A 57140-nucleotide genomic window follows, 5' to 3' on the forward strand; every position below is an offset into this window, starting at 1 on the left:
ACCAGGCGGGTTCCGGCGTCAGCTTCACCGCGATGGTCGTCGTCGCGGTGCTGCTCGCCCTCCTGATGTGGCGGCGTCGCCGCTACCCCGCCTCCGTCATCGTCCTGGGCCTGTTCTGCGCGGCGGCGGGACTCCTGCTCCTCACCTCGCTGCGCGGCTGGTACATCACCGGTCACGACATCCGGCACGAGTACGAGATCTTCCAGCTGACGGCCGCCGGCAACCACTGGAACATCGCCGACTACCGCGACCCGTACAACGCCTGCATGAGCATCACCCTGCTGCCGACCTCGCTGGTACGGCTGACGGGGATCTCCGGCACCTACGTCTTCAAGGTCGTACTGCCGCTGCTGTTCGCCTTCACCCCGGCGCTGGTCTACCGCTCGGTGCGCAACGTCGCGCCGCAGGCCGTCGCGCTGCTGTCGGCGGTCTTCTTCATCATGTTCCCGACGTTCTTCACGGACATGGTGTTCCTCGGCCGCCAGGAGATCGCCTTCCTCCTGCTCGGGTGCGCCATGGTGGTGCTGACCGACACCGGCCGCCCCCTGGCCGCCCGGCGGATCGCGTTCACGGTGCTGGCCCTCGGCATCGTCCTCTCCCACTACTCCACCACCTACATCATCGTGGTGACCCTGGTGATCGCGCTCGCCACCGACCTGCTGTGGCGGCTGGGCTCGCGGCTGAGGAAACGGACACCGCGGGAGGCCCAGCGCTCCTTCGTCACCTGGTGGATCGTCGTCGCGACAGCGGCCGCAGCGGCCATCTGGGCCGGCCCCGTCTCGCACACGGGCGGCCAGCTGGAGACGACGGTCAGCACCACCGTGCAGGACCTGCGGAGCGGACAGCTGGGCAACCGGTCCTCGGACGTGTCGTACAGCCTGATCGGCGGGACCCGGGTGAGCCCCGCCCAGCGGCTGGACGAGTACCGCGCCTACGCCGTGCAACTGCGGCAACAGGCCGGGCCGGGCGGTGACTTCGTGCCGCTGAGCGTGGTCGACACCTACCCCGTCGCCCTCGCGCCGCAGCACCTGCAGCCGCTCACCCCGGTCGGCCACGCCCTCAAGGACACCGGTGTCGACGTGGCGGCGGCCAACAGCGGCTTCCGCGCGTTCATCGCGGGGTTCCTGCAACTGCTGCTGCTCCTCGGGTTCGTGACGACCGTGTGGGGGCGGCGCAAGGCGTTCCGCCCGGCACGCGACCAGGTCACGCTGACCGTCGGGGCGGGCGTCGTCATCGCCGCGCTCACCGTCCTGCCGCAGGTCTCCGTCGACTACGGCGTGCTGCGCGCCTTCCAGCAGGGTCTGATCGTCTTCGCCCCGTTCCTGGCGGCCGGACTGGTGTGGCTCTGCCGGTGGGCCGGGCGGCGGCGGGCCGCCCCCCTGGCGTGCGCGGTGACGCTGGTGCTCTTCCTCGACCTCGTCGGCGCCCTGCCGAAGGTGTTCGGCGGCTATCCGCCCGTACTGAACCTCGACAACGCCGGCCAGTACTACAACAGCTACTACACCCACGCCGAAGAGCGCACCGCGCTCCAATGGCTGCTGCCCCGCGCCCAGGGACAGCCCGTGGACATCCAGTCGAAGATCCAGGCGGACCACGCCCCCTACACCCAGCTGCAACTGCGGATGCGCAAGCACGCGGGGGACAGCATCTACCCGGCACTCGTCCAGAAGGACGCCTATGTGTTCCTCGGCTACACGACGGTCCGCACCGGCGAGGAATCCCTCTTCTACCGCGGCGACACGATCACCTACCGCTATCCGACCGGTTTCCTGGACGCCACCAAGAACAAGGTCTACAGCAGCGGCGGGGCGGCCATCTTCCGCTGACCCGCGACCCGTCCGAAGTCCCGTCCGAAGTCACATCCGAAGTCCCGTCCGAGGCCCCGGCGCACGGCACCCGAGGAGGTCCCCATGACAGCGCGCACCGTCCTGCTCGCGGCGCCGCACACCGGGCCGGACTCCGGCGACGCGGCGCACTACGCGGGGCAGCTCGCGCGCTTGCTGCGGACCCGGCACGGCTGCCGGGTGGTGATCGCGACGACCGCGCCCGAAGGGTGCGCGCCCGGGCGGTACGACAGAGCGGACGGTGTCCCGGTGTACTGCCTCGCGGCCACCGGGACGATGGCGCCGGGACACCACTGGCGGCGCGCCCTGCGCCGTGTCGTCGAGGCCGAGCGGGTCGATCTGGTCAACGCGCACACGTCCCCCTCCGCTCCCCTCTTCGCCGACGCCGCCGCGCGCGCCTCGGGCGACCTGCCGTTCGTGCTGACATGCCACCCGGGGGCCGCGCGCGAGGGCCTCGCCCTGTCCCGGCGGTGGCGCGCGAGGCACGCACGCACCGTGCTGGCCCGCACCGTACGCCGGGCGCGCGAGGTGGTGTGCTCGTCGGCCCTCACCGCCGTGGACCTGCCCGAGCTGCTCCTGGGCCGCTCGACCACGATCCGCCCCGGCGCCGGTCCGGAGCGGCTCACCGCGAGCCCGGTGCCGGGAGCGCCGTACGGGCGCCCGGACGTCATCAGGTCACCCGGCGGCGCCGCGTCACCGCGGACGGTCCCCGAGCCGTCGTGGGAGTGTCAGTCGGACCGGACCGTCGAGGTGTTCGACCGGGCCGCGGACGGCGGCCGCCGCGTCCACACCGTCGCCGTCGTGGCGCCCAACTACCTGCCGAAGATCGGCGGCGTCGAGAACTACGCCCGGCGCGTCGCCCAGGCGGTCGCCGACGACCCCGCGATGCGGGCCGTCGTCATCACCGCGAGCCCCACCCGGTGGCGTACGTCCGTCGGGGCCGACCTCCAGGTGCCGGTCGTCCGCCTCGGGACGTGGCTGCGCCACCTCAACACCCCGGTCAACCCGCTGTGGTTGTGGCAGGTGCCGCGCTGGCTGCGCCGTCTCGACGTCGACCTCGTCAACGCCCATGCGCCCGTCCCCGGGCTGGGGGACTGGGCGGTCGCCGTGTCCGGGCGCCGCCCGTCCGTGCTGACGTACCACGCCGGCACCATGGTCCAGGGGCACAAGGACGTCGATGTGCTGGTCAACGCGTACGAACGGCATGTGCTGCCGCGGGTGTTCGCGCGGGCCGGTGTGCTCGTCGCCAGTTCACCGGTCTCGCTGGCCGCCGGACGCCCGGGGACGGTCGAGATCACGCCGGGTGTCGACGTGGACCGGTTCACGCCGGGCCCGCCGGCCTCCACACGGCCCCGCACCGTCCTCTACGTCGGGCGGCTGGACCGGGCGTCGCCGTGGAAGGGCGTCGATGTCCTGCTGCGGGCGTTCGCCGCCCTTGCCGACCTGCCCGACGCACGGCTGCGCCTGGTGGGCGGCGGGGACGCCGTCCCCGACCACATCGCCCACGCGCGGCGGCTCGGGATCGCCGACCGCGTCGAGTTCACCGGCGGACTCGTCGCGGACGCACTCGTCGCCGCGATGCAGAGCGCGGCGGTGCTCGTGCTGCCCTCGCAGACCGAGCACGAGTCCTTCGGCATGGTGCTGGTCGAGGCGATGGCCTGCGAGACACCCGTCGTGGGCTCCGACACCGGCGGCCCCCGGTATGTGATCACGCCGGGCGTGACCGGGCTGCTGTTCCCGCACGCCGACGCGGACGCGCTGGCCGCGGCCTGCCGGCGGCTGCTGCGGGACGGGCCGCTCGCCGACCGCATGGGCGCCGCCGGCCGCAGCCGCGTCGTCGAACGCTATGCCTGGCCGACGCTCACCGACCGCTACCTCCGGCTCTTCCGATCACTGCTCCCGACGGCGCCGGCACCGGCGCCCGGAGCGGCGCCGAGGAGCGCCTCGACACCGGCCCCGACGGGAAAGGCGATGCTGCGATGAACGACGCCCAGGAGCATCGGCCCGATCGAGATGCCGAGGCCGCCGGCCGCACCCGCGGCGGCAAGCGCGGCCCGCTGCACACGGTCGCGGTGGTCGCCCCGTACTACCCGCCGCACATCGGTGGCTGCGAGAACTACGCCGCCCACGTCGCCCGCGCCGTCGCCGACGACCCGTCGATGCGGGCCATCGTGATCACCTCGAACACCACCGGGTGGCGCACGACGTACGGCGTCGACGAACGCGGCGTGCCGGTCATCCGGCTGGGAACGTGGGCACGCGTGTCCAACACGCCGGTGAATCCGCTGTGGCCGCTGCAACTGCGCCGCTGGCTGAGCCTTCTCAAGGTCGACCTCGTGCACGCGCACGCCCCGGTCCCGGGCCTGGCGGACCTGGCGGTCGCCCTGTCCGGGCGGCGCCCGGCCGTGCTGACGTACCACGCGGGATCGATGAGCAAGGGCCGCAGGAACGTCGACCGGCTGATCCGCTGGTACGAACGGCACGTCCTGCCCCGGGTGTTCGCGCGCGCCCGGGCCCTCGTCGCCGTGTCACCGGTCTCGCTGGCCGCCGGCCGTCCGGGCGCCGTCGAGATCACGCCGGGTGTCGATGTGGACCGGTTCACGCCGGGCCCGCCGGCCTCCACGCGGCCGCGCACCGTCGTCTATGTGGGCAGGATGCTGCGCGCCTCCTCGGACAAGGGGATCGACGTCCTGCTGCGGGCGTTCGTGTCCCTGGCCGACCTGCCCGGCGCACGGCTGAGGCTCGTGGGCGGCGGCAACGCCCTGCCCGATCACGTCGCGCTCGCCGAGCGGCTCGGCATCGCCGGCCGGGTCGAGTTCACCGGCGAGATCCCCGACGACGATCTCGTCGCGGCGCTGCGGGAGGCCGCCGTGCTCGTCCTGCCCTCACGCTCGGAGGTGGAGGGCTTCGGCATGGTGCTGGCCGAGGCGATGGCCTGCGGCACGCCCGTGGTGGGCTCCGACGTGGGCGGCATCCCCCATGTCATCGATCCGGGTGTCACCGGGCTGCTCGTTCCGCCGGGGGACACGCAGGCGCTGGCCGCGGCCTGCCGGCGGCTGCTGCGGGACGGCGACCTCGCCGACCGCATGGGCGCGGCCGGGCGACGGCGCGCGGTGGAACACTTCGCCTGGCCGAAACTGACCGACCGCTACCTCCAGCTCTTCCGGTCGCTGCTGGCCGAGGCACCCGCCTGCGGCGGGAAGGCCGGGGCGGCATGAGCACCGCCCGGGCGACCGAGGGCGACCGCGCGCCCCGGGCGGCGGGTGCCCGTCCGGGCCGCAGCCGCGGCCCGGTGCGGACGGTCGCCGTCGTCGCGCCCAACTACTGGCCGAAGATCGGTGGCGCGGAGAACTACGCGCGGCGCGTCGCCCACGCGGTCGCCGACGACCCGGCCATGCGAGCCGTGGTCATCACCGCGAGCCCGGCCGGCTGGCGCACCTCGGTCGGACACGACGGCGACGTACCGGTCGTCCGGCTGGGGACGTGGTCGCGCCGGCTGGTCAACGCGCCGGTGAGTCCGCTGTGGCCGCTGCAGTTGCGCCGCTGGCTGCGCCGGCTCGGCGTCGACGTCGTGAACGCGCACGCCCCGGTGCCCGGTCTGGGGGATCTGGCGGTGCTGCTGTCCGGCCGCCCGGCCGTCATGACCTATCACGCCGGCTCGATGATCAAGGGTCACCGGTTCCGCGACCGTCTCCTCGGCCTGTACGAGAGGCGGGTGCTGCCGCGCGTGTTCGCCCGGGCCCGTGCGCTCGTCGCCGTCTCGCCCACCTCGCTGGCCTCCGGCCGCCCGGGCGCCGTCGAGATCACGCCGGGTGTCGACGTGGACCGGTTCACGCCGGGCCCGCCGCCGTCGGCGCGGCCCCGCACACTCGTCTACGTCGGCCGGATGGACCGCGCGTCGTCGTGGAAGGGCATCGAGGTCCTGCTCCGGGGCTTCGCGGCGCTGGCCGACCTGCCCGGCGTACGGCTCAGACTCGTCGGCGACGGGGACGCCCTGCCCGCTCATGTGGCGCTGGCCGGGGAGCTCGGCATCGCCGAGCGGGTGGAGTTCACCGGAGCGCTCACGGGGGACGCGCTGGTCGCGGCGATGCAGGGCGCCGCCGTGCTCGTCCTGCCGTCGCTGACGGAGGCCGAGTGCCATCCGATGGTGCTGATCGAGGCGATGGCCTGCGGCACGCCCGTGGCCGGCTCCGACGTCGGCGGCATCCCTCATGTCCTCACCCCGGGTGTCACCGGGCTGCTGTTCCCGCCGGGGGACGCGCGGGCGCTGGCCGCGACCTGCCGGCGGCTGCTGGGGGACGGCGATCTGGCCGACCGCATGGGCGCGGCGGGCCGGCGGCGCGCCGTCGAACGCTATGCCTGGCCGCCCCTGACCGACCGCTATCTCGCGCTCTTCCGGTCGCTCTGAGGCTCGCCGCCACCCGCGTGGGGACGCCGGGCGGCGGCCGCGGAAGCCGGAGGGCACCCCCTTGACCCTGCGACAAAACGTCATCAATATGGACATATACAGCGTAAACATACATGGTCCACGTCGTTTCACAGGCATGGGGGCCCAGCATGCGTATACGACCCGGTCCGCGGCCGGAACCGCGGCGTGCGGACGCTCCCGGTGACGCCACCACGCCGGCCCCGCCACCGTCACCGAGCGCCGGACCGGCCGCGCCGCGAACCGTCAGAGCGACCCACATGACGCGCCGGGCCCTGCGCGCGGCCCGCTCCGTCGGACGGGCCGTCGACCGTTCCCCCTTCGGCTTCCTCGTGGCGTTGCCGATGCTCCAGCGGGAAGTGATGCGCACGGCACCGGCGCAGGACGTCCTCGCCGTCCTCGACGCGCTGCACCGGGCCGGGGTGCGGGGGTGGCTGGCCGGCGGCTGGGGCGTGGACGCCCTGCTGGGCCTGCAGACCCGGCGCCACCTCGACATCGACGTCGTGCTCGACTGGGAGGACGGCGTCGAGGAGCGGGCCAAGCGTGCCATGGCCGGCCTCGGCTTCCGTCCGCTGAGCGACGAGGTCCACCCCGACGGCCGTCCCATGCCGGTGCGCTGGGTGATGGACGACGGGCTGGTCGTCGTCGACCTGCTGCCCGTCGACCTCGCCCGCTGGCCGTTCCGGGAGCTGCCCCGCGGGCGCCCGAACGGCCGGCCCGCCACCACGACGTCCGCCGCCCCGGCCGGCCCCGTGCCCGACGACCCCGTACCCGAAGACCGCGGAACGATCGCCGGACACACGGTGCCGTGTCTGCCGCTGCGCCTCCAGCTGGCGATCCACCAGGGCTACCCGGTGCGCCCGTCGGACCGGCACGACGTCGCCCTGCTCGAAGAACTGCTCGTGCGGCGAAGGAGAACACCATGAGGCGCGGTGTCCGCTCACTGACCCGGAGCCTGACGGGTGCCGCGATACGCGTCGTCCGGCCCGCCAGCATCCTGCTCGTCCCCGTCCCCGAGGCGGTGACCGCGCTGTGCACCTGGCGGGGAGAGGACGCGCTGCCCGGCGGCGTACCGGCCCACGTCACGGTGATGTACCCCTTCCTGCCCGGGCGCGCCATCGACGACCGGACGGAAGCCCAGCTGGCCCGGATCGCCGCCTGCGTCCCGCCGTTCGAGTTCCGGCTCACCGAGGTGGGCCGGTTCCCGGGCGTGCTGTACCTGCGGCCGGTGCCCGGGGAGCCGTTCGCGCACCTCGTCGACCTCGTGATGCAGCACTGGCCCGGCTACCAGCCGTACGAGGGCCGGTTCCCCGAGTTCGTCCCGCACGTGACGATGGCCGAGGACGAGAGCGTCCACGAGGACACCGAGCGGCTGCGGCCGCTCCTGCCGATCGCCTGTCAGGCCAGGGAAGTGACCCTGATGACGGAGAGCGCACGAGGATGGCACACCAGAAGCCGTTTCCCGCTGTGCGGAACGGCGTAGCGACGATGCTGCACAAGGTCCCCACCGCGCGGGCCCTGTCCGGCGGCACCACGACGGCGCACCCGTCGGGGAGGCCGACGGGCATGTTCGCCAACGTGGGGACCATGGCCACGGGCAGGATCGTGGCGTCGTCGCTCATCTGGATCGCGTCACTGATCATCGTGCGTTCCCTGTCACCCGTCGACTTCGGCAAGTTCACCTTCATCTTCAGCATCCTCGGGATGCTGAGCATCATCACGGACCTGCAGATCGGGCGGATAGCGGTGGTCCGCCTGTCCAGTGGGATGAACGACCCCGGCCGGTTCGGCGGCACCTACGTCCTGCTGCGGCTGGCCCTCGGCGTGGTCGGCTACGCGCTGGCCGTGGGCTTCGTCGCCGCCGCCGGCTACCCGTCCGACGTCGTCACCGCGACCGCCGTCGCCGGAGTCGTCGTCGTGGTGGCGACACCCGCGAACGCCTACAACGCGGTCTTCGAGGCGCGGATGCGGCTGCGCCCCATCGCCTTCGCCACCGCGTTCGGCGCGTTCGGCCAGCTCGCGCTGACCGCGGCGATCGCGGCGGCCGGCGGAACCGTCCTGCTCTTCGCCATTCCCGTGGTGCTGTGCGAACTGCTGGAGATCACCTCGAAGGCGACGGCCGCACACCGCGTCCTGCCGCTGCGGTACCGGATCGACCTGCCCGAGTGGTGGTCGCTGATCCGGGAAGCCGTGCCGCTGTCGATCGGAGCCGGCCTGATGCTGGTCTACTACCGCGTCGACGCGGTGATGCTGACCAAGCTGGACTCCTTCACGGCCGTGGGCGCCTACGGCGTCGCCTACAAGTTCGTCGACCTGGCGCACTCCGCGTCCCTGTACGTCGGCATGGCCGTCCTGCCGCTGCTGGCGCGGACCTGGCCGCACCAGCCCGCGGCGTTCCGGGCGGCCACCGGACGTGCCGCGTTCCTGCTGTCGGTGCTCGGCGGGCTGCTGGTGTGCGAGTTCACGGTGTTCGCCGAGTCGGTGATCCGCACGCTGTACGGCGCCCGGTACGCCCCGGCGGCCGACGCCGCGCGCCTCGTCGTGGCGTCCGAGTGCGTCGCCTTCTTCACCTTCCTGGCCTTCAACTGCCTGGTGGCGGCCGGACGCAACCGCCGCTACCCCCTGGTCACCCTGCTCGGCCTGCTCGTCAACGTCGCGCTGAACCTCGTGGCCATACCCCGCTGGTCGTATCTCGGCGCGGCCGTCAGCACGCTGGTGACCGACGCCCTGGTCTGCGTCCTGATGACGCTGCTGCTGCGCCGGATCCCCGGGATGCGTCCCCTGCCGATGCCGCCGTGGCCGAGCGTGCTGTGCGCCGCCGTGTGCGGGGCGGCCGTCGGCTGGACCCTCGCCCGGTTCACGTTCTGGCCCCTGGCAGCCCTGGTCACCGCCGTCGTCTACGCGGCGGTCCTGCGGATGCTGCCGGCCGTGCGGCACCGGGACGGTGATCCCGGCGGACCCGGCGGACCCGGCGGCACACCCGCGCACGCGTCAGGAACGGAGGACGAGTGATGAGAGTGCTCTTCATCAACGAGAACCTCGGCGGACACACGACGATGCACCTGCATCTGCGGCAGGTGCTCCGCGAGGAACACCCGGAGATCGAGGCGCAGTTCCTCGATGTGCCGCCGCCCTCACTGCTCCGCCTGGCGGTCGGCTCCGGACTGCCCCTCCTGGGCCGCTGGGACCTGGATCTGCAGCCGCTGCGGCTGCAACTCGCGACGAGCGCCTGGGTCCGCAGCCGGCTGCGGGGGATTTTGTCACGGTTCGACGTGATCCACGCCTACACGCAGAACACCATGCTGCTCAGCACCGGGACACTGCGCCGCATGCCGTCGGTGGTCGGGCTGGACACGACCAACGCCCGCAACGCGTACATGCTGCCCTATCGGGAGCCCACCCGGTGGACCGCGCCCATGCTGCGCCCCACCCTGCGCCTGGAGACGGCGGTCTTCCGGTCGGCGGGCGCGATCGTCGCCAAGACCGACGCGGCGGCGGCGTCGGTCCGCGACCAGTACGGCGTCAGGGACAGCCGGCTGCGGGTCGTCAGGCCCGGCATCATCCCGCACCCGGCCGACCCGCCCGCAGCTCCCGGGACACTGCGCGAAGACCTCCCGCGGATCGTCTTCGTCGGGGCGCAGATGGAACGCAAGGGGGGCAGCCGGCTCGTCGCACTGCACCAGCGTCATCTCGCCGACCGCTGCGAACTGGTCGTGATCACCAGGGAACGCGTTCCGCGAGGCCGCAACCTCACGGTCGTCAACGACATCCGTCCCGGCGACCCCCGGCTCTGGCGGATCCTGCGCTCGTCCGCCGTCTTCGCCTTCCCCAGCCGCATCGACGCGTTCTCGATCGCCGTCCTCGAAGCCATGGAAGCCGGACTGCCCGTCGTCGCCTGCAAGGTGAACGGGGTCCCGGAACTGGTGGCGGACGGGCAGACCGGCCTGCTGGTCGAACCCGGTGACGACAATGGCCTGCTCGCGGCCCTCGGCGCACTGCTCGACGCCCCGGCCCGGCGGGCGGCCATGGGAGCAGCCGGCCGGGCCCGTCTCCTGCGGGAGTTCGACGCCCGCCGCGAGGCGGCCGAGGAAGTGGCCGTTCTGCACGAGGTGGTGGCCCGCCACCGCGCCGAGAGGGCGGCGGCCGGCCCCGCACACCGCTTCGCGGGCGGAGCGCTGCGGCCGCCACCCCCTCGCCGGGTGAGGACCTGACGAGACGCCCGGCCCGGAAGGAACACCGGCATGATCCGCATCCCCATCCTCAACTACCACTGCGTCGCGGACTACCCGGCGCCGTGGATCGCCGAGTACACGGTCACTCCCGCCGACTTCGAGAGGCATCTCGACGTGATCGCCGACGGCGGCCGGACCGTGGTGCCCGTCTCCCGCCTCGCCGACGCCTGCCGCGGTCGCCGTGCCCTGCCGCGCAACCCCGTCGTCCTCACGTTCGACGACGGCTTCGCCGACTTCGCGGACGTCGCCGTCCCCGCCCTCGCCGCGCGCGGCCTGCCGTGCACGTTCTTCGCGGCCACCGGCTCCCTGGAGGGCGGACGCCGCCGCGAGACCGTGTTCCCGCCGCACCCGATGGTCAGCTGGAGCAGACTGCCCGAGCTGGAGGAACAAGGGGTGGAGATCGGATCGCACTCCCACACCCACCGGGACCTCGACCTGGCCGACCCCCGGGTCGCGGCGCAGGAGGTGGTCCGCAGCAAGGAACTCCTCGAGGACGCCCTCGGACACGAGATCCGCTCCTTCGCCTACCCCTACGGCCACTTCACCCCACGTCTTCGCCGGGAGGTCGCCGCCTGCGGATACGACTCGGCGTGCGCGGTCCGCGGCAGGCTGAGCCGGACCGGGGACGACGTCTACGCCCTCGCCCGGCTGCCGCTGCTCGCTGCGACCACCGTCGAGGAGGTGAGCGCCTGGGTATCCGGTCGCGGTGCACGGGTCGCCTCGGCACGGCCGGACACCCTCGGCATCCGCACCGACCGGCTCTACCGGCGCGTGCTGCGGATGCCGGTACTGCCGGAGGACGCCCTCGCCGACCTGCCGGAGGACGCCCTCGCCGGCCTGCCGGACGGCGCCCTCGCCGGCCTGCCCGGGGACGCCCTCGCCCACCCGCACCAGCGCCGTCCCGGCGTTCGCCCGCCCGAGCGCGGGCCGGCCCCGCCGGGGACAGCACCGAGAAGGACGTGAATCATGGACGTCAGCGTGTACCGCCCCGACGAACTGACCGTCGCGGACCGCAGGGCCTGGACGGCGCTGCAGTCGGCGGCGCAGCCCGGTGGCAGGCCCCAGATGGCGAACCCCTTCCTCTCACCCGAGTTCACCCTGGCGGTCGGCCGCTGCAAGCGCGGGGTGCGCGTCGCCGTGATCCGGGAGAACGGGCCGTCCAGTGAACCGGTGGCGTTCTTCCCCTACCAGCGCTATCCCGCCGGGGTGGGCCGCGCGGTCGCCCTCGGCATGTCCGACTGCCAAGGGCTCGTCCACCGGCCCGGCTTCCAGTGGGACGCGGACGAACTGCTGGGCGCCTGCGGCCTCACCCTGTGGGAATTCGACCATCTCACCGGCGGGCAGCATCCGTTCGAGCGGTCGGCCACGGGCCGCTTCGCCTCGCCCGTGATCGACGTGGCGCAGGGCTGGGACGCCTACCTGGCCCAGTTGCGCGCGAAGTCACCGAGCTTCACCGGGACCACTCTCGCCAAGGAGCGCAGGCTCGGGCGGCACTGCGCCGACGTGCGCTACGTCCACGACGAGCGCGACCCGGCCGTCCTGCGTACGCTGATGGAGTGGAAGTCGGCGCAGTACCACCGCACCGGTCTCGCCGACCGCTTCGCGCGGCCCTGGATCACCCAGCTCGTGCAGCAGTTGTTCCACACCCGCTCCGAGCCGTTCGCGGGCATCCTGTCGGTGCTCTACGCGGACGGCAGGCCGGTCTCCGCGCACTTCGGGATGCGCACCGACCGGGTACTGGTCCTGTGGTTCCCGGCGTACGACACGGCGTTCGCGAAGTTCTCCCCGGGCCTGATCCTCATGATGCACATGGCGCGGGCCGCGGCGCGCGACGGCATCGCGTACGTGGATCTGGGACGGGGCGACAGCCGGTACAAGGACTCCTTCAAGACGGGTGAACTCAGTGTCTCGGAAGGACTGGTGAGCCGCCGGAACCCGGTCGCCCTCGCCCTCGGCAAGAGCCACGCCCCGGTGCGGGCGCTGGCGGACGCCGTCCTGTCGCACGCGGAGCTGCTCGGGCGGGCCGACCGGCTGCTGAAGAGCGTGGGCACGTCCCGCGGGCGGGGAAAAGCACCGTAATGCCGACGGCCCGGGCGTACCGGCACGGCCTCGCGGCCCTCGTGATGGCGCTCATCACCTGCGCGGTCACGGCGCTGCTGCCCACGGCCTGCACGAGAGACGACCCGCGGCCCCTGCGGCTCGGCATCGCGTACGGGCACCGCCTCATCGGGCTGTCCGGCAAAGACCTCGGCGCCGCCCTCGACGAGGCCGTCGACGTGGGGGCCCGGTGGGTCCGGGCCGACCTGCCGTGGGGGGACGTACAGCCCAGCTCACCCGATGACTACCGATGGAGCCGGTTCGACCGGGTCGTCGCCGCGGCGCACCAGCGCGGCCTCACCCTGCTGCCGATCCTCGCCTACACGCCGCCCTGGGCGCGGCAGCCGGGGTGCACCAGCGACAAGTGCCGGCCCGCCGACCCCGCCGCCTTCGCCGCCTTCGCCGCGGCCGCTGCGGCACGCTACGCGCCCTCCGGCGTCCACACGTGGGAGATCTGGAACGAGCCGAACACCCGCGATTTCTGGAAGCCCCAGCCCGCCCCGGCCGCCTACACGGAGCTGCTGGGGGCGACGAGCCGCGCGCTGCGGCACGAGGACCCCTCGGCGCAGGTGATCCTCGGCGGCCTCGCCGCGGCGCACACGCAGGACGGGAACCTCTCACCGGTCGACTTCCTCACGGCCGTGTCGGCACGCGGCGGCAACCGGCTCGTCGACGCCGTCGGCTACCACCCGTACACCTACCCCTACCTGGCGAGTGACAGGACGCCGTGGCGAACGCCGTGGCAGCGCATCGGCGACCTGGAGAGCGTGCTGTCCGCGCACGGCACGCCCGGCATGCCCGTCTGGATCACCGAGTACGGGGCGCCCACCGGCGGTCCCGGCCCCGCGGCGGACGGGCGGCCCGTGCGGACCGACGCGACGACGACACATGTGACCGAGGAGCGGCAGGCCGCGATCGCGGCGGACGCGGTGCGCACCGCGGCGATCACCCCCCAGGTGAAGGCACTGTTCTGGTACTCCGATCGCGACCTCGGCGCCGACCCCTCCACGAGGGAGGACTTCTTCGGACTGCGCCGCGCCGACGGCAGCGCCAAGCCCGCCCTCGCCGCCCTGCGCCACGCCATCACCACCCTCGACGCCCACTGACCGCCGTCCCCGCGCGGTCGGGTCGCGGGGTCGCCGCCCCCACGCCGCTTCCGCGCGGTCGGGTCGCGGGGTCGCCGCCCCCCACGCCGCTTCCGCGCGGTCGGGTCGCGGGGTCGCCGCCCCCCACGCCGCTTCCGCGCGTCGGGTCGCGGGGTCGCCGCCGCCGGGTCGCCGGGTCGTCGCTTCCGCGCGGTCGGGTCGCCGGGTCGCCGCTTCCGCGCCGCCGCTTCCGCGCGGCCGGCTTGCCGCCCCGCGCCGCCGACTCGCCGTCCCCCCGCCGCTTCCGCGCGGTCGGATCGCAGCCCCCCGCGCCGCCGGCTTGCCGCTCCCGCGCCGCCGGGTCGCCGCCGCCGGGTCGCCGGGTCGTCGCTTTCGCGCGGTCGGGTCGCCGCATCCGCGGCCGGGTCACCGGGTCGCAGCCTCCGGCTTGCCGCCCCGCGCCGCCGACTCGCCGCCTCCATGTCGCTTCCGCGCGGTCGGGTCGCCGGTCCCGCGCGGTCGGGTCGCCGGTCCCGCGCGGTCGCGTCGCCGGACCCGCGCCGCCGACTTGCCGCCCCGCGCGGCCAGGGGCAGCCCCCGCGCGGTTGCGTCGGCCTCGCGCGGCCAGGGGCAGCCCCCCGCGCGGTCGCGTCGCCGCCCCCGCGCCCCCGGCTCGCCGCCCCGCGCCGCCGCGGGCAGACCCTGCGTCGTCAGGGCCCTGACCTGCGGCGCTCCGGTGAGCGACCGGTGCGCATTACGCTGGGAGACTGATCGATCCCCCGGGCAGGAGTGAGATGGCCGTCAACCTGGTCAATGTCGAGAACGTGAGCAAGGTGTACGGGACCCGTGCCCTGCTGGACGGTGTGTCGCTCGGCGTGTCCGAAGGGGACCGGATCGGGGTCGTGGGCCGCAACGGCGACGGCAAGACCACCCTGATCCGGATGCTCGCCAAACTGGAGGAGGCCGACACCGGCCGCGTCACCCACTCCGGCGGGCTGCGCATCGGCGTCCTCACCCAGCACGACTCCCTCGACCCGGAGGCGACCGTCCGGCACGAGGTCATCGGCGACATGGCCGACCACGAATGGGCGGGCAACGCCAAGGTCAGGGACGTCCTGTCCGGGCTGTTCGGCGGGCTGGACCTGCCGGGCTTCCCCAAGGGGCTGGACACCGTCATCGGGCCGCTCTCCGGCGGCGAGCGGCGCCGTATCGCGCTGGCCAAGCTGCTCATCGAGGAGCAGGACCTGCTCGTCCTGGACGAGCCCACCAACCACCTCGACGTCGAGGGCATCGCCTGGCTCGCCAGGCACCTGAGCGCCCGGCGCTCGGCGCTGGTGTGCGTCACCCACGACCGCTGGTTCCTCGACCAGGTCTGCACCCGCATGTGGGACGTGCAGCGCGGCGCCGTCTACGAGTACGAGGGCGGTTACTCCGACTACGTCTTCGCGCGCGCCGAGCGTGAGCGCATCGCCGCGACCGAGGAGGTCAAGCGGCAGAACCTGGTCCGCAAGGAGCTGGCGTGGCTGCGGCGCGGCGCACCCGCCCGCACGTCCAAGCCGCGCTTCCGCGTCGAGGCCGCCAACGAACTGATCAAGGACGTGCCGCCGCCCCGGGACCGCAGCGAGCTGATGAAGTTCGCCTCCTCCCGGCTCGGCAAGACCGTCTTCGAACTGGAGGACGTGACCGTCCAGGCCGGGCCGAAGGTGCTGCTCAAGCACATCACCTGGCAGCTCGGCCCCGGCGACCGCATCGGTCTCGTCGGCGTCAACGGCGCCGGGAAGACCTCCCTGCTGCGTGCCATGGAGGCGGCGGCCCGCACCGGGGGCGAGGAGCAGCCGGCCGGTGGCCGCGTCGCCGTCGGCAGGACCGTCAAGCTCGCCTACCTCTCCCAGGAGGTCGCCGAGCTGAACCCGGCCACACGGGTCCTGGAAGCGGTCCAGCAGGTCCGCGAGCGCGTCGACCTCGGCAAGGGCCGCGAGATGACCGCCGGTCAGCTGTGCGAGACGTTCGGCTTCAGCAAGGAGAAGCAGTGGACGCCCGTCGGCGACCTCTCCGGCGGTGAGCGCCGCCGCCTGCAGCTCCTGCGGCTCCTCATGGACGAGCCCAACGTCCTCTTCCTCGACGAGCCCACCAACGACCTCGACATCGAGACCCTCACCCAGCTGGAGGACCTCCTCGACGGCTGGCCCGGCTCGATGATCGTCATCTCCCACGACCGGTTCTTCGTCGAGCGCACCACCGACCGCGTCTTCGCCCTGCTCGGCGACGGCGCCCTGCGGATGCTGCCGCGCGGCATCGACGAGTACCTGGAGCGGCGGCAGCGGATGGAGGAGGCGGTCGCCGCGCAGAGCGCCGCCGCCGCGCCGAGGCCTGCGGCCGGGACGGACAGGAGCGCCGCCGACCAGCGCGCCGCGAAGAAGGAGCTGCAGAAGATCGAGCGGCAGCTGGACAAGGTCTCCGAGCGGGAGACCAAGCTGCACGCGCAGATCGCCGAGAACGCCACGGACTTCGCGAAGGTGGCCGAACTCGACGCCGAACTGCGGGAGCTGGCCGGCCAGCGCGACGAGCTGGAGCTGCGCTGGCTGGAACTGGCCGAGGACGCCTGACCGTTCGGGCGCGCACGCGCCCCGCGCGCCCGTCACGTGAAGGGGGCGTGAAGGCGCGTAACAAGGGCATCACGGGCCGGTCCTCCGTTGGGTACAGGCCCGGTCGCACGTCGGTGGACTGTCGGCGGCGGGTGATAGAAAGGGCCGTCTGAGAACTGTCTGTCGAACGACTCTGGGTCCATCGCGTACCTCAGGGCGTGGGTGAAAATCAGTGAGGTAGGGGGAGACGCTGATGACTCAGCCGCCCAATCAGCCGCCGCCGGGCGGGTTCGGACCGCCGCAGGACCAGCCGCCGCAGCCCGGTGGCGGGTTCGGCGCTCCGCACGACCCGCCGCCACCGCAGGGGCCACCGCCCGCGCCGCCCGGCGCACCGCAGACGCCGCCGCCTCCGCAGACCCCGCCCGCCGGCGCCCCGCAGCCGGGGTACGGCTACCCGCAGCAGCCCGGGCCCTACGGCCGGCCGAGCGGCCCCTACGCGGCCCCCAGCACGCCGCCCGCGCCCGGCCCCTACGGCCAGCAGCCGGGACCGTACGGCCAGCCGCAGCAGCCGGGCCCGTACGGCCAGCCGCAGCCCGGTTACGGCTACCCGCAGCAGCCGCAGTACCCCGGCGCGCCCGGCACCCCGCCGCCCGGCGGCTCCGGCGGCCGGGGGCCCTTCAAGGGCAGGCCGCTCGCCGTCATCGGCGCCGCGGTCGCCGCGCTGCTCGTCATCGGCGTCACGGTGTGGGCGGTCAGCGGCGGCGACGACGACCCGGCGAAGAAGCCGGTCGCCCAGCAGAGCGACGACCCCAAGCCGTCCGGTTCGCAGAGCAGCGGCACCCCCGGTGGCCGCGGCGGCGACGACCCCGAGGACCTCAACGCCGGCCGCCAGCCCGGCGAGGCGCAGGTGCTGTGGTACCAGTCGGCGCCCGACGCGCCCAAGGGCGGCGCGGACGCCCCCGGCCTGTGGATCACCGACAAGGTCGCCGTCAAGGCCGCGTACAAGCAGGTCTTCGGCTACAACATCAGCGACGGCAAGCCCGCCTGGACGCCCATCACCTTCGCGTCGAAGATCTGCGCGGCCACCCGTGAGAAGACCGCCGACAACAAGATCGTCGTCGCGTACATGGACGGCGTCAGCGAGCGCGCCAAGTGCAACCAGCTCCAGGAGATCGACCTCGCCACCGGCCAGAAGGGCTGGACCGGCGCGGTCGACGACGGCGCCCTGTTCGACAGCGCCCTCAACGTCGAGCTGACGCTCGCCGGTGACACGCTGATGATCGGCCGCTCCCAGTCCGGCGTGGCCCTCGACGTGCACAACGGCCACAAGCTGTACGACAAGAAGCGCTACGGCTCCGCCTGCTTCCCCTCCGCCTTCGCCGGCAGCGCGACCAAGCTGATCCAGGTCGCCAGCTGCGGCGCCATGACCTCCAACGAGCACGAGGAGCTCCAGGGCCTCAACCCCAAGACGGGGGCGGTGCTGTGGACCCAGCCGCTGGAGAAGGGCTGGGAGGCCAAGAAGGTCTTCTCGATGGACCCGCTGGTCGTGTACCTCACCAACGAGGACAAGAAGGTCTGGGACATGGTCGTCCTGCAGGCCGACGGCAAGCTGCGCACCCACGTCAACGTGGACGAGAAGTTCGACTTCCAGTGCGGCTGGAGCATCTTCCAGCGCGATCTGCAGGGCTGCCTCGGCACCGCCGCCGGCGGCGACACGCTGTACCTGCCCACCGACGCCACCACCGGGGCCAACGAGGTCGTCGCCGTCAACCTCGCCGACGGCAAGGAGAAGTGGCGCGTGAAGTCCCCGGCCGACGAGTCGATGCTGCCGATGCGTGTCGACGGCAACCAGCTCGTCGCCTACGTCCAGCCGTCCTACGACGCGGGCGGCCAGGTGGTGTCCGTGCCGACGGCGGGCACCGCGCACCAGCCGGCCAAGCTGCTGCAGTTGCCCGCGGCCACCGCGGAGATCGAGAACGGCTTCTTCTCCAAGACCTACGACTGGGTCGACGGACGCTTCTACATCGCGACCACCCGGCTGGACGGCGGCGATGAGGCGAAGGAGAAGCTGATGCTCGCCTTCGGCAAGTGAGAGCGCAGCGGGGCCCGTCGCCGGGCCCCGCTCCCGCGTGCGCCTCTCCTCAAACCCGCCCCGCCGACGACACGGTCGTCCGACCCGAGGTACCCACGTCATGACCCAGCCGCCCCCGCCCCCGAACCAGCCCCCGCAGCAGGGGGGTGGCTTCGGCCCGCCGCAGGACCAGCAGCCCGCGCAGCCCCCGCAGCCCCCGCAGCAGGGCGGCTACGGCACGCCGCAGCCCGCCCAGCCGCCCGCCGCCCCGCCTGCCGCCCCGCAGACTCCGCCGGGTCCGGCGGCGCCGAGCCTCAACAAGCCCCCGCAGCCGGCGCCCGGTTACGGCTACCCGCAGCAGCCGCAGGGCGCCCCGCAGACGCCCCCGGCTCCGCAGACGCCCCCGCCGCCGATGCCGGGGCAGCAGCCGCAGCCCGGTTACGGCTACCCGCAGGCCCCGCAGACTCCTCCGGCGCCGCCCCAGCCGCAGCCCGGTTACGGCTACCCGGGCCAGCCGCAGGCGCCGTACGGGCAGCAGCCCGGGTACGGCTTCCCGCAGCAGACGGCGCCGCAGCCGCAGGCCGCCCCGCCGGCCGGCGGCGGGCGCAAGGTCAACCCGCAGGTGGCGATCATCGTCGCCGCCGCCGTCGCCTGCGCGCTGATCATCGGCAGCGGTGTCTGGTACTCCCACTCCAAGGGCGGCAAGGACGAGACCGCCAGCTCCGCCGGACCCACTGGCGGCGGCAAGGGCGGCGACTCGCCCGCCGGCGGTGGCGGCAGCGAGAAGGTGCCGGACAACACCGCCTCGAAGGTGCTGTTCCAGGTGCCCATGCCGCCGGTCACCGACGACAGCAGCGTCAGCGTCAACGGTTCGTGGCTCACCGACAAGGTGTACGCCAAGACCGGCGTCGCCGAGATCGTCGGCTACGACCCGGCCGGGGGCAGCAAGCAGTGGTCGATCCCGCTGCCCGGCCCGGTGTGCACGGCCAGCAAGTACGCCTCCGCCGACGGCAAGGCGGCCGTCGTGTTCGAGCCCGCGATGCCGACCAAGGACAAGCCGTCCCACGGCTGCAGCCAGGTCGCCGCGATCGACCTGAACAGCGGCAAGAAGCTGTGGACGAAGACCGCCAAGAACAGCGACGAACTGGCCACGTTCGACAACGTCACCCTCAGCGGCGGCACCGTCGCCGCGGGCGGCCTGGACGGCGGCGCCGCCTGGGACGCCGTCTCCGGCACGTCCCTGTGGGCTCCGAAGGCGGCCGACACCTGCGAGGACGCCGGGTACGGCGGCGGGGAGAAGCTCGTCGCGGTGCGCAAGTGCGGGTCGTACGACAACCCGGTGGTGCACATCCAGACCATCGACCCGAAGTCCGGGAAGGTGTTCTCCGACTACAAGATGTCCGCGGGCATCGACGACGCGGCCATCGTCTCCACCAACCCGCTCGTCGTCGGCGCCGACGTCGGTGACACCGGCAACGGCAGCGGGGTGTCCGACATCTTCGCCATCGACAACGCCAACGGGCAGCTGAAGTCTCACATCTCCCTGTCCGGCGACGGATACACGGAGACCTGCGACACCCTCGACGAGGTCGAGAACTGCCACGGCCTGGTGGTCGGCAACGGCAAGCTGTACGTCTCCACCGCGGAGCACGACAGCACCGGCGACCACGGCCGGACCAACGAGATCGTCGCCTTCGACCTGGCCACCGGCAAGCAGACCGGCCAGCGCGCCGACGCCGGCGACGGCTACACCTACACCCCGCTGCGCATGGACGGCTCCAACGTCATCGCGTACAAGCGGCCGCCGTACGACAAGGGCGGGCAGATCGTCAGCATCGACGGCGGCAGCTTCAAGGCGACGACGCTGCTGGAGAACCCGGCGACGCGGTCGGTGCGGGACGTGGAGACCAGCATGCTCCCGGACCACGCGGAGATCATCTTCTCCGGCGGTCGGCTGTACATGGCGGACACCTTCGCCCGTAAGCCGATGGCGGGCGAGAGGAACTACCTGGCGATCGCGTTCGGCACGCGATGACGCCCGGCTGATCCCGCGCTGCGGCCCCGTCCCCGTTCGGGGGGCGGGGCCGCTTTCTTCGCATAGGGGGCGCGCGACGTCGTACAAGCGTGTAGCTTCCGGGGGCAATGGATCCGGGGGACTGGGGGGTTCTCTTGGGAGTGCGGCTGATGGTGGTCGACGACCACCGACTGCACGCCGAGGCGCTGGCCTCGGCGTTGAAGCTGCGCGGGCACCGGGTGCTCGCCGCGACCGCGCCCGTCGCGGGGGCGGCGGAACTGGTGATCTCGCGGGCGCCGGAGGTGTGCCTGCTGGGGACGGCGGCCCCGGCGCAGCCCGGGGTGTTCGACCCGGTGGCGCGCATCCGGCGGGAGCGGCCGCAGGTTGCGGTGGTGGTGCTGGGCCCGGTGCCGAGCCCGCGCGGCATCGCGGCCGCGTTCGCGGCGGGGGCGTGCGGCTATGTACGGCACGACGAGCGGATCGAGGGCGTCGAGCGGGCGATCGCGAAGGCGCGGGCGGGGGAGGCGGCGGTGGCGCCGGCCCTGCTCCAGCAGGCGTTCGGGGAACTGCTCAACCCCGCGGCCCAGCCGGACGACGAGGGCCGGCGCCTGCTGTCGATCCTCACGCCGCGGGAGGTGGAGGTCTTGATGAGGGTGGCGGACGGCGAGGACACGAGGCGGATCGCGGCAGGCATGGGCATCGCACCGTCGACAGCCCGGACGCATGTCCAACGAGTACTGATGAAGCTGGGCGTGGGCTCCCGCCTGGAGGCGGCCGCGCTGGCCGCGCGGACGGGCCTGCTGGACGGGGCGGAGCACCCCGACACCGCCGACTGACCGCCGCGGCGGAGGGGTTGCGCGCCCGGCGTTTCATGGTGCCCTGTGCTGGGGCTGACCAGGGGTCGGGAGGCTCGCCGGCGCCGGCCGGGCGCCGCCCGCGCCCACCCGTGCCGCCCCAGGCGGCACGCATGCCCGCGGCTTGAGCGGACGAACTGACGGCGCTGCAGCCAACCAAGGGGCGCGGGGAACTGCGCGACCGGCCACGACGAACCCGCACCCGGCAGCCGGCCGCAGGCCCCCGCCCCCGCGCCCCCATCGAGCTACTCCGCAGACTCGCCCGGCGTTGGAGGCGCCGCAGGCCTGAGCTTCAGCCAGACCAGGAAGAACACCCCCAGCACCAGCATCCCCAGCCCGGTCCAGAGGTTGATGTTCACGCCCTGCGCCTTGTCGATCGTCGCGTCGGAGTCCGTCAGCCCCGTGATCGTGACGATGACGCCGTACAGCACGAACAGCCCGCCGATGATCCGCCGGATGTCGAACAGCCGCGCCGCGGTCGCCGACTTCCCTTCCAGCTCGGTGACTTCACGCTGCACGTCCCGCTCGGAGTACTCGCGGTGCTCGCGGTGCCCGGAATTGTCGGTCATGGTCCTTCACACTCCTCTCGAACAGGCCCTCAGAACGAGAACGGGATGTAGCAGACGGCGGCCAGCACGACGGCCCCCCAGCCCAGCAGCGCCGGCCGGCGGTACCACGCGTCGTCCCCGGCGGCGGGCGGTTCGGACATCCCGGGGGAGCGGGTGCCGTACACCAGCCCCTGGAGTTCCTCGGCCGGCTTGGGCCGGGTGAACAGGGACACCGCCACCATCACCACCGCCCCCGCCAGGAAGCCCGCGATCGCGGAGACGAAGTTGGCGCCCTGGTCGGAGGGGATGTCGATGACGCCCTGCTTGTAGATCCAGAAGTAGTTCAGCATCGCGACGGTCGTGCCCGCGATCAGGCCCCAGAAGCCGGACTTGACCGACGCCCGCTTCCAGAACATGCCGATGACGAAGACGACGAACATGGGCACGTTGAAGAAGGAGAACAGCGTCTGCAGGTACGCCATGATGTTCGAGAACGACGAGGCCAGGAACGCCGTGCCGACCGAGGCGAGCACGCCGATCGCGGTGATGAGCCGGCCGAAGCGCACGTAGTAGGAGTCCTCGCGGTCCGTCACCACGTACTTGGCCCAGATGTCGGTCGTGAACACGGTGTTGAAGGACGACACGTTGGCCGCCATGCCGGCCATGAACGCGGCCAGCAGACCGGTCACGGCGATGCCGAGGACGCCGTTGGGCAGCAGCTGCTCCATCAGGTACGGGATGGCGTCGTTGTACTGCAGGTCCGAGCCGGACGTGCCGATCTTCGGCACGAGGACGGCGGCGACCAGGCCCGGGATCATCACCAGGAAGACGATGAAGATCTTCGGGAACGCGGCGATCAGCGGCGTGCGCTGGGCCGCCGAGAGGTTCTTCGCGGACAGGGCGCGCTGCACCTCGGCGAAGTTCGTCGTCCAGTAGCCGAAGGAGAGCACGAAGCCGAGGCCGAGCACGATCGTCAGCCAGTTCGCGCCGAGCGGGTTGGCGTGGCCGATGCCGGTGCCGCCCCAGGAGGTGAGGAAGTCGGCGCCGTGGCTCTTGGTCAGGGAGTCGGACAGGCCGTCCCAGCCGCCGACCTTCCTCAGGCCGAGCACGGTGAGCGGGATGAGGGCCGCGAGGATCACGAAGAACTGCAGCACCTCGTTGTAGATCGCCGAGGACAGGCCGCCGAGGGTGATGTAGGCGAGCACGAAGAAGCCGGCGACCACGATCGCCACCCACTGCGGCCAGCCGAGCAGCGCCTCGACGACGATCGCGAGGGCGTACAGGTTGACGCCGGCGATCAGGATGGCCGCGAGGGCGAACAGGACCGAACTGAGCAGATGCGCCCACTTGTCGAACCGCAGCAGCAGGAACTCGGGGACCGAGCGGACCTTGCTGCCGTAGTAGAACGGCATCATCACCAGGCCGAGGAAGACCATGGCCGGGATGGCGCCGATCCAGTACCAGTGGGTGGTGTAGACGCCGTACTGCGCGCTGTTGGCGGCCATGCCGAGGATCTCGGTGGCGCCGAGGTTGGCCGCGATGAACGCCAGTCCCGTCACCCACGCGGGCAGGGAGCGCCCGGACAGGAAGAAGTCGAGGCTCGTCTTCACCGACCGGCGGGCGGCGAAGCCGATGCCCAGCACGACCACGAAGTAGATCGCGAGGATCGTGTAGTCGAGCCAGTTCGTGGGGAGCCGTAGTCCGGCGGCCAGATAGGTGGCGGTTGTGGGGGTCTGCATAAGCACTCGCTTCGTACTCGCTTCGTTGCGCGAACTGATCCTCAGCGGAACCTACGCGTCCGCGTTTAGAAAATGAACACTTCTGGTGATGGTCTTTGTTGGATTGTGATGTGCAGAGGGCTGGTGAGTTGTGGCGTGTTATGTTTGATTGTGTTGAGTCATAGCAGTGCTTCGGTCCCCCAGCAGGCGCTCGGGTGAGGACAGAGGGAGTCCGGCGTGAAGAAGACCTCGACCCGGCTGGCCGACGGTCGTGAGCTGATCTACTACGACCTGCGCGACGACACGGTGCGGGGCGCGGTCGACCGGCGCCCGCTGGAGCGCACCCTGACCACCTCCGAGATCCGCCACGACGCGCTGCTCGGGGACGCCGTCGCGATCGCCTCGCACCGCCAGGGCCGCACCTACCACCCCCCGGCCGACGAGTGCCCGCTGTGCCCGTCGGAGGGCGAGCGCCTCAGCGAGATCCCGGACTCCTCCTACGACGTCGTCGTCTTCGAGAACCGCTTCCCCTCCCTGGCCGGCGACTCCGGCCGCTGCGAGGTGGTCTGCTTCACCTCCGACCACCACTCCTCCTTCGCCGATCTGACCGAGGAACAGGCGCGGCTGGTCCTGGACGCCTGGACCGACCGCACGTCGGAGCTGTCGCATCTGCCCTCCGTCGAGCAGGTGTTCTGTTTCGAGAACCGCGGCGCGGAGATCGGCGTGACCCTCGGCCACCCCCACGGGCAGATCTACGCCTACCCGTTCACCACCCCGCGCACGTCGCTGATGCTGCGCCAGGTGGCGGCGTACAAGGAGGCGAGCGGCGGCGAGAACCTCTTCGACGCCGTCGTGGAGCGCGAGCTGGCCGGCGAGCGGGTCGTCCTGGAGGGGGAGCACTGGGTGGCCTTCGTGCCCTACGCCGCGCACTGGCCGTACGAGGTGCACCTGTATCCCAAGCGGCGGGTGCCGGACCTGCTGGCGCTGGAGGAGGGGGCCCGCACGGAGTTCCCCCAGCTCTATCTGGAACTCTTGAGGCGCTTCGACCGGATCTTCGGACGGGGTGAACCGCCCACGCCGTACATCGCCGCCTGGCACCAGGCGCCGTTCGGCCCGCTGGTGGAGCCCGACGGCGTCACCCGTGACGACTACGCGCTCCACCTGGAGCTTTTCACCATTCGCCGGACGTCGGGCAAGCTGAAGTACCTCGCGGGCTCCGAGTCCGGCATGAGCGTGTTCATCAACGACGTGCCTCCGGAGCGCGCGGCCGAGCGACTGCGAGAGGTAGCGAGTTCATGAGCGGTAAGTACCTGGTGACGGGCGGTGCGGGGTACGTCGGCGGGGTGGTGGCCCAGCATCTGCTGGAGGCCGGCCACGAGGTCGTCGTCCTCGACAACCTCTCCACGGGATTCCGGGAGGGCGTCCCGGCGGGCGCCGCCTTCATCGAGGGCGACATCCGCGACGCCGCCAAGTGGCTGGACTCCTCCTTCGACGGCGTCCTGCACTTCGCCGCGTTCTCGCAGGTCGGCGAGTCGGTGGTGAAGCCGGAGAAGTACTGGGACAACAACGTCGGCGGCACCATGGCCCTGCTGGGCGCCATGCGCGAGGCGGGCGTGAAGAAGCTGGTCTTCTCCTCCACGGCCGCGACCTACGGCGAGCCGGAGGAGGTCCCGATCGTGGAGAGCGCCCCGACGAAGCCCACCAACCCCTACGGCGCCTCCAAGCTCGCCGTCGACTTCATGATCACCAGTGAGGCGAACGCGCACGGCCTGGGCGCGGTCTCGCTGCGCTACTTCAACGTCGCCGGCGCCTACGGCGCGCAGGGCGAGCGCCACGACCCCGAGTCGCACCTCATCCCGCTGGTGCTCCAGGTCGCCCAGGGCCGCCGCGACGCGATCTCGGTCTACGGCGAGGACTACCCGACGCCGGACGGCACCTGTGTGCGCGACTACATCCACGTCGCGGACCTGGCCGACGCCCACCTGCTGGCCCTGACGGCCGCCCGGCCGGGCGAGCACCTGATCTGCAACCTCGGCAACGGCAACGGCTTCTCCGTCCGCGAGGTCATCGAGACCGTCCGCCAGGTGACCGGCCACCCGATCCCCGAGGTGGTCGCCCCGCGCCGGGGCGGCGACCCGGCGGTCCTGGTCGCCTCCGCGGACACCGCGCGCGAGCGCCTCGGCTGGCAGCCGCGCCGCGCGGACCTCGCCGGGATCGTCGCCGACGCATGGGAGTTCGCGCAGAACCGCGCGAAGTAACGCACTTTCGAGCAGAAGGTACGAAAGGTCAGGGTCAGGGATGAGCGAGGCCGTCGCCGAACGGTTCGTGGAGCTGTACGGAGCCGAGCCCGAGGGGGTGTGGGCGGCGCCCGGCCGCGTCAACCTCATCGGTGAGCACACCGACTACAACGACGGCTTCGTCATGCCGTTCGCACTGCCGCACACCGCCGTCGCCGCCGTGCGCCGGCGCGAGGACGGCCGGCTGCGGCTGCACTCGGCGGACATCGAGGGCGGCGTCGCCGACCTGTACGTCGACGATCTCGCCCCCGAGTCGGACAAGGGCTGGACGGCCTACCCGGCGGGCGTGGTGTGGGCGCTGCGCCAGGCCGGGCACCCGGTGACCGGCGCGGACATCCACCTCGCCTCCACCGTCCCGGCGGGTGCGGGCCTGTCGTCCTCGGCGGCGCTGGAGGTCGTCGTCGCCCTGGCCCTGAACGACCTGTTCGGCCTCGGCCTGCGCGGCTGGCAGCTGGCCCGCCTGTGCCAGCGCGCCGAGAACGTCTACGTCGGCGCCCCGGTCGGCATCATGGACCAGACCGCGTCGGCGTGCTGCGAGGCCGGCCACGCCCTGTTCCTCGACACCCGTGACCTGTCCCAGCGGCAGATCCCCTTCGACCTCGCGGCCGAGGGCCTGCGCCTGCTGGTCGTCGACACCCGGGTCAAGCACGCGCACAGCGAGGGCGAGTACGGCAAGCGCCGCGCCGGCTGCGAGAAGGGCGCCGCGCTGCTCGGCGTCGACGCCCTGCGGGACGTGCCGTTCGACGGCCTGGACGCGGCGCTGGCGCGGCTGGGCGACGAGGAGGAGGTCCGCCGCCTGGTCCGGCACATCGTCACGGAGAACCACCGGGTTCAGCGGGTGGTGGCGCTGCTGGAGTCTGGCGACACCCGCGCCATCGGCCCGGTCCTCGTCGAGGGCCACGCCTCCCTGCGCGACGACTTCCGCATCTCCTGCCGCGAACTGGACCTGGTCGTCGAGGCGGCGCTGGCCTCCGGCGCCCTCGGCGCCCGCATGACCGGCGGTGGCTTCGGCGGCTCGGCGATCGTCCTGGCCGAGACGTCCGACGTGGAGACGATCACCAAGGCCGTCGAGGAGGCCTTCAGCGCGGCGGGCCTGACCGCCCCGCGCGTCTTCGAGGCGGTCCCCTCGGCGGGCGCGCGCCGGCTCAGCCGATCCGCTTCACCAGCGTGTACTCCGTGATCCCCGGCGGATAGTCGGGGATCACGCACACCACCTCGTACCCCTGCTTGAGATAGAAACCGGGCGCCTGGAAGTCCCACGTCTCCAGGCGTACGGCGGTGCAGGCGCGGCCGGTGCGGGCGAGGTGCTCGGCGCGCGCCAGCAGGCGGGAGCCTAGGCCGGCGCTGCGGTGCCGTTCGTCCACCCACAGCTGGTCGACGTGCAGCCAGCCGGCCCAGGTGCGCCCGACCAGGCCGCCCGCGAGATCACCGGCGCCGTCCAGCGCCCACAGGTGCAGGGGGACGTCCCGTTCGTCGGGGGTGCCGCGCAGGGCGCGCAGCACGGGCGAGGCCGCGGTGTTCGCCGCACGGAGGCGCGAGCGCAGCAGCTGACGTCGCTCTTTGTCCACTCGTGCCTCAATTCGGAACATGCGGCTCACCCTAAGCGCCGGGATACCGCCAGTTCTGCAATTCTCCTTGCCCTGCCCGGCCGCGGCCCTACGCTGTGAACAACACCGGTGGGGGCCCGTGCCGTTCAGGGGGCGAGTGACGTCGGGTGCGGCGCTCGCGACGGGGGAAGCGAAGGGTGCGGCGGCGGCCGTCACGGTGCGGCGACCCCCGGGCGCCGTGCCCGCGCCGGTCGTCGTGGCGAGGCCAGTGGGGGTCATCCGTGGTGCGCATCCGAGTCCTGGTCGTCGACGACCACCGCATCTTCGCCGAGTCGCTCGCCGCGGCGCTGGCCGCCGAGCCGGACGTCGAGGTGGCCGCGGCCGGCAGCGGCCCGGCCGCGCTGCGCTCGCTGGAGCGGGCGGCCGCCGAGGGCCGCCGCTTCGACGTGGCGCTCGTCGACGCCGACCTGGGCGCGATGCCGCCCGCAGTGCGGCCCGCGCCGCCCGTGCCGCAGGGCGAAGACGGCGTCGTCGACGGGATCTCCCTGGTCGCGGGGGTGCGCGCGGCGCAGCCGCAGCTGCGGACCGTGGTGCTCGCCGAGCGGGACGATCCGCGCCGCGCGGCGCTCGCCCTGCAGGCCGGGGCGTGCGGCTGGGTCGCCAAGGACTGCTCGCTGTCGCGGCTGCTGGCCGTGATCCGCGGGGTGCTGCGCGACGAGACGCATCTGCCGCCGGCCCTGCTGACCGGTGTGCTGCGCGAGATGACGGCCGCGCGCAAGCACCGCACCGAGAGCGAGCGGCTGGTGGAGGCCCTCACCCCGCGCGAGCGGGAAGTGCTGCGCTGCATGGTCGCCGGGCTCGGCCGCAAGGCGGTCGCCGAGCGGCTGTTCCTCTCCCCGCACACCGTGCGCACCCATATGCAGAACGTGCTGGGCAAGCTCGGCGTGCACTCCACCCTCGCGGCCGTGGCGCTGGCCCGCCGCGCCGGGGTGGGGCCGGCCGAGCTGGGCGGCCCCTCAGCCGGGGATGTTGTCGAACGGGGCGGTCAGCTGGCGTAGCAGCCCGGCCAGTTCACCGCGCTGGGCCCGGGACAGCTCGGCGAGGATCGCCCGCTCCTGGTCCAGCAGCCCGGCCAGCGCCTGGTCGGCGCGGTCGCGGCCCTCGTCGGTCAGGCGGACCAGCACACCGCGGCGGTCGCTGGGGTCGGGCAGCCGCTCCACCAGGCCCTTCTTGGCCAGGCGGTCGATCCGGTTGGTCATGGTCCCGGACGTCACCAGCGTCTGGGTCAGCAACTGCCCGGGGGAGAGCTGATACGGGGCGCCCGCGCGCCGCAGGGCCGTCAGCACGTCGAACTCCCACGGCTCCAGACTGTGCTCGGCGAAGGCAATACGGCGCGCCCGGTCCAGGTGCCGGGCCAGTCTGCTCACCCGGCTGAGCACCTCGAGCGGTTCCACGTCGAGGTCCGGACGCTCCCGGCGCCACGCTGCGACCAGCCGATCGACCTCGTCCTCCATGGCGATCAGTGTAGTGGTTGTGTCGACATTAAGTCTCTTGATGTCGTGTCTCTTGACATCAAGATAAATGCGCGGCGACAGTAGCACCATGACCAAGCCGACCTGGGACCCGGACCAGTACCTCCGACACGCCGGGCACCGCGCCCGCCCCTTCACCGACCTCCTGGCCCGCATCCCCGACCCGCCCGTCGACCGGCCCCGCATCGCCGACCTCGGCTGCGGGCCCGGCAACGTCACCGCCCTGCTCGCCGAGCGCTGGCCCACCGCCCACATCACCGGCTACGACAACGCACCCGAGATGCTGGACGCCGCCCACACCGGCCACGAGGGCCCCACGGCCCAGGGCGGCCGCCTCGACTTCGCCCACGCCGACGTACGCCACTGGACGCCCGCCGAGCCGTACGACGTGATCGTCTCCAACGCCACCCTCCAGTGGGTGCCCGGCCACGCCGACCGGTTCGCCGACTGGGTCGCCGCCCTGCGCCCCGGCGGCACCTTCGCCTTCCAGGTCCCCGACAACATCGACGCCCCGCTGCACGCCCTGATGCGTGACCTCGCCGCCACCCCCCGCTGGCACTCCCGCCTCGGCGGTGTCCTGCGCCGCACCGACTCCGTCCACACCCCCGGCGCCTACCTCGACCGGCTCGCCCGCCTCGGCTGCGCCACGGACGTGTGGCAGACGACGTACCTCCACGTCCTGCCGGGCGAGGACCCGGTGCTGGACTGGGTCAAGGGCACCGGCCTGCGCCCCGCGCTCACCGCCCTCGCCGACGACCCCGGCGCCCGCGACGCCTTCCTCGCCGAATACCGGGACCTGCTGCGCCGCACCTACCCGAGCGAGCCCTACGGCACCGTCCTGCCCTTCCGCCGCCTGTTCGCCGTGGCCGTGAAGGAGGTCCGGGGATGATCGCCGCCATCGACCACGTCCAGCTCGCCGCCCCGCCCGGCAGCGAGGACGCCCTGCGCGCCTTCTACTCCGGCGTCCTCGGCATGACCGAGATCCCCAAGCCGCCGGTGCTCGCGGCCCGCGGCGGCTGCTGGTTCCAGACGGGCGCCGTCCAGCTCCACCTCGGCATCGAGGACGACTTCCGGCCCGCCCGCAAGGCCCACCCCGGGCTGCGCGTCACCGGTATCGAGGCGTACGCCGCCCGTCTCACCGCCCGCGGCGCCGAGGTCAGCTGGGACGACAACCTCCCAGGTCACCTGCGCTTCTACGCCGAGGACCCGGTCGGCAACCGCCTGGAGTTCCTCGAACCCCAGGTTTGAGCGGCGCCGCCGCGGTCACCCGGTGCCATGAGACGTCCCGCAGAGCTGACTGGGAGTGATCAACCGTGGCAGGCGAGCAGAAGGCCAAGGGCAAGAAGGAAGAGCTCAAGGGCAAGGCCAAGGAAGCGGCCGGCCGCACCGTCGGCAACGAGAGCGCGACCGCCGAAGGCAAGGGCGAGCAGATGAAGGGCGACGCCCGCCAGGCCAAGGAGAAGGCGAAGGACGTCTTCAAGCACTGAGCCCACATGGGTGAGGGCCCCCGCGTCCGCGGGGGCCCTCACCCATGTCGTTCGTCGGCCCGCTGCCGCTGCCGTTCGTCGGCCGCTGCCGTCAGTCTCGGCGTCGGCGCCGTCAGCTCTTGCGGTGACCGATCAGCCGGGGCTTCGGCTCGAGCCCGTCCAGCCCGTGCCAGGCCAGGTTCACCAGGTGGGCCGCGACCTCCGCCTTCTTCGGCCGGCGCACGTCCAGCCACCACTGGCCGGTCAGCGCCACCATCCCCACCAGCGCCTGCGCGTACAGCGGGGCCAGCTTCGCGTCGAAGCCGCGCGACTTGAACTCGCGGCCCAGGATGTCCTCCACCTGGGTGGCGATGTCCGAGATCAGCGAGGCGAACGAGCCGGTCGACTGGGGGATGGGCGAGTCACGGACCAGGATGCGGAACCCGTCCGTGTACTCCTCGATGTAGTCCAGCAGCGCGAACGCCGCCTGCTCGCACAGCTCACGCGGATGGCCGGCCGTCAGCGAGCTGGTCACCATATCCAGCAGCCGCCGCATCTCACGGTCCACGACGACCGCGTACAGGCCCTCCTTGCCGCCGAAGTGCTCGTACACCACCGGCTTGGAGACCCCGGCCTTCGCCGCGATCTCCTCCACCGACGTGCCCTCGAAGCCCTTCGCCGCGAACAGGGTCCGACCGATCTCCAGCAGCTGCTGGCGGCGCTCGGCACCGGTCATCCGGGTGCGACGCGCACGCCGCGGCTTGTCATTGCTGGGGGTGCTGGAGTCGGTCGCCACGGCGTCCATCATGCCGCGTCGGCGCTCACCTTCCGCCGCCGGGAGCGGTCGTCCTCGGTGCTGCGACGCGAATCGATACGCGAGCGTGACGGCCAGCGCACGTCGTACGCCCAGCCCAGCATCTCGAACCAGCGGATGATCCGCGCCGAGGAGTCGATCTGGCCGCGCATCACGCCGTGCCGCGCGGAGGTCGGGTCGGCGTGGTGCAGGTTGTGCCAGGACTCGCCGCACGACAGGATCGCCAGCCACCACACGTTGCCCGAACGGTCCCGCGACTTGAACGGCCGCTTGCCCACCGCGTGACAGATGGAGTTGATCGACCAGGTGACGTGGTGCAGCAGCGCCACCCGGACGAGTGACCCCCAGAAGAACGCGGTGAACGCGCCCCACCAGGACATCGTGACCAGCCCGCCGATCACCGCGGGCAGCGCCAGCGACAGCGCCGTCCACAGCACGAACTGCCGCGAGATCGCCCGCAGCGCCGGGTCCTTGACCAGGTCCGGGGCGTACTTCTCCTGCGGGGTCTGCTCCTCGTCGAACATCCAGGCGATATGCGCCCACCACAGGCCCTTCATCAGCGCCGGCACGGTCTCGCCGTACCGCCACGGGGAGTGCGGGTCGCCCTCGGCGTCGGAGAACTTGTGGTGCCTGCGGTGATCCGCCACCCAGCGCACCAGCGGCCCCTCCACGGCCATCGACCCGGCGATCGCCAGCGCGATCTTCAGCGGGCGCTTGGCCTTGAAGGAACCGTGGGTGAAGTGCCGGTGGAAGCCGATCGTGATCCCGTGGCAGCCCAGGTAGTAGAAGAAGACCAGCAGGCCGAGATCCAGCCAGCTCACGCCCCAGCCCCAGGCCAGTGGCACCGCCGCCAGCAGAGCGAGGAACGGGACAGTGATGAACAGCAGCAGCGCGATCTGCTCGATCGAGCGCTTCTGCTCGCCGCCGAGTGTGGCGGCCGGTACGGGCGTGTCGTCGGGCGCCTTACGAGCGTCTGCGATCACATCGGAGGAGCTAGTGGTCATACGCGTCCCCTGTGGGGTCGAGGGTCTGGGCGATGCCGGACCACGGAAACCGATTCTCTTCCCTACGGTTCCGTAACCTACGGCATCGTAAGTATGGCAGCGTGTTGCCCGGCGGCAAGAGCCCATGGGCCTGCGCGTTCCGACGCCACCTATCCTGGAGTCGGTCGGACAGCGCGGTCCGCTCTGAAGTTTTTTCCCGGACGTCCGGCACGTAAGCGGTGCCTCCGCTCGAGACGCACGTCCGGGTTCCCCTCCCAGACGAGCTTCAACACTGCAAGGAGCCGCACCTGTGAGCAGTGCCGACGACCAGACCACCACCACCAGCACCGAGCTGCGCGCCGACATCCGCCGGCTGGGCGATCTCCTCGGCGAGACCCTCGTCCGCCAGGAGGGCCCCGAGCTCCTGGACCTGGTGGAGAAGGTCCGCCGTCTCACCCGCGAGGACGGTGACGCCGCCGCCGAACTGCTGCGCGGCACCGAACTGGAGACCGCGGCCAAGCTGGTCCGCGCCTTCTCCACCTACTTCCACCTCGCCAACGTCACCGAACAGGTCCACCGCGGCCGCGAACTGCGCGCCAGGCGCGCCGCCGAGGGCGGCCTGCTCTCCCGCACGGCCGACCGGCTCAAGGACGCCGACCCCGACCACCTGCGCGAGACGGTTCAGCACCTCAACGTCCGCCCCGTGTTCACCGCGCACCCCACCGAGGCCGCGCGCCGGTCCGTCCTCAACAAGCTGAGGCGCATCGCCGCACTCCTGGACGAGCCCGTCCTCGACTCCGACCGGCGCCGCCACGACACCCGCCTGGCCGAGAACATCGACCTCGTCTGGCAGACCGACGAACTGCGCGTCGTACGCCCCGAGCCCGCCGACGAGGCCCGCAACGCCATCTACTACCTCGACGAACTGCACGCCGGCGCCGTCGGCGACGTCCTGGAGGACCTCACCGCCGAACTCGAGCGGGTCGGCGTCAAGCTCCCCGACGACACCCGCCCCGTCACCTTCGGCACCTGGATCGGCGGCGACCGCGACGGCAACCCCAACGTGACCCCCCAGGTCACCTGGGACGTGCTCATCCTCCAGCACGAGCACGGCATCAACGACGCCCTCGACATGATCGACGAGCTGCGCGGCCTGCTGTCCAACTCCATCCGCTACACCGGCGCCACCGACGAACTCCTCGACTCCCTCAAGGCCGACCTCGACCTGCTCCCCGAGATCAGCCCCCGCTACAAGCGCCTCAACGCCGAGGAGCCCTACCGGCTCAAGGCCACCTGCATCCGGCAGAAGCTGCAGAACACCAAGCGGCGCCTGGCCACCGGCACCCCCCACGAGGACGGCCGCGACTACCTCGGCACCAGCGAGCTCCTCGCCGACCTGCGCATCATCCAGACCTCCCTGCGCGCCCACCGCGGCGGCCTGTTCGCGGACGGCCGCCTCGCCCGCACCATCCGCACCCTCGCCGCCTTCGGCCTCCAGCTCGCCACCATGGACGTCCGCGAACACGCCGACGCCCACCACCACGCCCTCGGCCAGCTCTTCGACCGCCTCGGCGAGGAGTCCTGGCGCTACGCCGACATGCCGCGCGACTACCGCACCCGGCTGCTCGCCAAGGAACTGCGCTCCAGAAGGCCGCTCGCGCCGAGCCCCGCCCCCGTCGACGCGGCCGGGCAGAAGACCCTCGGCGTCTTCCAGACCGTCAAGCGCGCCCTGGAGGTCTTCGGACCCGAGGTCATCGAGTCGTACATCATCTCCATGTGCCAGGGCGCCGACGACGTCTTCGCCGCCGCCGTCCTCGCCCGCGAAGCCGGACTGGTCGACCTGCACGCCGGCTGGGCCAAGATCGGCATCGTCCCCCTCCTGGAGACCACCGACGAGCTGAAGGCCGCCGACACCATCCTGGAGGACATGCTCTCCGACCCCTCCTACCGGCGCCTGGTCTCCCTGCGCGGCGACGTCCAGGAGGTCATGCTCGGCTACTCCGACTCCTCCAAGTTCGGCGGCATCACCACCAGCCAGTGGGAGATCCACCGCGCCCAGCGCCGCCTGCGCGACGTCGCCCACCGCTACGGCGTGCGCCTGCGCCTCTTCCACGGCCGCGGCGGCACCGTCGGCCGCGGCGGCGGCCCCTCCCACGACGCGATCCTCGCCCAGCCCTGGGGCACCCTGGAGGGCGAGATCAAGGTGACCGAGCAGGGCGAGGTCATCTCCGACAAGTACCTCATCCCCTCCCTCGCCCGGGAGAACCTGGAACTGACGGTCGCGGCCACCCTGCAGGCTTCCGCCCTGCACACCGCGCCCCGCCAGTCCGACGAGGCCCTCGCCCGCTGGGACGCGGCCATGGACGTCGTCTCGGACGCCGCCCACGGCGCCTACCGCCGCCTGGTGGAGGACCCCGACCTGCCGACGTACTTCCTCGCCTCCACTCCGGTCGACCAGCTTGCCGACCTGCACCTGGGCTCGCGGCCCTCCCGCCGCCCCGGCTCGGGCGTCTCGCTCGACGGACTGCGCGCCATCCCCTGGGTGTTCGGCTGGACCCAGTCCCGGCAGATCGTCCCCGGCTGGTTCGGCGTCGGCTCCGGCCTCAAGGCCCTGCGCGAAGCCGGCCTCGACAGCGTGCTCGACGAGATGCACCAGCAGTGGCACTTCTTCCGCAACTTCATCTCCAACGTCGAGATGACCCTCGCCAAGACCGACCTGCGCATCGCCCAGCACTACGTCGACACCCTCGTCCCCGACGAACTCAAGCACGTCTTCGACACCATCAAGGCCGAACACGAGCTGACCGTCGCCGAGGTGCTCCGCGTCACCGGCGAGAGGGAACTCCTCGACGCCACGCCCGTCCTGAAGCAGACCTTCACCATCCGCGACGCCTACCTCGACCCGATCAGCTATCTCCAGGTCGCCCTGCTCAAGCGGCAGCGCGACGCCGCCGCCGCCGGTGAACAGCCCGACCCGCTGCTCGCCCGCGCCCTGCTGCTCACCGTCAACGGTGTCGCGGCCGGCCTGCGCAACACCGGCTGACCCGGCTGCTCACAGCAGACGACGGTGCCCCCGGGCCACCCGGCCCGGGGGCACCGCCCGTCCCACCGGCCCGGATCAGCCCCGGGCCGCCCTGCGGCGCCGTAGCACCAGGAGACCGCCGCCCGCGACCAGCGCCGCCGCGACCCCCGACAGCGCGCCCACCGGCGCGCTGCTCCCGGTGTGCGCGAGGTCCCCACCGGCCGCACCGCCCTGCGCCGGCGCCGACGGCGACGCCGACGGGGCAGCGCCACCGGCGGACGCGGACGCCGACGCGGCAGCCGACGGAGCAGCCGACGGAGCGGCCGACGCGGACGCCCCGGCCGACGCCGATGCCGAGGCCGACGCCGACGGCGCCGCGCCGCCCTCGGACTTCGCGCAGTCCGTCCAGAACACCTTGTGCTTGGCCGCCTTGCTCTTCTCACCGGCGAACGTCCAGAACAGCTTGTAGTGCCCGTCCGGCAGCGACAGATCCGCCGTACGGCCATGACCCGCGCCGTCCAGGGCGAGCGCGCCGGACTTCACCGTCGCGCCCTTCACGCCGGCCGTCGGCGCCCAGGACTCGATGTGCCAGGACACCTGCTGACCGCCGTCAAAGCCGAAGGCGTCCAGATAGAACGTGCACACGTGCGGCTCGTTGCGGCGCAGCTCCTCGCCGGTCGAGGCATCGTGGATCTTGACCGTTCCGTTGTCGCCGGGCGTGGTCGCGTGAGCGGCGGGCGCCGTGAACACGGCAGCCGCGGTGAGGGCGCACACGGCGCCGACTCGGGTGGGGGTACGCATGGGGGGGGCCACTCTTCGTGATGCCGATGGGGAAGGTGGGAGGTGGCGGCTCAGCATCCAGCGGCAGCGAAACGCAGGTCAATCACGAACAGGGAACACTCAGGGTCTTCACAACACCCACAGCGCGCACCGCCCCCACACGGCGACGACCTGCGCACCCGGTCGACTCACCGGAGGGACACGTCAGGAGTTGTACGCGCTCTGCGCCCGCTCCAGACCCTCCGTCACCAGACACTCCACCGCGTCCGCCGCCCGGTCCACGAAGTAGTCCAGCTCCTTGCGCTCCGCCGACGCGAAGTCCTTCAGCACGAAGTCCGCCACCTGCATACGCCCCGGCGGCCGCCCGATCCCGAACCGCACCCGGTGGTACTCCCGCCCCATCGCCTTCGTGATCGACTTCAGCCCGTTGTGGCCGTTGTCCCCGCCACCGAGCTTCACCCGCAGCGTCCCGTAGTCGATGTCCAGCTCGTCGTGCACCGCCACCACGTTGCCGAGCGGCACCTTGTAGAACTCGGCCAGCGCGTTCACCGGACCGCCCGACAGGTTCATGTACGACATCGGCTTCACCAGCACCACCCGCCGGTTCGCAGGTCCCGGCGGACCGATCCGCCCCTCGACGACCTGCGCCTGCGCCTTGCCGGCCCGCTTGAACCGGCCCCCGATCCGCTCCGCCAGCAGATCCGCCACCATGAACCCCACGTTGTGCCGGTTCATCGCGTACTCCGGCCCGGGATTGCCCAGCCCCGCGATCAGCCAGGGGGCACCGGCATCGGTCGTCACGTGCTTGTCTCCTCGATACGCGCCAGCCGCCACCCCCGGTGAGAACCCACCGGGAGCAGCGGCTGACGAACGACTTCAGAAAAGGGGGGAGGATCAGGCCTCGGCGGCCTCGTCGCCCTCACCCTCGGCGCCCTCGGCGGCCTCCTCGGCCTGCGCGGCCAGGACCTGCAGGACGACGGTGTCGTCGTCGACGGTCAGGATGACACCCTTCGGCAGGGTGATGTCCTTGGCGAGGATCTGGGCGCCGGCCGCGAGACCCTCCACGGACACCGTCACGGCCTCGGGGATGTGCGTGGCCTCGGCCTCGACCGGCAGGGCGTTCAGCACGTGCTCGAGCAGGTTGCCGCCGGGGGCCAGCTCGCCCTCGGTCTGCACCGGGATCTCGACCGTGACCTTCTCGCCGCGCTGGACGAGCTGCAGGTCGACGTGCTCAAGGAAGCCCTTCAGCGGGTCGCGCTGCACGGACTTCGGGATCGCCAGCTCGTTGCGCTGACCGTCGATGTCCAGGGCGATCAGGACGTTCGGCGTACGCAGCGCCAGCAGCAGGTCGTGGCCCGGCAGGGACAGGTGCAGCGGGTCGGAACCGTGGCCGTACAGCACACCCGGGACCTTGTTGTCACGGCGGATGCGGCGCGCGGCGCCCTTGCCGAACTCGGTGCGCGTCTCGGCGGTGAGCTTGACCTCGGACATACGGATCACTCCTCGTAGAAAGCTTGAAAGGGACGGAGTCACCCGGCCAACGAACGGCCTGCTACGAAGAGCGCGTCGATTACGGACCACCGCACCGCACGGGTACGGCCTCCCTCGCCGAGCAACTGCAGCAGTCTACTCGGAGAGGGAGGCCGTACCAAAAGGATCACAGCGGGCCCCCGGCCGGCCTGTGCAGAACCCTTCCTGCACAGCGCTCGCCGAACGCCCCGAGGCGCTCCTACTGCTCGTCGAACAGGCTCGTCACCGAACCGTCCTCGAACACCTCACGCACCGCGGACGCGATCGTCGGCGCGATCGACAGCACCGTGATCTTGTCCAGATCGCGGTTCAGCTCACCCGGCGTCGGCAGCGTGTTCGTGAACACGAACTCACTCACCCGCGAGTTCTTCAGCCGGTCCGCCGCCGGACCCGACAGCACACCGTGCGTCGCCGTCACGATGACGTCCTCCGCGCCATGCGCGAACAGCGCGTCCGCGGCCGCACAGATCGTGCCACCGGTGTCGATCATGTCGTCCACCAGCACGCAGACACGGCCCTTGACCTCACCCACGACCTCGTGGACGGTCACCTGGTTCGCCACGTCCTTGTCGCGCCGCTTGTGCACGATCGCCAGCGGCGCGCCCAGACGGTCGCACCAGCGGTCCGCCACCCGCACCCGGCCGGCGTCCGGAGACACCACCGTCAGCTTCGACCGGTCGACCTTGCGGCCCACGTAGTCCGCCAGCAGCGGCAGTGCGAACAGATGATCGACCGGGCCGTCGAAGAAGCCCTGGATCTGATCCGTGTGCAGATCCACCGTCAGGATGCGGTGCGCACCCGCCGTCTTCATCAGGTCCGCGATCAGACGCGCCGAAATCGGTTCACGGCCACGGTGCTTCTTGTCCTGCCGCGCGTAACCGTAGAACGGCACGATCACCGTGATGGAGCGGGCCGACGCACGCTTCAGCGCGTCGATCATGATCAACTGCTCCATGATCCACTTGTTGATCGGAGCCGTGTGGCTCTGGATCAGGAAGCAGTCCGCACCGCGGGCCGACTCCTGGTAACGCACATAGATCTCACCGTTCGCGAAGTCGAAGGCCTTCGTCGGGACGACCCCGACACCCAGCTGCTGGGCGACCTCCTCGGCAAGCTCGGGGTGGGCGCGGCCGGAGAAGAACATCATCTTCTTCTCGCCGGTCGTCTTGATCCCGGTCACAGCACTGATCTCCTCAGAGGTGTACTCAGCTGGGTGTCGAGAGACCTCGCCGCTGGGGCGCGGCAGGCCGTCTCAGCTGGTGGGGTGCGGGTATGTGCACTTATCACGGTACGCCGTCTTCGACGCACCCGTTTCCGGTCAGCCCTCGTCAGAGGGGTTCCGGGACGCCGCCTCGGCCGCCTTCGCCGCCGCGCTGCCGGGACGCTTGCGCGCCACCCAACCCTCGATATTCCGCTGCTGACCACGGGCCACGGCCAGCGAACCGGGCGGCACATCCTTGGTGATCACCGAGCCGGCGGCCGTATAAGCACCGTCCCCGACCGTGACAGGCGCCACAAACATGTTGTCCGATCCGGTACGGCAATGGGACCCGACCGTCGTGTGATGCTTCTTCTCACCGTCGTAGTTCACGAACACACTCGCGGCACCGATGTTCGTGTACTCACCGATCGTCGCGTCACCGACGTAACTCAGGTGCGGAACCTTCGTCCCCTCACCGATCTCGGCGTTCTTCGTCTCGACATACGTGCCGATCTTGCCCTTTCGGCCCAGCCGCGTCCCCGGCCGCAGATATGCGAACGGACCCACCGACGCCTCAGGACCGACCTCCGCCCCGTCCGACACGGTGTTGTCCACCCGCGCCCCCGCACCGACCCGCGTGTCGTGGAGCCGGCTGTTCGGCCCCACCTCCGCGCCCTCCGCCAGGTGGGTCGCACCGGTCAGCTGCGTCCCCGGATGCACGACCACGTCCTGCTCGAACGTGACCGTCACATCGATCCAGGTGCTGGCCGGGTCGATCACCGTCACCCCGGAGAGCATCGCGGCCGTCAGCAGCCGCTCATTGAGAACCCGCCGCGCCTGCGACAACTGCACCCGGTTGTTGATCCCCGCGATCTCCCCGTGATCCGCGGCGACACACGCGCCGACGCGATGCCCGGCCTCGCGCAGGATGCCCAGGACGTCCGTCAGGTACTCCTCGCCCTGGCTGTTGTCCGTCCGCACCCTCTTCAGCGCGTCGGCCAGCAGCGCCCCGTCGAACGCGAACACCCCGGAGTTGATCTCCCGGATCTCCCGCTGCGTCTCGGAGGCGTCCTTGTGCTCCACGATCGCCGTCACGGCACCGGAGTCGTCCCGCACGATCCGCCCGTACCCCGTCGCGTCCGGCATCTCCGCCGTCAGCACCGTCACGGCGTTGCCGTCCGCGGCATGCGTCGACGCGAGCCGCGTCAGCGTGTCACCGGTCAGCAGGGGCGTGTCCCCGCACACCACCACGACCGTCCCCTCGACGCTCCCGCCCAGCTCCTGCAGCGCCATCCGTACGGCGTGCCCGGTGCCGTTCTGCTGCTCCTGCACGGCGGTGCGCACGCCGGGGTCGACCTCGGCGAGATGCGCCGTGACCTTCTCCCGGGCATGCCCGACCACGACGACCAGGTTCTCGGGGTCCAACTGACGGGCGGAGGCCAGCACATGGCCGACGAGGCTGCGGCCGCAGATCTCGTGCAGCACCTTCGGTGTGGCCGACTTCATACGGGTGCCCTCACCCGCTGCGAGTACGACGACGGCGGCCGGGCGGATGACGCTCACGGGGGTGCCCTTCGGCTGGTGGTGGGGTGGGGGTGGACGTCCGCAGGATACCGGGGCGTTCGGCGGGGGAAATGGGTGCGGGTCCTGACGGTGATGTCAGGACCCGCGTGGCTCCAGCTCCCCTGCCAGGACTCGAACCTGGAACAAATCATCCAAAGTGACCCGTGTTGCCGATTACACCACAGGGGAGGGCATAAGGCGCTAAACGGACATCTCGCCAGTCCGTTGAGGTCGCGGCACCTACTATGCCGCACCATGCGCCTTCGACGCGACGGTACAAGTCGGCGCTCTGCCGCACGGTGAGCGCACCGCCGGTTCCGCGTCCGGCGCTTCCGGGCCGTCGGCTTCGCCTGTCCGAGGGGTGTCCCCCGGTACTCGAAACTCGCCGGAAAAGGCCCGGCGGGCGATCGTAGGCTGGAGGCATGACCACGACGGGGGAAGAGCACGCGGCGGCCGGGACCGGGCCGTGGTGGTGGGTGCGGTGGCGTTCCGCCGTGCTGGACGCGGCGCTCGCGGTGGTGTCCGCCGCCGAGTGTGCGGTGGAAGGGGTTCCGTTCGCGCGGGACGCCGGGGTTCCGGTGTCCGTGGGGGTCGTGTTCGGGTCCCTCGCCGGGGCCGTGCTGCTGGCGCGCCGGCGCTGGCCGATCGCCGTCGTGCTGGTGTCCGTCGCGATCACGCCCGCGCAGATGGGGTTCGTCATGGGCGTGGTCGGGCTGTACACGCTCGCCGCGTCCGAGCTGCCGCGGCGGATCATCGCGTCGCTGGCCGGGATGTCCCTGGTCGCGATGCTGATCGTGACGTTCGTGCGGTTGCGGCAGGCCGCGGACAGCGGGGACGTGGGGCAGTGGTTCGTTCCGTTCGCGTCCATCTGTATGGCGCTCGGGATGACGGCTCCGCCGGTGCTGCTGGGGCTGTATGTGGGGGCGCGGCGCAGGCTGATGGAGAGTCTGCGGGAGCGGGCGGACTCGCTGGAGCGGGAGCTTCAGCTGCTGGCGGAGCGTGCGGAGGAGCGCGCGGAGTGGGCGCGCGGCGAGGAGCGGACGCGGATCGCGCGGGAGATGCATGACGTGGTCGCGCATCGGGTGAGTCTGATGGTCGTGCATGCGGCTGCCCTGCAGGCCGTGGCGCGCAAGGATCCCGAGAAGGCGGTGAGGAACGCGGCGCTGGTGGGGGACATGGGGCGGCAGGCGCTGACCGAGTTGCGGGAGATGCTCGGGGTGCTGCGCAGTTCGGACGGTGGTGCTGACAGCAGGCGGGTGCCGGCGCCGCTCGCGGCCGTGGGGGTGGCCGCTGCCGCGGTCGCCTCCCGGGCCGCTGACAACGATGTGGTGGCTGACGGGCCGTGTCTGGCGGAGATCGAGGAACTGGTCGGGCAGTCGGCGGCTGCCGGGATGGTGGTCGATCTGTCGGTCGAGGGGGAGGCGCGCTCGTGTGCCTCGGAGGTGGAGGCGACGGCGTACCGGGTGGTGCAGGAGGCGCTGACGAACGTCCACAAGCATGCGGCGGGTGCGAAGACGTATGTGCGGCTGGCGTACCGGGGGGCGGAGATCGCGATGCAGGTGGAGAACGAGCCGCCTTCCGAGGCGGGGTCGGCGTCGTCGGCGCGGTTGCCGTCGGGCGGTAACGGCCTGGTGGGCATGCGGGAGCGGGTGGTGGCGCTCGGCGGGGTGTTCGTGTCGGGGCCGACGGACGCGGGGGGTTTCCGGGTGTCGGCGGTGCTTCCGGCGCCGTAGGCGGGACCCGGCGCCGGGCGGGGTCAGCCTGTGGTGAGGCGTGGCGGCTGGGTGCCGGTGACGAGGGCGGTGAGGGCCTGGTCGAGGTCGGGGCCGAGGTACCAGTCGCCGGTGTGGTCGAGGGCGTAGACGCGGCCGGTGGTGTCGATGGCGATGAGGGCCTGGGTGTCGGTTTCGGTGCCGAGGGGGCTGACGTCGGTGTCGAGGGCGCGGCCGAGGTCGCCGAGGGTGCGGGCCATGTGCAGGCCGTGGAGCGGGTCGAGGTGGAGGCCGGCGGGGGCGATCTGGCGGCCGGTGCCGCCGGCGGTGAGGGTGAGGCCGCCGAATTCGGCCCAGGCTTCGACGGCGGCGGGGAAGACGGTGTGGCGGTGGCCGGCGGGTGAGGTGTGTTCGCGCAGGGTGTCGGCCCAGATCTCGGCTTGTTTGATGTCCCAGCGTCCGGGTTGCCAGCCGGCGGCGCGCAGGGCGGCGTCGACGGGGACGGGGAAGCGGGATGGGGGTGCCCCCTGCTCGAACGGAGTTGAGAGCTTGGGGGACGAGGTGCGGTCGGTGTGCATCTGTCCTGGTTCGTCGGTGTGGTGGTGTGCTGGCGTGGTCAGTCGTCGGCGGTGGGGTCGACGATGCGGACGCCGAAGTGGGCGCTGAGGGCGGTGCAGGCGCGGCAGGGGGCGGCGAAGGTGCCGTGGAGGGGGTCGCCGTCCTCGCGGATGCGCCGGGCGGTGAGTTTGGCGTGCTTGAGGGCTTTGCGGGCTTCGCCGTTGGTCATGGGTTTGCGGGCGGCGCGTTTGCTGCGGGCGGCGTCGGCGGTGGTGAGGTGCCGGGAGATGAGGATGGTCTCGGCGCAGCGTCCGGTGAAGCGGTCGCGTTGGGCGCTGGAGAGGGCGTCGAGGAAGTCCTGGACGAGGGGGTGCAGCGCGGGGGGCTGGTCGCTGCGGGCGGCGGTGCCGGTGAGGGTGGCGCCGCGTACGGAGAGGGCGGCGGCGACGGTGGGGAGTATGCCGTCGCGGCGGTGGCGCAGGGTGGGCGGCAGGCCGGTGTCGGTGCTGCTCCAGCCGATGCGGGGGTCACCCGTGGGGGAGGCGCCGGTGTGCGGTCCCGTCTGTGTCGCGTTCATGATCGTCTTACCCTCCCGTGCATCCCCCGAAGGACTCAGAGTGCCAAATGGTGTGGTGGGTGCGGAAGCTGGGGCGGGTTGACACGCCAGGGCCGGGCTGGGCTGTGACGGTGTGGTGACAGGGGTGTGACGGCTGGTCACGGGATGCGGAGGGGTGGCTGGCGGTGCGGGGCCGGTGCCGGTGACCGGGGTCGTCGTACCGCATAGGCTGTCGGCACCGTGATGGGTGCGGTCAGCGTGCCCAGGACCGTTGAGACAGTCGGATACGTGCCGTAGTGGGCCAAGGGTGGTCATACGGGTCGTACAGAGTGCCGCAGGGGGCAACCGCCATGACGACAGGTCGGCTCGGGCAACAAGCCGCGCCGCCGAACGCGGCATACGCCGGGCAGGTCGTGCACTTCCCGGATCCGGTGCGGGCCGCTCGTCATCCCGTCGGGGTGCGGGTGGACGAGCGGGGTTACCCCGACTTCTCGCCCTACGCGCGTGCGGCCGCGGAGGTCGCGGAGCCGCCGGAGGGTTTCGGTGTCGACGAGTTGCGGCTGACGGACTACGTCTCGGCGAACGCGGCGCTGGCGGCGAGCGGGCACGAGTTGTGGGACACGGTGCCGAGTGTGGCGACGCCGCACGGGTGGACGTGGCATCACGTGGTGGGTTCGCGGCGTCTGGAGCTGATCCCGGTCGAGGTGAAGGCGCTGCTGCGGCACCACGGGGGGATCGCGACGGCGGTCGTGGACCAGGACAAGCGGGGGACGCGGCCGTTGCAGGAGACGCGGCCGGCGCACTTCGGGCTGCCGAAGTCGGGTGTGGCGGTGACGGAGCAGCAGGTGCAGGGGGTCGAGGAGGACCTGGGGTTCCGGCTGCCGGGCGCATACCGCTCGTTCGTGAAGGCGGCCGGCGGGTGTGCGCCGGTGGGCACGGCGCTGGACGCGGAGTTGGGGCTGCTGGTGGACCAGCCGTTCTTCACGGTGCGCGACGAGGCGGCGGTCAACGACCTGGTGTACGTGAACAAGTGCCTGCGGGACCATCTGACGAAGGACTACCTGGGTGTCGGTTTCGTCCAGGGTGGTCTGCTGGCGGTGAAGGTGAAGGGCGAGCGGACCGGTTCGGTGTGGTTCTGCGCGTTCGACGACGCGCGGGACGTGGATCCGTCGTGGCCGCCGGCGGAGCGGGTGGAGCGGTTGCTGCTGCCGTGCGGGGACGACTTCGACGCTTTCCTGTCGCGGCTGGCGGGATCTCCGCCGGAGTTGGAGACCGTGGCGAATCTGATGGTGGACGGCGGGTTCGCGCGTGCCGTTCCGGTTTCTTCCGCGGGGGAGTGAGTTCGCGATGGTGACGTTCGCGCAGGCGCAGGAGCGCGCGGAGGAGTGGCTGAACGGGGATGTGCCCGCGTACCAGCATCGTGAGGTGCGGGTGCGGGAGTTCGACCTGGGTTTCGTGGTGTGGGGCGAGGACCGGGAGGACGGGCCGCGGTCGGACGGCGGCGGCCAGCGGCTGGTGATCGCCCGGGACAGCGGGGAGGCCACGCTGTGGCCCGCGTTGCCGGTGGGTGAGGTGATCCGCCGGTACGAGGAGGAGTACGGCCGTGCCCGCACGGCGGAACCGGCGCCGGCGCCCGCGGCGCGGGTGGACCTGAACCAGACGTCGTTCCTGCTGACGCCGCCGGAGTGGTTGCAGGAGGCGGCGGACAAGCTGGGCATTCCGGATCGCCGCCGGGACGACTCGGAGCGGGCGCCGGCCCCCACGGGATCGGACGGCGCCGGGGGCTCCGCCGGCTCGGAAGGGTCTGGCGGCTCCGCCGGCTCGGCGGGTTCGGGCTCGGAGGAGTCCGGGGCGCCTGGTGCGTCGCCGGTGGCCGATACGGCCCGTGGTGCGGGCGCGTTGCCCGGGACGCGGGTCGGCGCGCCGGGAGGTTGGGACACCTCGGGTGCGCCTGCCGCGCCGGGCGCCCCTGCGACGCCGGACGCGTCGCGGCGGGTCGCCGAGGCGCCGGGCGCGCCGGCCGGGGCCACGCCGTGGGCCGGTACGGACACCAACGCGGACGCCGGTGAGGACCGTTCGGTGCCGTTGCCGCAGACGGTGTTCGCGCCGCCGCTGAGCGACGCGGACGGGAACGGGCCGATGACGCCGCCGGAGGCCAAGACGGCGCTGATGTCGGGGGGCAGCGGGCTTCCGCGCACGGCGGTCGCCCCGGCGGTCACGGAGCCGGGCGCGCCGTCGCCGGGCAGCACGCCGCCTCCGCCGTCCGGCAGCACACCCCCTCCGGCGCCGGGTGCCGCGTCGTACGGCTGTCCGCAGGGCCCGGGTGGAGCGGCGACGCCCCCTCCGTCGCCGGGCGCCGCCGCGTCGTACGGCTATCCGCAGGGACCCGGGGCTCCGGGTGCGCCGGCGGGTCCTGGGGCTCCGGCCGCTCCGGGTGGGGCGGGTACGCCGTCGCCCGGTGCTGCCGGTGCCGGTGTGCCGCCGGCGCCGTCGAGCGCCGGTGACATCGCGGAGGCCGCGACCAGCAAGGCGGCGCCGCCTCCGCGGCGTGGGCGGGGTGCGACTTTGCCGCCTCCGCCGGGCGCCCCCGGGGCGCCGGGCGCCGCGGCGGGCGGGTATGTGCCGACGCAGATGGTGTCCTCGCTCGGCCCGGACGGACCGCAGCCGGCTCCCGGCGCGCCGCACGTTCCCGGCGCCCCGCAGCCCCCCGCCGCTCCGGGTGCGCCCGGCGGCACCCCGCCGGGCGGTGTCCACCACGCGGCGACGGTGTTCGCCGACCCGGGACGTCCGGGCGCCCCGCGGCCTCCGGGCGCTCCGGGTGCGCCCGGCGGTACGCCCCCCGGCGGTGTCCACCACGCGGCGACGATGTTCGCCGACCCGGGACGCCCCGGTGCCCCGCAGCCTCCGGGTGCGCCGGGTGCTCCAGGTGCTCCAGGTGCCCCGACTCCGCCCGGCGCTCCCGGCGCGCACTCCTCGGCGGGCGGCGCGCGCGGTGCCGTGCACCATGCGGAGACCGTGCTGGCCGCGCCCCCCGTGGGCGGTCCCGGCATGCCTCTTCCGCCGTCCGCCCCGGGCGCCCCCGGCATGGCGCCGCCCCCGGCGCCGCAGCCGATGCCGCCCGGTGCGATGCCTCCGCCCGGTGCGATGCCCCCGCCCGGCGTGATGCCCCCGCCCGGTGGGCAGCCCGTGCCCGGCTACCCGCAGCCCGTCCCCGGTCAGCCGACCGTCGGCCCCGGCTACCAGGCCGTCCTGCGCTACCGGGCGCACGACGGCTCGGAGCAGCAGCTGATCCGGCGTTCCGCGCCGGGCACCCCGCACCCGGAGTGGCAGATCTTCCACGAGCTGCGGGCCATGAACGTGCCGCCGGCGAACGTGCTGGAGCTGCACACGGAGCTGGAGTCGTGCGAGCTGCCCGGTGCTTACTGCGCGCGGATGATCCGGGAACAGTGGCCGCAGGCGCGGATCACGTCGATCGCGCCGTACGGCACGGATCACGCGAGCCGGCAGCAGGGCATGCAGCAGCTGCTCGCCCATCAGGGTGAGTTGCACCAGGTCGCGGACGGCCCCGCGCGGCCGGCGCCGGTGCGGGCGCCGCTGCCGCCGGTGCAGCCGGTGCCGCCCGTCCCGCCGGAGGGGATCGCGCAGGAGCTGGCGGCGGTGTTCGGGCCGGGGATCTTCCGGTTCGAGCAGCAGGCGGTGTCCCGGCAGGGGGTGCCGCCGATCGTGGCGCACACGCTGGTGGTGGCCGGTCTGCCGGTCGACATGGGCCCGTTCTTCTGGGCGCAGGCCCAACCGGGGCGGCCGGTGCCGACGCTGGCGGAGCTGGCGGCCGAGCGCGGGGTGCAGCCGGCGGCGGACGCGGGCTCGTACCTGGTGATGGGCACCGACTTCGGCAGGGCGCTGTGCGTGCAGTACGGCACCGCGAACATCGTGGCCGTGCCGGTGGAGGCGGGGCCGGGCGGGGCGCCGGTGCCGCCGCAGTTCGTGAACACCGGGCTGCCGGAGCTCCAGCGGTGCCTTGCGCTGCTCGGGCGGATGTGGCGGCTGCGGTACGGGCTGAACCAGGAGCAGGCGGGCCGCTGGACGGTGGACTTCCAGGCGCAGTTGGCGGCGTTGGACCCGGCGGCGCTGGCGTCGCCGGAGAGCTGGTGGTCGGTGCTGCTGGAGCAGATGTGGGACGGGTTGCTGTGACGCTCCGTCAGTGATCCTCGGCCCCGGGCCGAACGGGCCGGTTCTGATCGAAAGATCGGGACCGGCCCTTTCTGTTCCCTTGCGACCGTGACATTCGTCCGGAGTGTCGCGTTATGAACATTTCTGTGCAGTACCTCAAGATGTGCGCCACATCATCATTTTTCGGGTCCGTTCGGCGGAGAGAGGTTCCGGATGAGCAGCACATCGTCGTCGCCGCACGGTTTCGTGACCGTCAAGGGGCGCGGTTACCGTCCCGGGCAGGTCGACGCGTTCGTCGAGGTGATCGCCGAGGACCGGGACGCCGCGTGGGAGCGGGCGGCCCGGCTCACGGTGCTCGCCAAGGAGATGGAGGGCGAGGCGCTGCGGCTGCGCGAGACGGTCGCCGCGCTCCAGCCGCAGACGTACGACGCGCTGGGGGAGCGCGCACGGACCCTGTTCCAGCTCGCGACCGAGGAGGCGGAGGCCGTGCGGGAGGACGCGCGGCAGGTGGCGCAGGAGGAGGTCGCACAGGCCGAGGCGCACGCCGAGAAGGTGCTCAGGGCGGCGCGGGAAGAGGCGGAGGCGGTGCGCGAGGACGCCGACGAGCAGGCCCGGCAGCGCCTTGTCACGGCCCGGGCCCAGGCCGGGGAGATCCGGGTCCTGGCCCGCCGCACGCTCAAGTCCGCCCGTGGCGAGGAGCTGACCGCGCTGCGTGAGCGACGCCAGCGCGCCGCCGTCATGCTCGCCGAGCAGGAGCAGGGGCACATCGAACGCTGGGAGCGGGCCGAGCGGGAGGCCGCCGAGCGGGCGGCGGCGCTGGACGCCCATCACGCGACCCTCATGGCGCGCGCCGAGGCGGCGCTGGAGGAGGCCCGCCAGGCGCTCGTCGACGCCGAGCCCATGGGGCGCCGCTACCAGGAGGCGGCCCGGGTGCGGGCCGCGGAACTGCTGGCCGAGGCCCGCCTGGAGGAGGAGCGCATCGCGCAGGAGACCGAACAGATCCTGCGTGAGCACGGGGAGCGCTGGGACGAGGTGTGCGCCCACATGGACCGTATGCGTGACAGCCTCAGCGACTTGACGGGCCGGCTCGTGGAGTAGGCCGTGGGCGGCCCTGGAACGTGGTGCGCCCTCTCACCTGGGTGATTGTCATGGACCGGGTGTCCGGGGGCGGGTATCGTTCCCGCGCCGCGTCGTGTCGCGGCACGTTCCGTCGACACCTTGCCCGGGGGGGCCTCCACCATGTCCGCTGCCAACGAGCTGCGCCTGCGTCCACCGCTGCCCCAGGGTGCGCGCCCGTTCTCGCACGGTCCGCTGATCGCCGCCGTGGCGGGGCTCGCCGTGGTCGTCCTGGCCGATCTGTTCAGTCTGTTCGCCGCCGCCCGCCTGCGTGGCCTGATCAGTGGCGGCGACGGCTTCCTCGTCGCCGGCCGGCAGCACCTGCTGGACGCCTACGACCTGTACGAGAGGGCCCGGCAGTGGCAGGTCGAGGCCTACCTGCCCTGCGCCGTCGCGTTCGTGGTGTGGTTCTTCCTGATGCGCCGGGCGACGGCCCCCCTGGGCCCGGACCGCTTCCGCAACGGTCCCGGCTGGGCGATCGGGGCCTGGTTGGTGCCGGTGGGCAACCTGTGGCTGCCGTACCAGGTCGCCATCGACATGTGGTACGCCGCCGCGCAGCTGCCGCCCGACGGTGAGCCGTACCGGGTGGTCCGGACCTGGCCGGTGACCCTGTGGTGGAGCCTGTTCGCGTGCGGCATCCTCCTCGACCGGTTCTCCGCCACGCGGTACCGCGGGAGCGAGAACCTGACGGAGCTGCGGAGCGCGGTCGGTCAGTACATGATCGGCGACGTGCTGAACATCGCCGCCGCGGTCGCCGCTGTGTACTTCGCCGTCCAGCTGACGAAGATGCAGCGCCGTAAGGCGACCGAGGGCTCTTACTCGGCCGCCTGAGGGTCCCTCACCCGTCCCGGCGTACCGCGCCGGCCAGGATCCAGCCCTCCACGGCCTCGTACTGGCCGCGCTGTTCCTGTGCCGTGCGGCGGCCGGACAGGAGGGTGCCGGCCCAGCCGAGGGCGAAGCCCAGGGGGATGGTCACCAGGCCGGTCGTGGTGAACGGGAACCAGTTGAAGTTGGCCTCGGGGAAGGCGGCGGCGGGCGAGCCGGAGACCAGGTTGGTGCCGGGCATCAGCAGCAGCACGGACAGGGTGCCGCCGATGAGCGTGGCGAGCAGGCCGGTGCGGGTGTAGCGGCGCCAGAAGAGGCTGTAGACCAGGGCGGGGGCGAGCGCGGAGGCGCCGATGCAGAAGGACAGGGTGACCAGCGGCTGCAGGCTGCGGTGCTGGACCTGGGCGGCGAGCAGGATCGCCGGGACGCCGACGCCGAGCGCGGACAGCCGGGCCAGCAGCATCTCGCGGCGCGGCGACATCTGCCGCACGCGCGTGGCGAAGACGTCGTGCGCGAGGGAGTTGGCGCAGGCGAGGATCATCCCGGCGACGGAGGCGAGCACGGTCAGGAAGATCGCCGTGGTGACGGTGGTGAACAGCAGCGTCTCGGCGTACGAGGCGTCCGCGCCGAACACGGCGCGCGAGCCCAGCAGATAGGCGGTGTTCCCGCGCGGGTCGGCCGCGGCGATCGCGGCGCGGCCGAGCAGGGCGGTGGCGCCGGTGGCGACGATCGTGACCACCAGCACGAACAGCACGACGCAGGACACCGCCCAGGACATGGAGCGGCGTACCTGGCGGGCGCTGGAGGCGGTGTACATGCGCATGGTGACGTGCGGCAGGCACCCCCCGCCGAGGACGACCGTCAGCTCCGAGGTGATCATGTCGAGCCGGGGGCTCGCCCCGCCCGTGAACTCCAGCCCGGAGCGCAGGAAGGCGGGCCCGGCCCCGCTCTTGGCGGCCGCCGCGGCGAACAGCGCGCCCAGGTCCCAGCCGAAGCGGTTCAGGACCAGTACGGCCACCACCGCGCCGGAGCCGAGCAGCATCACGATCTTCATGATCTGGATCAGCGCGGTGCCCTTCATCCCGCCGATCGCCGCGTAGCTGATCATCAGCGCGCCCAGTCCGATGATCACGCCGGTCTTCAGCGCGTCACTGGAGAAGCCCAGGATGAACGCCAGCAGCTGCCCGGTGCCGGCGAGCTGCACCAGCATCAGCGGCAGCAGCGCGGCCAGGGTCACCAGGCTCGCCGTGACCCGTACCGCGCGGCCCGGCATGCGGCGGGCGAGCGCGTCGCCCATGGTGAACCGGCCCGCGTTGCGCAGCGGTTCGGCCAGCAGGAACATCAGCAGCATCAGCGACAGCGCCGTGGCGAGGGCGAGGACGATGCCGTCGTAGCCGCACAGGGCGATCACGCCGCCGGTGCCGAGCACGCTCGCCGCGGAGATGTAGTCGCCGGCGATGGCCAGGCCGTTGCGCAGCGGGGAGAGGGAGCCGTAGCCGGTGTAGAACTCGTCGAGGTCGTCGCCGTCGGGGCCGGTCATCACGCACAGCAGCAGCGTGAGCGTGGCGACGGCCGTGAAGGCCAGCAGGGACATGGTCTGCGCGTTGCCGCTGAAGTGGGTCATCGCGCCGCCTCCCGGGCGGCGTCCACCTCGGACTGGCGGCGGATGCGGTCCACGAGCGGGTCGACGTGGCGGCGGGCGGTGCGCTCGTAGACGGCCACCGCCAGCCAGGTGACGGGGAGCTGGGCCAGGGCGAGCAGCAGTCCGGCGGGCAGGCCGCCGGTGACGGTGCGCGTCATGAACGCGGGCGCGAACGCCGACAGCAGGAGGAAGAGCGTGAAGTAGCCGAGCGCGGTCAGGGTGGCCGTGCGCCGCTGCCAGCGGTAGGCGCTGCGCAGCACCCGCAGGTCGCCGTGGTGGCCGAGGGGGCGGTGCGCGGGTTGCCGGGGCGGCGGCGCGGGCCGCCAGGGGCGGGGGGTGTACGACGGGGACGGGTCGTAGGACATCCCGGTGCTCCTTGCGTGGTGCGGGTCCGGGCGGCGGACCGCAGGGAGGGGGTGGGGGGTGAAGCGGGGTCGCACGCTACTCGCGCGTAGCTTGGAACGCTGCCCTTTCGGCGAACTGAGCGGTCGGTATGCGCTTGCCTGTACGGGCTGTCACCGACCTGTGACACGGAGCAGACAGGTCCGCGGCCTCATGATCCGTACCGTGGGGGGCACAGCCATCCCGTTCGCAGCGGCCTCACATGACCGAGCAGGCGGCATCCGGCTCTCCGCCACCTCCCACCGGCGCCCTTCGCGCCCCCGTTCCACAGGAGTCGTCATGCGCACCGCCCTCCGTACCGCCGTCGCCACCGTCGCCCTCCTCGGCGCGGTCGCGCTGCCCGCCTCCGCCGCCGTCGCGGCCGGCTCGCACGCCGTCACCGCCGCCTCGGCGCGGGCCACCACTCCCGCCGGCGCCGACGCGCGGTACGACGGCCACAAGCTGTACGTCGCGCCGGGCACCCTCGCCGTCCTGCGCAACGCCCCCTCCGACGGCGGCCCGCAGGTCTGGCTGCGCGCGGTGCCCACCACATGGCAGCAGACCGACGGCTGGGGCGGGCGCGTCCTCGCCCTGCTCGACCGGGGCCACACCACCGCCGGCCTGGGCGGCCGCACCTACCGGCTGACCGGCGCCGGCAGCGCCCGGCCGATGCTGGAGGTGGCCACCAAGGGCGGCGTCGAGAAGTACGCGCTCCCCGGCAAGGGCGAGGTCGGCACCCTGGTGCGTACGGTGAAGGCCGTCGACGGCTCCTACGTCAAGGTCTACCGCGTCGCCGCCGGCGACTACCGCGGCGAGAACGTCCACCGCCAGGACTCCCTCGGCACCCTGCACGCCAAGGGCGCCACGGCCGGCGCCCAGCACAACGGCGTCTACTTCGCCCTCACCCCGACGGGGCAGGCGTACAGCTGGACCGGCAACGTCAACGCCCAGAAGAGGACGGGCACCTACCGGCTGCCGAACGGCGTCCTCGCCAGGCTCTCCGAGAAGGGCGGCGTGTGGGCCGTGCAGCTGGTGCGCGCCGGTCACCCCGGCCCGGTGCGTTCCGTACCGGCCGGCAGCGCCGCCACGGCCGCGCAGGACGGCGACACGATCGTCGTGCTGAACGGCGACGGCACGTTCAGCAACCACATCGTCGGCGCCGCCAAGCAGGCCCCGGCGGTCCGCACCGGCGCCTGACGGCGGCCTGGACGGGCGAGCGGGCAGCGGCGACCCGTGCGGTCGCCGCTGCCTTTCTGCTCTCCCGGGCGCGGTGTGCCGGGGTGTCAGTCCGTCAGGACCGGGAAGCGGCGCGGTGCGACGAACAGCAGCACCAGGAACGCCAGCGCCGCCGCGCACGCCGCGCCGGCGTACACGGCGTGGACGGCGTCGGCGAGGGCGTGCCGTACCGCCTCCGGCGCCCGGCCGGCCTGCCACGCGCGCGTGACGGAGTCCAGGTCGCCCGCGCCGCCGAGGCGGGCGGCGAGCACCCCGTTGGCGACCGCGCCGAACAGGGCGGCGCCGACGGTCTGCCCGGTCTGCCGGCAGAACAGCACGGAGGCGGTGGTGGTGCCGCGCTCCGCCCAGCCCACGGTGGACTGCACGCCCACGATGAGCGGCAGCTGGAACAGGCCGAGGGCCGCGCCCAGCGTCAGCATGAGCAGCATCGGCTGCCAGGCGGCTCCGGGATACGGCAGCAGCGGGAAGGCCAGCAGGATCAGCGTGGCGGCGCCGATGCCGAGCATCGCGGTGTCGCGGAAGCCGATCCGCCGGTACACGTGCTGGCTGACGGCCGCCGACATCGGCCAGGTCAGCGTCCACACGGAGAGCACGAACCCGGCGGCGACCGGGCCGAGCCCGAGCACCGACTGGGCGTAGGTGGGCAGGAAGACGGACGGGGCGACCATCAGCAGGCCCAGCCCGCCGAGCGCGAGGTTCACCGCGGCGATGGTGCGCCGCCGCCACACCCAGCCGGGGATGATCGGCTCGGCGGCACGGCGTTCGACGAGGACGACGACCACGGCGAGCGCGAGCCCGGCCGCGAACAGGGCGACGGACGGCGGCGACAGCCACGGCCAGGCCACCCCGCCCTGCACCATCGCGGTCAGCAGCACCCCGCCGCACGCGAACACGGCGAGCGCGCCCGCCCAGTCGACACGCGCGCGTGGCCGCGTCTCGCGTCGCTCCTCGTGCAGATGACGCACGATCAGCCACAACGCGACCGCGCCGACCGGCAGGTTGACCAGGAAGATCCACCGCCAGTCGGCGTACGCGGCGAGCACACCGCCGATCCCCGGCCCGGCGATCGCGGACACCGCCCACACCGTGGACAGCTTCGACTGGATCTTCGGCCGCTCCTCGAGCGGGTACAGATCGGCGGCGAGGGTCTGCACGGTGCCCTGCAGGGCGCCGCCGCCCAGGCCCTGCACGATGCGGAAGGCGATCAGGGCGCCCATGTTCCAGGCGAGCGCGCACAGCAGGGAGCCGAGCAGGAACACCACCGCCCCGGCGACCAGGACGGGCTTGCGGCCGAAGGTGTCCGACAGCTTGCCGTACACCGGCAGGGTGACGGTCACGGCGAGCAGGTAACCGGAGAACAGCCAGGAGAAGACGGAGAAGCCGCCGAGGTCGCCGACGATCTGCGGTACGGCGGTGGCGACGACGGTGGAGTCCAGCGCGGCCAGCGCCATCGCCAGCATCAACGCCGCGACCACCGCCGCCCGTTGCCGGGTGCCCGGTGGCCGGGTGACGCCGTCGCGTATCGCAGGTCTCGCCGTGTCCACCGGGTGCCCTTCCGTCGTGCCATGGGTCCGTGCCCCTTGCAGCTATCTGCCGGGGACAGCTTCCCACTTGACCCTGACGCGACGGGAGGGCGCAGGCTGAGTGCACCTCGGGGTGGAGCGCGACCCCGACGGCCCCTCCACCCGCCGGTGGAGCGCCCCTAGGGGTTCCTCCGCACTACGGCTCGGGGAGGGCTCGTCCCCCTGGAGGACGAGCGGGCGGGGCCGGCGTCCTTAGTCTGGCTTTACGCCGCTGGGGGGCGGCCGGCCGAACCGCCGGGGTGGGGTTTTCCCCCGCCCGAAGACGGGGTTCCACACCAGCGCGCGGCACCCCTGCCGCCCGCGAGACTCGACGCCGTAACCACCGAGCGACCGCCGATGCGCGAACAGGCGCATCCCTGTCGACTCTGCCGACCGATTTAGGAGACATACCGTGACTTCGGCTGTGACCATTCCCAGGCATGGGGGCACTGGAGGGACTACGGCCGTTGCCGCGCGGGCGCGGCAGGTCGTCAAGGCGTACGGGTCGGGGGAGACCCGGGTCGTCGCGCTGGACCGCGTCGACGTGGACATCGCCCGCGGCCGGTTCACCGCGATCATGGGCCCCTCGGGGTCCGGCAAGTCCACGCTGATGCACTGCCTCGCCGGGCTCGACACCGTGACGAGCGGCCGCATCCACCTGGACGACACGGAGATCACCGGGCTGAAGGACAAGAAGCTCACCCAACTGCGCCGGGACCGGATCGGGTTCATCTTCCAGGCGTTCAACCTGCTGCCGACGCTCAGCGCGCTGGAGAACATCACGCTGCCGATGGACATCGCCGGCCGCAAGCCGGACCAGCAGTGGCTGGCGCGCGTGGTGGACACCGTCGGACTCGCCGGGCGGCTCAAGCACCGCCCCAACCAGCTCTCCGGCGGTCAGCAGCAGCGCGTCGCCGTCGCACGGGCGCTCGCCGCCCGGCCGGAGATCATCTTCGGTGACGAGCCCACCGGCAACCTCGACTCCCGCGCGGGCGCGGAGGTGCTCGGCTTCCTGCGGCGGTCGGTCACCGAGCTGGGGCAGACCATCGTGATGGTCACCCACGACCCGGTCGCCGCCTCGTACGCGGACCGGGTGCTGTACCTCGCCGACGGCCGGATCGTCGACGAGATGTACCAGCCGACCGCCGAGCAGGTCCTCGACCGGATGCTGCGTTTTTCCGGCGGAGACAACCGGACCCCCGATTTCGACGCCCGGGGGCGCACGTCATGACCGTGCTGAAGACCTCGCTGCGCAACTTCTTCGCGCACAAGGGGCGCATGGCGCTGTCGGCGGTCGCCGTCATGCTGTCCGTGGCCTTCGTCTGCGGAACCCTTGTCTTCACGGACACGATGAACACCACCTTCGACAAGCTGTTCGCCGCCACCTCCTCGGACGTCACCGTCACCGCCAAGAGCGCCTCGGACACCGGGGAGACGAAGTCCGACAACGGCAAGCCGCCGGTCATGCCGGCCTCCGTGCTCGACAAGGTGCGCCACGTCCACGGCGTCAAGGCCGCCGAGGGCACGGTGTTCTCCACCTCGGTGACCGTCGTCGACGCCGGCAAGGACAGCCTGTCCCCCACCTCCGGCGGCCCGACCATCGTCGGCAGCTGGAACGGCCAGGACGCCCGCACCATGAAGATCACCGAAGGCGCGGCGCCCCACGGGCCCGGCCAGGTCATGGTCGACGAGGACACCGCCGGCAAGCACCACCTCAAGCTCGGCGACGAGATCGGCGTCATCAGCGCGATCGGCACGCACACCGCGAAGATCTCCGGCGTCGCCGCCTTCCAGGTCACCAACCCCGGCGCCGCGATCTTCTACCTGGACACCAGGACCGCGCAGGACACCCTCGTCGGACAGAGCGGCGTCTACACCAACGTCAACGTCACCGCCGCCCCGGGGATCAGCGACGACCAGCTGAAGAAGGACGTCGTCGCCGGGCTCGGCGGCGGCTACAAGGTGCAGACCGCCAAGGAGGTCGCCGACGCCAATCAGAAGAGCGTGGAGAGCTTCCTGAACGTCATGAAGTACGCGATGCTCGGCTTCGCCGGGATCGCCTTCGTCGTCGGCATCTTCCTGATCATCAACACCTTCTCGATGCTGGTCGCCCAGCGCACCCGGGAGATCGGCCTGATGCGGGCCATCGGCTCCTCCCGCAGGCAGGTCAACCGTTCCGTGCTGATCGAGGCGCTGCTGCTGGGCGTCGTCGGCTCGGTGCTCGGCGCGGCGGCGGGCGTGGGGATCGCCGTCGGGCTGATGAAGCTCATGGGCCAGATGGGCATGAACCTGTCCACCGACGACCTCACGGTCGCCTGGACGACCCCGGTGGTCGGCCTGGTGCTCGGCGTCGTGGTGACGGTCCTGGCCGCCTATCTGCCGGCCCGGCGCGCCGGGAAGATCTCACCCATGGCCGCCCTGCGCGACGCGGGCATGCCGGCCGACGTCAAGGCGGGCCGGGTGCGCGGTGCGCTGGGCGTGCTGCTGACGGGCGGCGGCGGGGCGAGCCTGTACGTCGCCGCCCACGCGGGGAAGGCGAGCGAGGGCTCGCTGTGGCTGGGGCTCGGCGTGGTGCTGAGCCTGATCGGGTTCGTGGTCGTCGGCCCGCTGCTCGCCGGCGGCGTGGTCCGGGTCCTCGGCGCGGTCCTGCTGCGGATCTTCGGACCGGTCGGGCGGATGGCCGAGCGCAACGCGCTGCGCAACCCGCGGCGCACCGGGGCGACGGGCGCCGCGCTGATGATCGGGCTCGCGCTGGTGGCCTGCCTGTCGGTGGTCGGCTCCTCCATGGTCGCCTCCGCCACGGACGAACTCGACAAGAGCGTCGGCACTGACTTCATCGTCCAGTCCGACAGCGGGCAGCTGATCACTCCGCAGGCCGTCAAGGCGGCGAGGTCCGTGCCGGGTCTGGAGCGGGTCACCGAGTACAAGGTCCTCGACGCCGCGCTGACCACGCCCGACGGGCGCACCACGAAGAAGGAGACCATCAACGCGGCCGACCCGACCTATGCGCAGGACGTGCGCACCAAGACGGTCGCCGGCCGTCTCGAGGACGCCTACCGGCCGGACTCGATGTCCGTCTTCGAGGGCTTCGCCAAGGAGCACGGCGTCAAGCTCGGCTCCACGGTCGCGGTCGCCTTCGGGGACGGCAGGACGGCCCGGCTCACGGTCCGCGC

The 57140-nt window shown here is 72.5% G+C and carries 47 protein-coding genes and 1 tRNA gene (2 of these 48 running past the window's edge); 31 read left to right on the forward strand and 17 right to left on the reverse strand.

What is annotated here, in order from left to right:
* The 15 genes from AC0B9F_RS19755 to AC0B9F_RS19825 form a co-directional block, all read left to right on the forward strand.
* A protein-coding gene (locus AC0B9F_RS19755) for a hypothetical protein (protein WP_472004279.1) crosses the window boundary here: on the forward strand, positions 1 to 1826 show its 3' portion. 505 nt of this gene lie to the left of the window's left edge; the window shows 1826 of its 2331 coding nt (coding positions 506-2331); its start codon lies off the left edge, out of view; the stop codon is at positions 1824 to 1826.
* Between the two features lie 84 nt (positions 1827 to 1910).
* On the forward strand, positions 1911 to 3827 hold the full coding sequence (locus AC0B9F_RS19760; RefSeq protein ID WP_472004283.1) for a glycosyltransferase: 1917 nt from the start codon (positions 1911 to 1913) through the stop codon (positions 3825 to 3827).
* The gene (locus AC0B9F_RS19765; protein ID WP_472004285.1) at positions 3824 to 5062 is read left to right on the forward strand and encodes a glycosyltransferase family 4 protein; all 1239 of its coding nucleotides are present in this window, start codon (positions 3824 to 3826) and stop codon (positions 5060 to 5062) included. Before AC0B9F_RS19760 ends, AC0B9F_RS19765 begins: the two co-directional genes overlap by 4 nt.
* Positions 5059 to 6252 carry a glycosyltransferase family 4 protein gene (locus tag AC0B9F_RS19770; protein ID WP_472004287.1) on the forward strand — a complete coding sequence of 398 codons (1194 nt, stop codon included), beginning with the start codon at positions 5059 to 5061 and terminating at the stop codon, positions 6250 to 6252. The genes AC0B9F_RS19765 and AC0B9F_RS19770 overlap by 4 nt, the downstream gene beginning before the upstream one ends.
* A gap of 278 nt (positions 6253 to 6530) precedes the next feature.
* Entirely contained in the window at positions 6531 to 7196 is a 666-nt protein-coding gene (locus AC0B9F_RS19775; protein ID WP_472004288.1) for a nucleotidyltransferase domain-containing protein, read from the forward strand.
* The gene (locus AC0B9F_RS19780) at positions 7193 to 7753 is read left to right on the forward strand and encodes a 2'-5' RNA ligase family protein (RefSeq protein ID WP_472004290.1); all 561 of its coding nucleotides are present in this window, start codon (positions 7193 to 7195) and stop codon (positions 7751 to 7753) included. The genes AC0B9F_RS19775 and AC0B9F_RS19780 overlap by 4 nt, the downstream gene beginning before the upstream one ends.
* Positions 7711 to 9282, forward strand: coding sequence for an oligosaccharide flippase family protein (locus AC0B9F_RS19785; RefSeq protein ID WP_472004292.1), 1572 nt, complete (start codon positions 7711 to 7713; stop codon positions 9280 to 9282). The genes AC0B9F_RS19780 and AC0B9F_RS19785 overlap by 43 nt, the downstream gene beginning before the upstream one ends.
* Positions 9282 to 10481 carry a glycosyltransferase family 4 protein gene (locus AC0B9F_RS19790; RefSeq protein ID WP_472004294.1) on the forward strand — a complete coding sequence of 400 codons (1200 nt, stop codon included), beginning with the start codon at positions 9282 to 9284 and terminating at the stop codon, positions 10479 to 10481. Before AC0B9F_RS19785 ends, AC0B9F_RS19790 begins: the two co-directional genes overlap by 1 nt.
* Before the next feature lie 30 nt (positions 10482 to 10511).
* The gene (locus AC0B9F_RS19795; RefSeq protein ID WP_472004296.1) at positions 10512 to 11465 is read left to right on the forward strand and encodes a polysaccharide deacetylase family protein; all 954 of its coding nucleotides are present in this window, start codon (positions 10512 to 10514) and stop codon (positions 11463 to 11465) included.
* Positions 11466 to 11468: 3 nt separating this feature from the next.
* Entirely contained in the window at positions 11469 to 12581 is a 1113-nt protein-coding gene (locus tag AC0B9F_RS19800) for a GNAT family N-acetyltransferase (RefSeq protein ID WP_472004298.1), read from the forward strand.
* On the forward strand, positions 12581 to 13705 hold the full coding sequence (locus AC0B9F_RS19805; RefSeq protein WP_472004300.1) for a cellulase family glycosylhydrolase: 1125 nt from the start codon (positions 12581 to 12583) through the stop codon (positions 13703 to 13705). The genes AC0B9F_RS19800 and AC0B9F_RS19805 overlap by 1 nt, the downstream gene beginning before the upstream one ends.
* A 773-nt stretch (positions 13706 to 14478) precedes the next feature.
* Positions 14479 to 16290: an ABC-F family ATP-binding cassette domain-containing protein gene (locus AC0B9F_RS19810; RefSeq protein WP_472004301.1), complete on the forward strand. Its 1812-nt coding sequence runs from the start codon at positions 14479 to 14481 to the stop codon at positions 16288 to 16290.
* A 232-nt stretch (positions 16291 to 16522) separates the two neighbouring features.
* A complete protein-coding gene (locus tag AC0B9F_RS19815) occupies positions 16523 to 18361 on the forward strand; it encodes an outer membrane protein assembly factor BamB family protein (RefSeq protein ID WP_472004302.1) in 1839 nt (612 codons plus the stop codon).
* A gap of 100 nt (positions 18362 to 18461) precedes the next feature.
* Complete coding sequence (locus AC0B9F_RS19820; RefSeq protein WP_472004304.1) at positions 18462 to 20375, forward strand: outer membrane protein assembly factor BamB family protein; 1914 nt, start codon at positions 18462 to 18464, stop codon at positions 20373 to 20375.
* 149 nt (positions 20376 to 20524) lie between these two features.
* Positions 20525 to 21190 carry a response regulator transcription factor gene (locus tag AC0B9F_RS19825; protein WP_472004306.1) on the forward strand — a complete coding sequence of 222 codons (666 nt, stop codon included), beginning with the start codon at positions 20525 to 20527 and terminating at the stop codon, positions 21188 to 21190.
* A gap of 263 nt (positions 21191 to 21453) precedes the next feature.
* On the opposite strand, the gene AC0B9F_RS19830 is transcribed toward AC0B9F_RS19825, so the two are convergent.
* Positions 21454 to 21777: a hypothetical protein gene (locus AC0B9F_RS19830; RefSeq protein ID WP_472004307.1), complete on the reverse strand. Its 324-nt coding sequence runs from the start codon at positions 21775 to 21777 to the stop codon at positions 21454 to 21456.
* A 29-nt stretch (positions 21778 to 21806) separates the two neighbouring features.
* Positions 21807 to 23495 carry a sodium:solute symporter family protein gene (locus AC0B9F_RS19835; RefSeq protein ID WP_472004309.1) on the reverse strand — a complete coding sequence of 563 codons (1689 nt, stop codon included), beginning with the start codon at positions 23493 to 23495 and terminating at the stop codon, positions 21807 to 21809.
* Positions 23496 to 23711: 216 nt separating this feature from the next.
* On the opposite strand from AC0B9F_RS19835, the gene galT reads away from it, so the two are divergent.
* Genes galT through galK form a run of 3 tightly spaced genes read left to right on the forward strand, consistent with a single transcriptional unit; the run spans position 23712 to position 26951 of the window.
* Positions 23712 to 24773: a galactose-1-phosphate uridylyltransferase gene (gene galT / locus AC0B9F_RS19840; protein WP_472004310.1), complete on the forward strand. Its 1062-nt coding sequence runs from the start codon at positions 23712 to 23714 to the stop codon at positions 24771 to 24773.
* Positions 24770 to 25732 (forward strand): UDP-glucose 4-epimerase GalE, encoded by a 963-nt coding sequence (gene galE, locus AC0B9F_RS19845; protein WP_472004312.1) that lies wholly within the window; start codon positions 24770 to 24772, stop codon positions 25730 to 25732. The genes galT and galE overlap by 4 nt, the downstream gene beginning before the upstream one ends.
* Before the next feature lie 40 nt (positions 25733 to 25772).
* Positions 25773 to 26951: a galactokinase gene (gene galK, locus AC0B9F_RS19850; protein ID WP_472004313.1), complete on the forward strand. Its 1179-nt coding sequence runs from the start codon at positions 25773 to 25775 to the stop codon at positions 26949 to 26951.
* Here the strand turns inward: galK and AC0B9F_RS19855 are convergent.
* Positions 26917 to 27360: a GNAT family N-acetyltransferase gene (locus AC0B9F_RS19855; protein ID WP_472004315.1), complete on the reverse strand. Its 444-nt coding sequence runs from the start codon at positions 27358 to 27360 to the stop codon at positions 26917 to 26919. The two genes, galK and AC0B9F_RS19855, sit on opposite strands and share 35 nt — an antisense overlap.
* A gap of 239 nt (positions 27361 to 27599) precedes the next feature.
* On the opposite strand from AC0B9F_RS19855, the gene AC0B9F_RS19860 reads away from it, so the two are divergent.
* Positions 27600 to 28376 carry a LuxR C-terminal-related transcriptional regulator gene (locus AC0B9F_RS19860; protein WP_472004317.1) on the forward strand — a complete coding sequence of 259 codons (777 nt, stop codon included), beginning with the start codon at positions 27600 to 27602 and terminating at the stop codon, positions 28374 to 28376.
* Here AC0B9F_RS19860 and tamR read toward each other — a convergent pair.
* Positions 28335 to 28832, reverse strand: a complete 498-nt coding sequence (gene tamR, locus AC0B9F_RS19865) for a MarR family transcriptional regulator TamR (protein ID WP_472004319.1) — start codon at positions 28830 to 28832, stop codon at positions 28335 to 28337. The genes AC0B9F_RS19860 and tamR overlap by 42 nt on opposite strands.
* A gap of 88 nt (positions 28833 to 28920) precedes the next feature.
* On the opposite strand from tamR, the gene AC0B9F_RS19870 reads away from it, so the two are divergent.
* The 3 genes from AC0B9F_RS19870 to AC0B9F_RS19880 all read left to right on the forward strand — a co-directional run bounded on the left by AC0B9F_RS19870 (position 28921) and on the right by AC0B9F_RS19880 (position 30337).
* Positions 28921 to 29739, forward strand: coding sequence for a trans-aconitate 2-methyltransferase (locus AC0B9F_RS19870; RefSeq protein WP_472004321.1), 819 nt, complete (start codon positions 28921 to 28923; stop codon positions 29737 to 29739).
* The gene (locus AC0B9F_RS19875) at positions 29736 to 30098 is read left to right on the forward strand and encodes a VOC family protein (protein WP_472004323.1); all 363 of its coding nucleotides are present in this window, start codon (positions 29736 to 29738) and stop codon (positions 30096 to 30098) included. The genes AC0B9F_RS19870 and AC0B9F_RS19875 overlap by 4 nt, the downstream gene beginning before the upstream one ends.
* 65 nt (positions 30099 to 30163) lie before the next feature.
* Positions 30164 to 30337 carry a CsbD family protein gene (locus tag AC0B9F_RS19880; protein WP_472004325.1) on the forward strand — a complete coding sequence of 58 codons (174 nt, stop codon included), beginning with the start codon at positions 30164 to 30166 and terminating at the stop codon, positions 30335 to 30337.
* Between the two features lie 112 nt (positions 30338 to 30449).
* On the opposite strand, the gene AC0B9F_RS19885 is transcribed toward AC0B9F_RS19880, so the two are convergent.
* Entirely contained in the window at positions 30450 to 31124 is a 675-nt protein-coding gene (locus tag AC0B9F_RS19885; protein ID WP_472004327.1) for a TetR/AcrR family transcriptional regulator, read from the reverse strand.
* Positions 31121 to 32134, reverse strand: a complete 1014-nt coding sequence (locus AC0B9F_RS19890) for an acyl-CoA desaturase (RefSeq protein WP_472004329.1) — start codon at positions 32132 to 32134, stop codon at positions 31121 to 31123. The genes AC0B9F_RS19885 and AC0B9F_RS19890 overlap by 4 nt, the downstream gene beginning before the upstream one ends.
* A gap of 289 nt (positions 32135 to 32423) precedes the next feature.
* Between AC0B9F_RS19890 and ppc the strand changes: the two genes are divergently transcribed.
* A complete protein-coding gene (gene ppc / locus AC0B9F_RS19895; protein ID WP_472004330.1) occupies positions 32424 to 35156 on the forward strand; it encodes a phosphoenolpyruvate carboxylase in 2733 nt (910 codons plus the stop codon).
* 75 nt (positions 35157 to 35231) lie between these two features.
* On the opposite strand, the gene AC0B9F_RS19900 is transcribed toward ppc, so the two are convergent.
* The 6 genes from AC0B9F_RS19900 to AC0B9F_RS19925 form a co-directional block, all read right to left on the reverse strand.
* Positions 35232 to 35936 carry an LPXTG cell wall anchor domain-containing protein gene (locus AC0B9F_RS19900; protein WP_472004333.1) on the reverse strand — a complete coding sequence of 235 codons (705 nt, stop codon included), beginning with the start codon at positions 35934 to 35936 and terminating at the stop codon, positions 35232 to 35234.
* A 183-nt stretch (positions 35937 to 36119) separates the two neighbouring features.
* Positions 36120 to 36716, reverse strand: a complete 597-nt coding sequence (gene pth / locus AC0B9F_RS19905; RefSeq protein ID WP_472004335.1) for an aminoacyl-tRNA hydrolase — start codon at positions 36714 to 36716, stop codon at positions 36120 to 36122.
* Positions 36717 to 36809: 93 nt separating this feature from the next.
* On the reverse strand, positions 36810 to 37406 hold the full coding sequence (locus tag AC0B9F_RS19910; RefSeq protein WP_472004338.1) for a 50S ribosomal protein L25/general stress protein Ctc: 597 nt from the start codon (positions 37404 to 37406) through the stop codon (positions 36810 to 36812).
* A 238-nt stretch (positions 37407 to 37644) separates the two neighbouring features.
* Complete coding sequence (locus tag AC0B9F_RS19915) at positions 37645 to 38625, reverse strand: ribose-phosphate diphosphokinase (protein WP_472004341.1); 981 nt, start codon at positions 38623 to 38625, stop codon at positions 37645 to 37647.
* Positions 38626 to 38763: 138 nt separating this feature from the next.
* Positions 38764 to 40209: a bifunctional UDP-N-acetylglucosamine diphosphorylase/glucosamine-1-phosphate N-acetyltransferase GlmU gene (glmU, locus tag AC0B9F_RS19920; protein WP_472004344.1), complete on the reverse strand. Its 1446-nt coding sequence runs from the start codon at positions 40207 to 40209 to the stop codon at positions 38764 to 38766.
* Between the two features lie 117 nt (positions 40210 to 40326).
* Positions 40327 to 40398 (reverse strand) — tRNA-Gln (locus AC0B9F_RS19925).
* A gap of 233 nt (positions 40399 to 40631) precedes the next feature.
* Here AC0B9F_RS19925 and AC0B9F_RS19930 point away from each other — a divergent pair.
* On the forward strand, positions 40632 to 41942 hold the full coding sequence (locus AC0B9F_RS19930) for a sensor histidine kinase (protein ID WP_472004346.1): 1311 nt from the start codon (positions 40632 to 40634) through the stop codon (positions 41940 to 41942).
* A gap of 23 nt (positions 41943 to 41965) precedes the next feature.
* On the opposite strand, the gene AC0B9F_RS19935 is transcribed toward AC0B9F_RS19930, so the two are convergent.
* Together AC0B9F_RS19935 and AC0B9F_RS19940 are read right to left on the reverse strand one after the other, a co-directional pair.
* Positions 41966 to 42499, reverse strand: a complete 534-nt coding sequence (locus AC0B9F_RS19935; RefSeq protein WP_472004348.1) for an SUKH-3 domain-containing protein — start codon at positions 42497 to 42499, stop codon at positions 41966 to 41968.
* 38 nt (positions 42500 to 42537) lie between these two features.
* Entirely contained in the window at positions 42538 to 43056 is a 519-nt protein-coding gene (locus tag AC0B9F_RS19940) for a YwqJ-related putative deaminase (protein WP_472004350.1), read from the reverse strand.
* A gap of 329 nt (positions 43057 to 43385) precedes the next feature.
* Here AC0B9F_RS19940 and AC0B9F_RS19945 point away from each other — a divergent pair, with 329 nt between their 5' ends.
* From AC0B9F_RS19945 to AC0B9F_RS19960, 4 genes are all read left to right on the forward strand, one after another.
* Positions 43386 to 44375, forward strand: a complete 990-nt coding sequence (locus tag AC0B9F_RS19945) for an SMI1/KNR4 family protein (protein WP_472004352.1) — start codon at positions 43386 to 43388, stop codon at positions 44373 to 44375.
* A gap of 7 nt (positions 44376 to 44382) precedes the next feature.
* On the forward strand, positions 44383 to 47226 hold the full coding sequence (locus tag AC0B9F_RS19950) for an SUKH-4 family immunity protein (RefSeq protein WP_472004353.1): 2844 nt from the start codon (positions 44383 to 44385) through the stop codon (positions 47224 to 47226).
* Positions 47227 to 47418: 192 nt separating this feature from the next.
* Complete coding sequence (locus AC0B9F_RS19955) at positions 47419 to 48303, forward strand: DivIVA domain-containing protein (RefSeq protein WP_472004355.1); 885 nt, start codon at positions 47419 to 47421, stop codon at positions 48301 to 48303.
* Between the two features lie 141 nt (positions 48304 to 48444).
* Positions 48445 to 49152 (forward strand): DUF4328 domain-containing protein, encoded by a 708-nt coding sequence (locus AC0B9F_RS19960; RefSeq protein ID WP_472004357.1) that lies wholly within the window; start codon positions 48445 to 48447, stop codon positions 49150 to 49152.
* A gap of 7 nt (positions 49153 to 49159) precedes the next feature.
* On the opposite strand, the gene AC0B9F_RS19965 is transcribed toward AC0B9F_RS19960, so the two are convergent.
* The gene (locus tag AC0B9F_RS19965; protein WP_472004359.1) at positions 49160 to 50770 is read right to left on the reverse strand and encodes a sodium/solute symporter; all 1611 of its coding nucleotides are present in this window, start codon (positions 50768 to 50770) and stop codon (positions 49160 to 49162) included.
* The gene (locus AC0B9F_RS19970) at positions 50767 to 51153 is read right to left on the reverse strand and encodes a DUF485 domain-containing protein (RefSeq protein ID WP_472004361.1); all 387 of its coding nucleotides are present in this window, start codon (positions 51151 to 51153) and stop codon (positions 50767 to 50769) included. The genes AC0B9F_RS19965 and AC0B9F_RS19970 overlap by 4 nt, the downstream gene beginning before the upstream one ends.
* A 316-nt stretch (positions 51154 to 51469) precedes the next feature.
* On the opposite strand from AC0B9F_RS19970, the gene AC0B9F_RS19975 reads away from it, so the two are divergent.
* Positions 51470 to 52366: a hypothetical protein gene (locus AC0B9F_RS19975; protein WP_472004363.1), complete on the forward strand. Its 897-nt coding sequence runs from the start codon at positions 51470 to 51472 to the stop codon at positions 52364 to 52366.
* 86 nt (positions 52367 to 52452) lie between these two features.
* Here the strand turns inward: AC0B9F_RS19975 and AC0B9F_RS19980 are convergent, their stop codons facing one another.
* On the reverse strand, positions 52453 to 53949 hold the full coding sequence (locus tag AC0B9F_RS19980; RefSeq protein WP_472004364.1) for an MFS transporter: 1497 nt from the start codon (positions 53947 to 53949) through the stop codon (positions 52453 to 52455).
* 430 nt (positions 53950 to 54379) lie between these two features.
* On the opposite strand from AC0B9F_RS19980, the gene AC0B9F_RS19985 reads away from it, so the two are divergent.
* Complete coding sequence (locus AC0B9F_RS19985; RefSeq protein ID WP_472004366.1) at positions 54380 to 55198, forward strand: ABC transporter ATP-binding protein; 819 nt, start codon at positions 54380 to 54382, stop codon at positions 55196 to 55198.
* Positions 55195 to 57140, forward strand: partial view of an ABC transporter permease gene (locus AC0B9F_RS19990; protein ID WP_472004368.1) — the 5' portion only. The gene runs 634 nt beyond the window's last position; the window shows 1946 of its 2580 coding nt (coding positions 1-1946); it begins with the start codon at positions 55195 to 55197; its stop codon lies beyond the right edge, outside the window. The genes AC0B9F_RS19985 and AC0B9F_RS19990 overlap by 4 nt, the downstream gene beginning before the upstream one ends.

Source organism: Streptomyces sp. NPDC097129, from assembly GCF_055668065.1.

What these genes read in the sequence shown, in the direction of transcription:
- AC0B9F_RS19760 (WP_472004283.1), top strand. Translation starts at nt 1,911, where the DNA reads ATGACAGCGCGCACCGTCCTGCTCGCGGCGCCGCACACCGGGCCGGAC.
- AC0B9F_RS19765 (WP_472004285.1), top strand. Translation starts at nt 3,824, where the DNA reads ATGAACGACGCCCAGGAGCATCGGCCCGATCGAGATGCCGAGGCCGCC.
- AC0B9F_RS19770 (WP_472004287.1), top strand. Translation starts at nt 5,059, where the DNA reads ATGAGCACCGCCCGGGCGACCGAGGGCGACCGCGCGCCCCGGGCGGCG.
- AC0B9F_RS19775 (WP_472004288.1), top strand. Translation starts at nt 6,531, where the DNA reads ATGACGCGCCGGGCCCTGCGCGCGGCCCGCTCCGTCGGACGGGCCGTC.
- AC0B9F_RS19780 (WP_472004290.1), top strand. Translation starts at nt 7,193, where the DNA reads ATGAGGCGCGGTGTCCGCTCACTGACCCGGAGCCTGACGGGTGCCGCG.
- AC0B9F_RS19785 (WP_472004292.1), top strand. Translation starts at nt 7,711, where the DNA reads ATGGCACACCAGAAGCCGTTTCCCGCTGTGCGGAACGGCGTAGCGACG.
- AC0B9F_RS19790 (WP_472004294.1), top strand. Translation starts at nt 9,282, where the DNA reads ATGAGAGTGCTCTTCATCAACGAGAACCTCGGCGGACACACGACGATG.
- AC0B9F_RS19795 (WP_472004296.1), top strand. Translation starts at nt 10,512, where the DNA reads ATGATCCGCATCCCCATCCTCAACTACCACTGCGTCGCGGACTACCCG.
- AC0B9F_RS19800 (WP_472004298.1), top strand. Translation starts at nt 11,469, where the DNA reads ATGGACGTCAGCGTGTACCGCCCCGACGAACTGACCGTCGCGGACCGC.
- AC0B9F_RS19805 (WP_472004300.1), top strand. Translation starts at nt 12,581, where the DNA reads ATGCCGACGGCCCGGGCGTACCGGCACGGCCTCGCGGCCCTCGTGATG.
- AC0B9F_RS19810 (WP_472004301.1), top strand. Translation starts at nt 14,479, where the DNA reads ATGGCCGTCAACCTGGTCAATGTCGAGAACGTGAGCAAGGTGTACGGG.
- AC0B9F_RS19815 (WP_472004302.1), top strand. Translation starts at nt 16,523, where the DNA reads ATGACTCAGCCGCCCAATCAGCCGCCGCCGGGCGGGTTCGGACCGCCG.
- AC0B9F_RS19820 (WP_472004304.1), top strand. Translation starts at nt 18,462, where the DNA reads ATGACCCAGCCGCCCCCGCCCCCGAACCAGCCCCCGCAGCAGGGGGGT.
- AC0B9F_RS19825 (WP_472004306.1), top strand. Translation starts at nt 20,525, where the DNA reads ATGGTGGTCGACGACCACCGACTGCACGCCGAGGCGCTGGCCTCGGCG.
- AC0B9F_RS19830 (WP_472004307.1), bottom strand. Translation starts at nt 21,777, where the DNA reads ATGACCGACAATTCCGGGCACCGCGAGCACCGCGAGTACTCCGAGCGG.
- AC0B9F_RS19835 (WP_472004309.1), bottom strand. Translation starts at nt 23,495, where the DNA reads ATGCAGACCCCCACAACCGCCACCTATCTGGCCGCCGGACTACGGCTC.
- galE (WP_472004312.1), top strand. Translation starts at nt 24,770, where the DNA reads ATGAGCGGTAAGTACCTGGTGACGGGCGGTGCGGGGTACGTCGGCGGG.
- galK (WP_472004313.1), top strand. Translation starts at nt 25,773, where the DNA reads ATGAGCGAGGCCGTCGCCGAACGGTTCGTGGAGCTGTACGGAGCCGAG.
- AC0B9F_RS19855 (WP_472004315.1), bottom strand. Translation starts at nt 27,360, where the DNA reads ATGTTCCGAATTGAGGCACGAGTGGACAAAGAGCGACGTCAGCTGCTG.
- tamR (WP_472004319.1), bottom strand. Translation starts at nt 28,832, where the DNA reads ATGGAGGACGAGGTCGATCGGCTGGTCGCAGCGTGGCGCCGGGAGCGT.
- AC0B9F_RS19870 (WP_472004321.1), top strand. Translation starts at nt 28,921, where the DNA reads ATGACCAAGCCGACCTGGGACCCGGACCAGTACCTCCGACACGCCGGG.
- AC0B9F_RS19875 (WP_472004323.1), top strand. Translation starts at nt 29,736, where the DNA reads ATGATCGCCGCCATCGACCACGTCCAGCTCGCCGCCCCGCCCGGCAGC.
- AC0B9F_RS19885 (WP_472004327.1), bottom strand. Translation starts at nt 31,124, where the DNA reads ATGATGGACGCCGTGGCGACCGACTCCAGCACCCCCAGCAATGACAAG.
- AC0B9F_RS19890 (WP_472004329.1), bottom strand. Translation starts at nt 32,134, where the DNA reads ATGACCACTAGCTCCTCCGATGTGATCGCAGACGCTCGTAAGGCGCCC.
- AC0B9F_RS19900 (WP_472004333.1), bottom strand. Translation starts at nt 35,936, where the DNA reads ATGCGTACCCCCACCCGAGTCGGCGCCGTGTGCGCCCTCACCGCGGCT.
- AC0B9F_RS19910 (WP_472004338.1), bottom strand. Translation starts at nt 37,406, where the DNA reads ATGTCCGAGGTCAAGCTCACCGCCGAGACGCGCACCGAGTTCGGCAAG.
- AC0B9F_RS19930 (WP_472004346.1), top strand. Translation starts at nt 40,632, where the DNA reads ATGACCACGACGGGGGAAGAGCACGCGGCGGCCGGGACCGGGCCGTGG.
- AC0B9F_RS19935 (WP_472004348.1), bottom strand. Translation starts at nt 42,499, where the DNA reads ATGCACACCGACCGCACCTCGTCCCCCAAGCTCTCAACTCCGTTCGAG.
- AC0B9F_RS19940 (WP_472004350.1), bottom strand. Translation starts at nt 43,056, where the DNA reads ATGAACGCGACACAGACGGGACCGCACACCGGCGCCTCCCCCACGGGT.
- AC0B9F_RS19945 (WP_472004352.1), top strand. Translation starts at nt 43,386, where the DNA reads ATGACGACAGGTCGGCTCGGGCAACAAGCCGCGCCGCCGAACGCGGCA.
- AC0B9F_RS19950 (WP_472004353.1), top strand. Translation starts at nt 44,383, where the DNA reads ATGGTGACGTTCGCGCAGGCGCAGGAGCGCGCGGAGGAGTGGCTGAAC.
- AC0B9F_RS19955 (WP_472004355.1), top strand. Translation starts at nt 47,419, where the DNA reads ATGAGCAGCACATCGTCGTCGCCGCACGGTTTCGTGACCGTCAAGGGG.
- AC0B9F_RS19960 (WP_472004357.1), top strand. Translation starts at nt 48,445, where the DNA reads ATGTCCGCTGCCAACGAGCTGCGCCTGCGTCCACCGCTGCCCCAGGGT.
- AC0B9F_RS19965 (WP_472004359.1), bottom strand. Translation starts at nt 50,770, where the DNA reads ATGACCCACTTCAGCGGCAACGCGCAGACCATGTCCCTGCTGGCCTTC.
- AC0B9F_RS19970 (WP_472004361.1), bottom strand. Translation starts at nt 51,153, where the DNA reads ATGTCCTACGACCCGTCCCCGTCGTACACCCCCCGCCCCTGGCGGCCC.
- AC0B9F_RS19975 (WP_472004363.1), top strand. Translation starts at nt 51,470, where the DNA reads ATGCGCACCGCCCTCCGTACCGCCGTCGCCACCGTCGCCCTCCTCGGC.